Source organism: Methylophaga sp. UBA2513, assembly GCF_002341285.1.
Taxonomy (GTDB): domain Bacteria; phylum Pseudomonadota; class Gammaproteobacteria; order Nitrosococcales; family Methylophagaceae; genus Methylophaga; species Methylophaga marina.
The window spans coordinates 57,672-115,342 of record NZ_DDNT01000014.1; the positions used below are offsets into that span (position 1 = coordinate 57,672).

General features: G+C 44.5%; 60 protein-coding genes (2 of these 60 cut by a window edge). 24 read left to right on the plus strand and 36 right to left on the minus strand.

Features of this window, described 5'->3' with window-relative positions; genetic code table 11:
- The 3 genes in view from B3V56_RS08040 to B3V56_RS08050 are tightly spaced (at most 47 nt apart) and all read right to left on the minus strand, a layout consistent with a single transcriptional unit that may run on beyond the window.
- On the minus strand, positions 1-261 hold the beginning of the coding sequence (locus B3V56_RS08040) for a diguanylate cyclase (protein WP_289284154.1). It extends 1,143 nt beyond the left edge of the window; 261 of the gene's 1,404 nt are visible here — the first part of the coding sequence; its start codon is at positions 259-261; its stop codon lies beyond the left edge, outside the window.
- A gap of 41 nt (positions 262-302) precedes the next feature.
- Positions 303-1,073, minus strand: a complete 771-nt coding sequence (yaaA, locus tag B3V56_RS08045) for a peroxide stress protein YaaA (RefSeq protein ID WP_286304092.1) — start codon at positions 1,071-1,073, stop codon at positions 303-305.
- A 47-nt stretch (positions 1,074-1,120) separates the two neighbouring features.
- Positions 1,121-1,441 (minus strand): DUF4389 domain-containing protein, encoded by a 321-nt coding sequence (locus B3V56_RS08050; protein ID WP_289283408.1) that lies wholly within the window; start codon positions 1,439-1,441, stop codon positions 1,121-1,123.
- A gap of 148 nt (positions 1,442-1,589) precedes the next feature.
- Here B3V56_RS08050 and B3V56_RS08055 point away from each other — a divergent pair, with 148 nt between their 5' ends.
- Together B3V56_RS08055 and B3V56_RS08060 are read left to right on the plus strand one after the other, a co-directional pair.
- On the plus strand, positions 1,590-2,114 hold the full coding sequence (locus B3V56_RS08055; RefSeq protein ID WP_289283407.1) for a TRAP transporter small permease subunit: 525 nt from the start codon (positions 1,590-1,592) through the stop codon (positions 2,112-2,114).
- On the plus strand, positions 2,114-3,421 hold the full coding sequence (locus B3V56_RS08060; protein ID WP_289283406.1) for a TRAP transporter large permease: 1,308 nt from the start codon (positions 2,114-2,116) through the stop codon (positions 3,419-3,421). The genes B3V56_RS08055 and B3V56_RS08060 overlap by 1 nt, the downstream gene beginning before the upstream one ends.
- 66 nt (positions 3,422-3,487) lie before the next feature.
- Here the strand turns inward: B3V56_RS08060 and B3V56_RS08065 are convergent, their stop codons facing one another.
- The 3 genes from B3V56_RS08065 to efp form a co-directional block, all read right to left on the minus strand.
- Entirely contained in the window at positions 3,488-4,423 is a 936-nt protein-coding gene (locus tag B3V56_RS08065) for a GGDEF domain-containing protein (RefSeq protein ID WP_289284155.1), read from the minus strand.
- A gap of 64 nt (positions 4,424-4,487) precedes the next feature.
- Positions 4,488-5,468 (minus strand): EF-P lysine aminoacylase EpmA, encoded by a 981-nt coding sequence (gene epmA, locus B3V56_RS08070; protein WP_289283403.1) that lies wholly within the window; start codon positions 5,466-5,468, stop codon positions 4,488-4,490.
- A gap of 8 nt (positions 5,469-5,476) precedes the next feature.
- On the minus strand, positions 5,477-6,046 hold the full coding sequence (gene efp, locus B3V56_RS08075; RefSeq protein WP_091715374.1) for an elongation factor P: 570 nt from the start codon (positions 6,044-6,046) through the stop codon (positions 5,477-5,479).
- A gap of 51 nt (positions 6,047-6,097) precedes the next feature.
- Between efp and epmB the strand changes: the two genes are divergently transcribed.
- Positions 6,098-7,105, plus strand: a complete 1,008-nt coding sequence (epmB, locus tag B3V56_RS08080) for an EF-P beta-lysylation protein EpmB (protein ID WP_289283402.1) — start codon at positions 6,098-6,100, stop codon at positions 7,103-7,105.
- On the opposite strand, the gene B3V56_RS08085 is transcribed toward epmB, so the two are convergent.
- The 14 genes from B3V56_RS08085 to B3V56_RS08150 form a co-directional block, all read right to left on the minus strand.
- Positions 7,106-8,263 carry a citrate synthase gene (locus tag B3V56_RS08085; protein ID WP_289243317.1) on the minus strand — a complete coding sequence of 386 codons (1,158 nt, stop codon included), beginning with the start codon at positions 8,261-8,263 and terminating at the stop codon, positions 7,106-7,108.
- Positions 8,264-8,373: 110 nt separating this feature from the next.
- Positions 8,374-9,648: an NAD(P)/FAD-dependent oxidoreductase gene (locus B3V56_RS08090; RefSeq protein WP_289284156.1), complete on the minus strand. Its 1,275-nt coding sequence runs from the start codon at positions 9,646-9,648 to the stop codon at positions 8,374-8,376.
- Positions 9,649-9,666: 18 nt separating this feature from the next.
- A complete protein-coding gene (gene lipA, locus B3V56_RS08095) occupies positions 9,667-10,623 on the minus strand; it encodes a lipoyl synthase (RefSeq protein WP_286304083.1) in 957 nt (318 codons plus the stop codon).
- Entirely contained in the window at positions 10,620-11,234 is a 615-nt protein-coding gene (gene lipB, locus B3V56_RS08100) for a lipoyl(octanoyl) transferase LipB (protein ID WP_289283400.1), read from the minus strand. Before lipB ends, lipA begins: the two co-directional genes overlap by 4 nt.
- Before the next feature lie 5 nt (positions 11,235-11,239).
- Positions 11,240-11,515, minus strand: a complete 276-nt coding sequence (locus B3V56_RS08105) for an HP0495 family protein (protein ID WP_286304081.1) — start codon at positions 11,513-11,515, stop codon at positions 11,240-11,242.
- On the minus strand, positions 11,512-12,360 hold the full coding sequence (dat, locus tag B3V56_RS08110) for a D-amino-acid transaminase (RefSeq protein WP_289283399.1): 849 nt from the start codon (positions 12,358-12,360) through the stop codon (positions 11,512-11,514). Before dat ends, B3V56_RS08105 begins: the two co-directional genes overlap by 4 nt.
- A 6-nt stretch (positions 12,361-12,366) precedes the next feature.
- Positions 12,367-13,515, minus strand: a complete 1,149-nt coding sequence (locus B3V56_RS08115; protein WP_289284157.1) for a D-alanyl-D-alanine carboxypeptidase family protein — start codon at positions 13,513-13,515, stop codon at positions 12,367-12,369.
- Between the two features lie 24 nt (positions 13,516-13,539).
- Positions 13,540-14,370 (minus strand): septal ring lytic transglycosylase RlpA family protein, encoded by an 831-nt coding sequence (locus B3V56_RS08120; protein ID WP_289283396.1) that lies wholly within the window; start codon positions 14,368-14,370, stop codon positions 13,540-13,542.
- On the minus strand, positions 14,367-15,344 hold the full coding sequence (gene mltB, locus B3V56_RS08125; RefSeq protein WP_289283395.1) for a lytic murein transglycosylase B: 978 nt from the start codon (positions 15,342-15,344) through the stop codon (positions 14,367-14,369). Before mltB ends, B3V56_RS08120 begins: the two co-directional genes overlap by 4 nt.
- Positions 15,341-16,474 (minus strand): rod shape-determining protein RodA, encoded by a 1,134-nt coding sequence (gene rodA / locus B3V56_RS08130; protein ID WP_289283394.1) that lies wholly within the window; start codon positions 16,472-16,474, stop codon positions 15,341-15,343. Before rodA ends, mltB begins: the two co-directional genes overlap by 4 nt.
- Positions 16,467-18,320: a penicillin-binding protein 2 gene (mrdA, locus tag B3V56_RS08135; RefSeq protein ID WP_289284158.1), complete on the minus strand. Its 1,854-nt coding sequence runs from the start codon at positions 18,318-18,320 to the stop codon at positions 16,467-16,469. The genes rodA and mrdA overlap by 8 nt, the downstream gene beginning before the upstream one ends.
- 7 nt (positions 18,321-18,327) lie before the next feature.
- Positions 18,328-18,807, minus strand: a complete 480-nt coding sequence (mreD, locus tag B3V56_RS08140) for a rod shape-determining protein MreD (RefSeq protein ID WP_289243308.1) — start codon at positions 18,805-18,807, stop codon at positions 18,328-18,330.
- Positions 18,791-19,693, minus strand: a complete 903-nt coding sequence (mreC, locus tag B3V56_RS08145; protein WP_289282799.1) for a rod shape-determining protein MreC — start codon at positions 19,691-19,693, stop codon at positions 18,791-18,793. Before mreC ends, mreD begins: the two co-directional genes overlap by 17 nt.
- 79 nt (positions 19,694-19,772) lie before the next feature.
- Positions 19,773-20,819: a rod shape-determining protein gene (locus tag B3V56_RS08150; RefSeq protein ID WP_289282778.1), complete on the minus strand. Its 1,047-nt coding sequence runs from the start codon at positions 20,817-20,819 to the stop codon at positions 19,773-19,775.
- Positions 20,820-20,940: 121 nt separating this feature from the next.
- Here B3V56_RS08150 and gatC point away from each other — a divergent pair, with 121 nt between their 5' ends.
- From gatC to mutM, 12 genes are all read left to right on the plus strand, one after another.
- The gene (gene gatC, locus B3V56_RS08155) at positions 20,941-21,228 is read left to right on the plus strand and encodes an Asp-tRNA(Asn)/Glu-tRNA(Gln) amidotransferase subunit GatC (protein ID WP_286304077.1); all 288 of its coding nucleotides are present in this window, start codon (positions 20,941-20,943) and stop codon (positions 21,226-21,228) included.
- Positions 21,229-21,246: 18 nt separating this feature from the next.
- Positions 21,247-22,701 carry an Asp-tRNA(Asn)/Glu-tRNA(Gln) amidotransferase subunit GatA gene (gatA, locus tag B3V56_RS08160; protein ID WP_289282779.1) on the plus strand — a complete coding sequence of 485 codons (1,455 nt, stop codon included), beginning with the start codon at positions 21,247-21,249 and terminating at the stop codon, positions 22,699-22,701.
- Positions 22,702-22,804: 103 nt separating this feature from the next.
- Entirely contained in the window at positions 22,805-24,436 is a 1,632-nt protein-coding gene (locus tag B3V56_RS08165) for an acetolactate synthase large subunit (protein ID WP_289282780.1), read from the plus strand.
- Between the two features lie 7 nt (positions 24,437-24,443).
- Positions 24,444-24,941, plus strand: coding sequence for a TlpA family protein disulfide reductase (locus tag B3V56_RS08170; RefSeq protein WP_289243305.1), 498 nt, complete (start codon positions 24,444-24,446; stop codon positions 24,939-24,941).
- A 125-nt stretch (positions 24,942-25,066) separates the two neighbouring features.
- Positions 25,067-25,303, plus strand: coding sequence for a 50S ribosomal protein L28 (gene rpmB / locus B3V56_RS08175; RefSeq protein ID WP_007146527.1), 237 nt, complete (start codon positions 25,067-25,069; stop codon positions 25,301-25,303).
- A gap of 11 nt (positions 25,304-25,314) precedes the next feature.
- Positions 25,315-25,470 carry a 50S ribosomal protein L33 gene (rpmG, locus tag B3V56_RS08180; RefSeq protein WP_007146528.1) on the plus strand — a complete coding sequence of 52 codons (156 nt, stop codon included), beginning with the start codon at positions 25,315-25,317 and terminating at the stop codon, positions 25,468-25,470.
- Between the two features lie 99 nt (positions 25,471-25,569).
- A complete protein-coding gene (locus B3V56_RS08185) occupies positions 25,570-26,793 on the plus strand; it encodes an EAL and HDOD domain-containing protein (protein WP_289282781.1) in 1,224 nt (407 codons plus the stop codon).
- 5 nt (positions 26,794-26,798) lie between these two features.
- The gene (locus tag B3V56_RS08190; protein ID WP_289282782.1) at positions 26,799-27,740 is read left to right on the plus strand and encodes an ABC transporter ATP-binding protein; all 942 of its coding nucleotides are present in this window, start codon (positions 26,799-26,801) and stop codon (positions 27,738-27,740) included.
- Complete coding sequence (locus B3V56_RS08195) at positions 27,733-28,479, plus strand: ABC transporter permease (RefSeq protein ID WP_289282783.1); 747 nt, start codon at positions 27,733-27,735, stop codon at positions 28,477-28,479. The genes B3V56_RS08190 and B3V56_RS08195 overlap by 8 nt, the downstream gene beginning before the upstream one ends.
- The gene (locus B3V56_RS08200) at positions 28,476-29,849 is read left to right on the plus strand and encodes a GldG family protein (RefSeq protein ID WP_289284159.1); all 1,374 of its coding nucleotides are present in this window, start codon (positions 28,476-28,478) and stop codon (positions 29,847-29,849) included. The genes B3V56_RS08195 and B3V56_RS08200 overlap by 4 nt, the downstream gene beginning before the upstream one ends.
- A complete protein-coding gene (locus B3V56_RS08205; protein ID WP_289282785.1) occupies positions 29,846-30,730 on the plus strand; it encodes a DUF4340 domain-containing protein in 885 nt (294 codons plus the stop codon). Before B3V56_RS08200 ends, B3V56_RS08205 begins: the two co-directional genes overlap by 4 nt.
- 2 nt (positions 30,731-30,732) lie before the next feature.
- Positions 30,733-31,551, plus strand: coding sequence for a bifunctional DNA-formamidopyrimidine glycosylase/DNA-(apurinic or apyrimidinic site) lyase (mutM, locus tag B3V56_RS08210; RefSeq protein WP_289282786.1), 819 nt, complete (start codon positions 30,733-30,735; stop codon positions 31,549-31,551).
- Here mutM and B3V56_RS08215 read toward each other — a convergent pair whose 3' ends face one another.
- A complete protein-coding gene (locus B3V56_RS08215) occupies positions 31,552-31,848 on the minus strand; it encodes a c-type cytochrome (RefSeq protein WP_286304064.1) in 297 nt (98 codons plus the stop codon).
- A gap of 72 nt (positions 31,849-31,920) precedes the next feature.
- Here B3V56_RS08215 and rluD point away from each other — a divergent pair, with 72 nt between their 5' ends.
- The 9 genes from rluD (at position 31,921) to B3V56_RS08260 (ending at position 41,168) form a co-directional block, all read left to right on the plus strand.
- Complete coding sequence (rluD, locus tag B3V56_RS08220; RefSeq protein ID WP_289282787.1) at positions 31,921-32,889, plus strand: 23S rRNA pseudouridine(1911/1915/1917) synthase RluD; 969 nt, start codon at positions 31,921-31,923, stop codon at positions 32,887-32,889.
- Between the two features lie 123 nt (positions 32,890-33,012).
- Complete coding sequence (locus B3V56_RS08225) at positions 33,013-34,566, plus strand: glucan biosynthesis protein G (protein WP_289284204.1); 1,554 nt, start codon at positions 33,013-33,015, stop codon at positions 34,564-34,566.
- Positions 34,566-36,680, plus strand: a complete 2,115-nt coding sequence (gene mdoH / locus B3V56_RS08230) for a glucans biosynthesis glucosyltransferase MdoH (protein ID WP_289284160.1) — start codon at positions 34,566-34,568, stop codon at positions 36,678-36,680. The genes B3V56_RS08225 and mdoH overlap by 1 nt, the downstream gene beginning before the upstream one ends.
- Positions 36,681-36,705: 25 nt before the next feature.
- Positions 36,706-37,500, plus strand: coding sequence for a metallophosphoesterase family protein (locus B3V56_RS08235; RefSeq protein WP_289282790.1), 795 nt, complete (start codon positions 36,706-36,708; stop codon positions 37,498-37,500).
- Positions 37,490-38,395, plus strand: a complete 906-nt coding sequence (locus B3V56_RS08240) for a diacylglycerol/lipid kinase family protein (RefSeq protein WP_289282791.1) — start codon at positions 37,490-37,492, stop codon at positions 38,393-38,395. The genes B3V56_RS08235 and B3V56_RS08240 overlap by 11 nt, the downstream gene beginning before the upstream one ends.
- Entirely contained in the window at positions 38,392-38,853 is a 462-nt protein-coding gene (locus tag B3V56_RS08245; protein WP_289282792.1) for a DUF4112 domain-containing protein, read from the plus strand. Before B3V56_RS08240 ends, B3V56_RS08245 begins: the two co-directional genes overlap by 4 nt.
- A gap of 28 nt (positions 38,854-38,881) precedes the next feature.
- Positions 38,882-39,040 (plus strand): YqaE/Pmp3 family membrane protein, encoded by a 159-nt coding sequence (locus tag B3V56_RS08250; RefSeq protein ID WP_289282793.1) that lies wholly within the window; start codon positions 38,882-38,884, stop codon positions 39,038-39,040.
- A 149-nt stretch (positions 39,041-39,189) separates the two neighbouring features.
- Positions 39,190-39,756, plus strand: a complete 567-nt coding sequence (locus tag B3V56_RS08255) for a glycine cleavage system protein R (protein WP_286304055.1) — start codon at positions 39,190-39,192, stop codon at positions 39,754-39,756.
- A 38-nt stretch (positions 39,757-39,794) separates the two neighbouring features.
- Complete coding sequence (locus B3V56_RS08260; protein WP_289282794.1) at positions 39,795-41,168, plus strand: PFL family protein; 1,374 nt, start codon at positions 39,795-39,797, stop codon at positions 41,166-41,168.
- Between the two features lie 61 nt (positions 41,169-41,229).
- Here B3V56_RS08260 and fusA read toward each other — a convergent pair whose 3' ends face one another.
- From fusA to B3V56_RS08335, 15 genes are all read right to left on the minus strand, one after another.
- Positions 41,230-43,320 carry an elongation factor G gene (gene fusA / locus B3V56_RS08265; RefSeq protein ID WP_289282795.1) on the minus strand — a complete coding sequence of 697 codons (2,091 nt, stop codon included), beginning with the start codon at positions 43,318-43,320 and terminating at the stop codon, positions 41,230-41,232.
- A 194-nt stretch (positions 43,321-43,514) separates the two neighbouring features.
- Positions 43,515-43,817 (minus strand): DUF2818 family protein, encoded by a 303-nt coding sequence (locus tag B3V56_RS08270; RefSeq protein ID WP_289282796.1) that lies wholly within the window; start codon positions 43,815-43,817, stop codon positions 43,515-43,517.
- 8 nt (positions 43,818-43,825) lie between these two features.
- Entirely contained in the window at positions 43,826-45,259 is a 1,434-nt protein-coding gene (nuoN, locus tag B3V56_RS08275; RefSeq protein ID WP_289282797.1) for an NADH-quinone oxidoreductase subunit NuoN, read from the minus strand.
- Positions 45,260-45,274: 15 nt separating this feature from the next.
- Positions 45,275-46,786: an NADH-quinone oxidoreductase subunit M gene (locus B3V56_RS08280; protein WP_289282798.1), complete on the minus strand. Its 1,512-nt coding sequence runs from the start codon at positions 46,784-46,786 to the stop codon at positions 45,275-45,277.
- 20 nt (positions 46,787-46,806) lie between these two features.
- Positions 46,807-48,753, minus strand: a complete 1,947-nt coding sequence (gene nuoL / locus B3V56_RS08285; protein ID WP_289281485.1) for an NADH-quinone oxidoreductase subunit L — start codon at positions 48,751-48,753, stop codon at positions 46,807-46,809.
- A gap of 3 nt (positions 48,754-48,756) precedes the next feature.
- The gene (gene nuoK / locus B3V56_RS08290) at positions 48,757-49,062 is read right to left on the minus strand and encodes an NADH-quinone oxidoreductase subunit NuoK (protein ID WP_091712823.1); all 306 of its coding nucleotides are present in this window, start codon (positions 49,060-49,062) and stop codon (positions 48,757-48,759) included.
- Positions 49,059-49,658 carry an NADH-quinone oxidoreductase subunit J gene (locus B3V56_RS08295; RefSeq protein ID WP_289281486.1) on the minus strand — a complete coding sequence of 200 codons (600 nt, stop codon included), beginning with the start codon at positions 49,656-49,658 and terminating at the stop codon, positions 49,059-49,061. The genes nuoK and B3V56_RS08295 overlap by 4 nt, the downstream gene beginning before the upstream one ends.
- 12 nt (positions 49,659-49,670) lie before the next feature.
- A complete protein-coding gene (gene nuoI, locus B3V56_RS08300) occupies positions 49,671-50,162 on the minus strand; it encodes an NADH-quinone oxidoreductase subunit NuoI (protein ID WP_286304048.1) in 492 nt (163 codons plus the stop codon).
- A complete protein-coding gene (gene nuoH, locus B3V56_RS08305; protein WP_289284161.1) occupies positions 50,159-51,217 on the minus strand; it encodes an NADH-quinone oxidoreductase subunit NuoH in 1,059 nt (352 codons plus the stop codon). The genes nuoI and nuoH overlap by 4 nt, the downstream gene beginning before the upstream one ends.
- Entirely contained in the window at positions 51,214-53,553 is a 2,340-nt protein-coding gene (gene nuoG / locus B3V56_RS08310) for an NADH-quinone oxidoreductase subunit NuoG (RefSeq protein WP_289284162.1), read from the minus strand. Before nuoG ends, nuoH begins: the two co-directional genes overlap by 4 nt.
- A gap of 13 nt (positions 53,554-53,566) precedes the next feature.
- Entirely contained in the window at positions 53,567-54,844 is a 1,278-nt protein-coding gene (gene nuoF, locus B3V56_RS08315; RefSeq protein ID WP_289281490.1) for an NADH-quinone oxidoreductase subunit NuoF, read from the minus strand.
- Positions 54,841-55,353, minus strand: a complete 513-nt coding sequence (gene nuoE / locus B3V56_RS08320; protein WP_414673366.1) for an NADH-quinone oxidoreductase subunit NuoE — start codon at positions 55,351-55,353, stop codon at positions 54,841-54,843. The genes nuoF and nuoE overlap by 4 nt, the downstream gene beginning before the upstream one ends.
- Positions 55,350-56,603 (minus strand): NADH-quinone oxidoreductase subunit D, encoded by a 1,254-nt coding sequence (locus tag B3V56_RS08325; protein ID WP_289281492.1) that lies wholly within the window; start codon positions 56,601-56,603, stop codon positions 55,350-55,352. The genes nuoE and B3V56_RS08325 overlap by 4 nt, the downstream gene beginning before the upstream one ends.
- Positions 56,603-57,262 (minus strand): NADH-quinone oxidoreductase subunit C, encoded by a 660-nt coding sequence (locus tag B3V56_RS08330; protein WP_289284163.1) that lies wholly within the window; start codon positions 57,260-57,262, stop codon positions 56,603-56,605. Before B3V56_RS08330 ends, B3V56_RS08325 begins: the two co-directional genes overlap by 1 nt.
- 12 nt (positions 57,263-57,274) lie before the next feature.
- Positions 57,275-57,671 carry the 3' portion of a NuoB/complex I 20 kDa subunit family protein gene (locus B3V56_RS08335; protein ID WP_289281994.1) on the minus strand. It continues 89 nt past the right edge of the window, so the window shows 397 of its 486 coding nt (coding positions 90-486); the start codon falls outside the window, past its right edge; it ends in the stop codon at positions 57,275-57,277.

Below are 57,671 nucleotides of genomic sequence, written 5' to 3' on the forward strand. Positions count from 1 at the left end.
GCTATCTGTGTGAATCAAAACAACGGGTTTGCCCATCATTTGAGACCATAATTCATGAAAGCTGGACATGATGCCTGTGTACTGGCCGTTTTTATCGATCCCCTCATAAGGCATCCAGTCGGGGTCGGTGCACAGATGAATTTCATCTATTGAGTCAATAAAATTCTGCTCAGTCTGCGTTAATATGAGTTCAGACTGAGCATTAACCGGCGCCTGCAGTAATATGAAACACCCAAATAACAATACATACTGCAAGCGCATTTTTATCTTCCTTGACGCTATCATTTAACTCACATGCCAATTTATTCTTGGTGTCGAATAAATACCCATTCATCTTTTTTTGACATATCGGCACTGAAACGATAGCCATCAGTGTCAAAATCCTTAATTCTATAAGGATCTTGTAACTCATGCTCAATGATGTAACGACTCATCATACCTCGTGCTTTTTTTGCATAAAAACTGATCATTTTGTACTGACCATTTTTCCAGTCTTTAAACACGGGTGTAATGATTCGAGCCTTTAATTTTTTTGCTTCAACTGCTTTAAAGTATTCATTCGAAGCGAGATTAATCAGCACCTCATCCTGCATGGCATCTTCAGCTTGTAATGATTGGCGAATGTCACTACCCCAAAAAGCATAGAGATCTTTACCTTTGGCATTGTCTAATTTAGTCCCCATCTCAAGACGATAAGGCTGAATCAGGTCCAAAGGTTTCAATACACCGTATAAACCAGACAAAATTCTGAGATGCTTTTGTGCAAATGTCAGCTGCTTTTCATCAAGCGTTTCTGCATCGAGACCGGTATAAACATCCCCTTGAAAAGCCAGAACGGCCTGTTTTGCATTATCAAGACTAAAAGGCGTTTGCCAGGTCTCATATCTTGCTACATTCAACCCGGCTAGCTTATCACTGAGTTTCATCAAACTGGCAATATCTGCTGTACTCATTTGACGCAAGGTGTCAATCAGTTCTTGTGAGTGAGATAAAAATCGGGGTTGTGAGTGTTTTTGTGTTGTGGGTGGCGTATCAAAATCTAAGGTTTTTGCCGGAGAAATAACGGTCAGCATAAATTTTCCTGATCAATTCAAATAATTAAGTTAAAAATGTCAGCGAGTTAGAGGGTGTCATCTTTATCAGGTCTCACCTCAGGTTGAAACGCATTACTTTTCCAGTCATTAAATGGAAAAGGACGGCGTTCACTGGTGTAGGTTAAAAATGCCACCACACGATACACATATTGAGATAGATCGGCTGCAAAATCAGCGATATCTTGATTCGGCTTACCTGTGATAAGGGCAAACAGTAACTGAACCAGCACAACAAGCCAGACAACCATCATGCTTAAATACAAAATAATGGCAAACAGCACCATGTAAATGATGCGTGTCCATTGATTTTTGTTACTCATATTTTCTTTAAGTTGTTCATTATCCATATCTTCTCTCCTTGTATCAGTTCATATTTAACTTTATCACTTCCGCTTTTATCTGGTGAACGCATTTTCACATTGCCAGAGACAACTAGAGCTCAAACGTGATTTATGGGACACTTATTTAATTGTGGCAAAGATAGATAAAATCAACATGAAGACACTCATTGAGCCCGTCATTAACGCGATTGAAAACTTTATTGATCTGACCGGCCGGATGGTTTCATGGCTGGTGTTAGTTATGGTCATTCTCATCTGTTATGACGTCGCCATGCGCTATTTGTTCAACTATGGCTCTGTCGCACTGCAAGAATTGGAGTGGCATCTGTTTGCTCTGGTTTTTTTACTGGGTGGTGCATATACCCTTCGCCATGACGCCCATGTCCGCGTCGATATTCTTTATCATAGCCGGTTTATCAGTGACACTGGCCGCGCTTGGATATCATTACTCGGCACCCTACTATTTTTGTTTCCCTTCAGCATCATGATTGTGATGACAGCATGGCCCTTTGCTGAGAATGCATTTTTTTACAATGAAGGTTCTCCAGACCCGGGAGGGCTACCCTATCGGTTTATTTTAAAAGGCGCGATATTAGCCGCGTTTGTCTTGATTATGCTGCAAGGCCTTGCAGAAATATTGAAAAATTTACAGTTTATCTGCTTTAAGGAGTCTAAATAATGGAGTATTGGGCTCTGGCCATGTTTCTGGTTTTATTTTTACTGCTGTTAATCGGCTACCCGGTTGCTTTTACTTTGGGTGCCATTGCTCTTGGGTTTGGTACGGTTTTCCTGGGTATCGAATTTTTCAGCCTGCTACCGCTCCGCATCTGGGGCATTATGACGAATTTCACTTTATTGGCTGTTCCGTTATTCGTATTCATGGGCGTTATCCTGGAAAAATCAGGTATAGCAGAAGAATTACTGGACACTATGGGCAGGCTATTTGGCAGCTTGCGTGGTGGCCTGGCTATTTCGGTGGTTGTGGTCGGTGCTTTGCTTGCAGCCACCACTGGCGTGGTGGGCGCTTCTGTCGTCACCATGACGGTTATTGCTTTGCCATCCATGCTTAAACGTGGTTATTCACCAGAGCTTGCCAGTGGCACTATTGCCGCTTCTGGGACCTTAGGTCAAATTATTCCTCCCAGTATTATTCTTATCCTGTTAGGTGATGTTGTCGGTGTTCCTGAAGGTGAACTATTTATGGCAGCGGCTGTACCGGGAGCGATGCTGATTTTGGCCTACATTCTTTATGTTGTCTGGACAGCCTGGCGCCACCCTGAATCTGCGCCCGCCATCAAAAGCCTCGCTAATCAATCACCAGACTTACTTTTCAGCGTTATTAAAAGCCTTGTACCACCACTATTATTAATTCTAGCCGTGCTGGGCTCTATTTTCTTTGGTATTGCATCGCCGACTGAGTCCGCTGCTGTGGGAGCGTTAGGCGCGATTGTGCTGGCCGCCATCCATCGACGTATGAACCTGAATAACTTACGCGAAGCACTTCAACGCACGACTCGCCTAACCAGCATGGTATTTATTATTTTTATAGGCGCGACCGCATTCGGTCTGGTCTTTGTCGGTATGGGTGGTGATAAGCTCATTCTCGACCTCTTTACTGCGTTACCCGGTGGGAAATGGACCTTTCTTGTAGTCAGTATGTTGCTTATCTTCTTCTTAGGCTTTTTTCTGGACTTTATTGAAATTTGTTTTATCGTCGTCCCGGTCATTGCTCCCGTTGCCATACATATGGGCATTGATCCATTGTGGTTTGCTTTATTGATAGCACTGAACTTACAAACCTCATTTTTGACACCGCCATTCGGCTTTTCACTGTTTTACTTGAAAGCCAGCGCACCACCCACTTTAAAACTGGAATCCATCTATCGCGGTATCGTGCCATTTGTCGCGATACAAGTGATTGTTTTAGGCTTAATCATTGCCTTTCCGCAAATTAGCCTGTGGTTGCCTGAGATGATGTCAAAGTAAATGTGATTGATGTTTTTTAGGGGAGTTGTTGAGCAAATTAAAAATCACGTTATATGATGAGCTTGTTTAAGCTGTCTTTACACGGTTACGACCACACTCTTTTGCACGATAAAGCGCCTGATCGACTTGCTCTACAAAGTCGACAATTTCATCTTTAGGGGTGGGAACAATCGTTCCTAGGCCTATACTGATAGTCAGCAGTTGTGAAACCTCAGATTCCTGATGGCTGATTTGTAATTTCATCATTAATTGCTGGCAGCGTTCAGCAATTTTTATTGCGGCACTAGCGTCTGTTTCTGGCAGTAACATCACAAATTCCTCACCGCCAAAACGAGCAAAAAAGTCTCTAGAACGCGTTGCCGCCGAGGAGAGTGCCTGGGCGACCTGTTTTAAACAATCATCTCCCTGAATATGACCATAGCAGTCGTTGTATTGTTTAAAAAAATCAATATCCATGACCAGCAAAGAAAGCGGTTGCTGATGGCGTCTGGCCGTCATCCATTCTTCTTCGAATACTTTGTCTAACATGCGTCGGTTAGGTACACCAGTCAGACCATCTTTAAAAGAAAGCTCTTCCAGCTCTTTTTGCAAATCCAGTAACTTTTGTTCAGTTTCTTTACGTTCAGTAATATCGAACATAAAACCGATTAGCGCTTCGACTTCGCCTTGTTGGTCTCTGACGACATGTACCACATCTCGAATCCATACATAGTGACCATCTTTTGTCAGTGCCCGATAATCAGCTTCGTGATCAACACCGGCTTTGGATTGCGCCACACAGAAATCCACCACCGATTGCTGATCTTCTGGATGCATTCTTTCAGCCCACTCATTAACTGTTTGCCAGCTTTCTACCGACCACCCCAATAACTTCTCTATTTGTGGTCCGATGTAAGTAAAACACATGGTTTTCCAGTCAATGCGCCAGGGAATAGCTTTAGTCGATTCTAATAATGTTTTGTAAACACCTGAATCTTGGGATGTCATTCTATCGTCAGCCATTTCAATGACCCTCTATTCGAAAATAGGTTTAATTTCTGAGTATGGGGTTACTCACATTCATGCGTTAACTCTGCTCAAATGTAAAACTTTTTACAGCATCAATATGCTGCACACCGAGTTTTAACATCAGTAATCTATCTACCCCAATTGCTACGCCGCAACAGGCAGGCAAACCAGCTTGCATAGCCGCTAGTAAATGTTTATCAACCGGCATGGCAGACTTACCTTGCTGGTGTCGGATAAGATTATCTTCTACAAATCGTTGACTTAACTCATCTGCATCCAGGCATTCATCATAACCATTTGCCAGTTCAAGTCCTTGAGCATAGACCTCAAATCTGGCAGAGACAATATGGCCTTCCTCTGAACGGTGCAGTTTTGCCAGTTGTGCCTGCGAGGCAGGAAAATCATAAATAATATATGGGTGAACAGACAAGGCTAATTGCGGTTCAATTAACTCACTCATCAATAGCTCCAGCCAACCGTCTTTGTCTGTTTGCCAGTCTTGAGGGAGGCTTTTTATTCTGGACAGCGCATATTGTTTGAGTTCATCTTGCTCAACATCTGTGACATCAATCGACAAGTACTGTGAAAACAGTGTTTGATAGTTCATCTTGACCGCGGGAGATAAGCCAACCACGGTTTGTAATAAATCATCCACTTCCGCCATAAGCTGATGATAACTTAGGCTGGGGCGATACCATTCCAGCATCGTAAACTCAGGAGAATGATGCCTGCCCTGCTCACCATTACGAAATACTTTTGCTATCTGATACATATCCCCCAGACCAGCAGCTAACAGACGTTTCATCGCAAACTCGGGTGAAGTGTGCAAATAACAGGAGCTTTTCTGCCCACCAGCAGCAATATAATCAGTGGTAAAGCTATCAAGGTAAGGTGCTGTAGGGGCCGCATGAGAAAGAATGGGTGTGTCGACTTCCAGCACCTCTCGCTGATAAAAAAAACGACGGATCTCAGTCAGAAACTGAGCCCGTCGTTTTAGATTTTCCAGACTTGCAGAGGGGTGCCAGTCTTTATCGTACATAGTGGGTATTAGTCTTTTGCGCGTTCAACATAGGATGAAGAGCGGGTATCGACTCTCAGGACTTCACCGATTTCAATAAATAGAGGAACACGAACAACCGCACCTGTTTCCAGTGTGGCTGGTTTACCACCACCACCTGAAGTATCACCACGTACACCCGGATCGGTTTCAACCACTGCCAGATTAACGAAGTTAGGCGGAGTCACCAATAATGGTGTGCCATTCCATAATGTCACCGTGTAAACATATTGCTCTTTCAGCCAATCTTTACTTTCGCTGATGGCATTGGCATCGGCACCATATTGTTCAAACGAAGTTGGATCCATGAAATACCAAAACTCACCATCGGTATATGAATATTCCAGATCGGTTTCGATAACGTCAGCACTTTCAACCGTATCACCAGATTTAAACGTCCGCTCATTCACTCGGCCAGTTTTCAAGTTACGGAACTTAACACGATTAAATGCTTGGCCTTTACCCGGTTTAACAAACTCATTTTCGATGATGCTGCATGGGTCACCATCAAGCATAAACTTCAGGCCGGATTTGAATTCATTTGTACTATAACTTGCCATCTTAACCTCTTTTGGGGGACGATCTTCGCTTGCTTCAAAATAAAAGCCACTATGATACCGCAAACCACTAGCCTAAAGACAAAACAAAACTGGCAACACGCATTAGCCAACGCTATAAATAGTGCCGATGAATTATTAGCTTTATTGGGACTTTCCGGTCAGTTAGCTGCAATCGATAAAGCACAAATACGTCAGTTTCCGGTGCGTGTCCCACGCAGTTACATTAAAAAAATGCGCTATGGCGATGCTTCAGATCCGCTGCTTCGTCAGGTATTCCCTCTCATTGACGAGGGTTTTAGAGTCGATGGATATAAGGCTGATCCGGTAGGTGATCATTTAGCCATTAAGTCGCCCGGTATCTTACAAAAATATCAAGGACGAGCACTGTTATTAATGACAGGTGCCTGTGCTATTCATTGCCGATATTGTTTTCGTCGTCACTTCCCTTATTCAGAAAGTAATCCACTCGCCGGTCAATGGCAGCAGTCACTTGATGCTTTAAACGCTGATAAATCCATTACTGAAGTTATTCTCAGCGGCGGAGATCCCTTATCCCTCAATGATGAGAAACTGGCAAATGCTATTGAAGATCTTAATCAGATAACACATTTAAAACGATTGAGAATTCATACCCGGCTGCCCGTTGTATTGCCAGAACGCATCACCGAATCATTATTAAATTACCTGCAAAACACCCATCTGAAAGTGGTGATGGTCATTCATGCTAATCATGCCAATGAAATAGATGAAGAAGCAGCACAAGTGCTAAGTGACTTAAGGCAAGCTGGTGTGCAGTTACTGAATCAAACCGTTTTGTTAAAAGGGATTAACGATTCTGTAGACGCACTTGTGGGTTTAAGTGAGCGTTTAAATGAAGTGGATGTGCAGCCTTATTACCTGCATTTATTGGACAAGGTAGCCGGAGCACATCACTTTGATGTGGAAGAAGAACTTGCAGTGAGTTTGATTGAAAAGTTGAGACAACAATTGCCTGGCTACCTTGTGCCCCGTCTGGTGCGTGAGCTACAAGGTGAAGCCAGTAAAACGGTAATCAGCTAATTACCGTTGATCAATCGGTGTGTAGTCACGCATATCGCTACCGACATAGATTTGTGTTGGTCTGTAAATGCGATTATCACAAATTTGTTCACGCCAATGCGCTAACCAACCCGCTGAACGAGCTACAGCAAACAACGCGGTGAACTCGTCTTCAGGAATACCCATTTCGCTGTAGAGAATGCCGGAATAGAAATCAACATTCGGGTAAACGCCTTTATGGCCGAGGCGATCAGCACAGACTTCTTCCAGTTTTAGGGCAGTATCGAACATATCATCCAGATGACCACCACGTTCTGCAACTAACTGTTCTACCAGTTTGTGCAAAATAGTGGCACGAGGGTCTTTAACCTTGTACTCGCGATGCCCCATTCCCCAGATAACTTCTTTATTTTTTAGTTTCTGGTCAACCCAGCTTTCGACATTTTTCGGAGAACCAATCTCTTGTAACATGCCAACGACGCGTTGATTTGCACCGCCATGTAACGGGCCAGATAAGGTACCGATGGCAGCTGAAATCACGCTATAAGGTGTGGCCAGTGTCGAACCCGCGACCAATGCTGCAAACGTTGAAGCATTCAAGGTGTGTTCTGCATGCAAAATCAAACATACATCCATGATCTTAGCCATGAGTGGATCCGGTTCTTCACCGTTAAACATGTATAACAAGTTTTCCGCGACCGACAGATCATGTTTTGGATTAATAGGGTCCCAACCATTGCGGATGTGTTCCCACATCGCCACCAGCGGTGCCATTTGCGCAATGATATTCACCGTCATATTACGCACGTAATCAAGGTCTTCACAGCTATTGGCATCTGTCAGACACTCCGTACCCGGGTAGAACATGCCCAGACTGGATACCGCTGTTTGCAGCATATCCATGGGATGACCGGTATGGGGGAAATGACGCATCATCTGACGAATATGATATTTGATGCGGTAGTTGTCTTTTAACTGTTGGGAAAAATCATTTAAGGCTTTCTTAGTCGGTAACTCACCGTCTAACAAAAGCAGTGTGGTCTCTTCGAATGTACTGTTTTCAGCAAGAGTTTCGAGAGGATAACCTCGATAACTCAGTATGCCTTTTTCACCATCAATAAATGAAATGGCTGACTTTGTTGCGGGTACACCTTCCAGGCCTGGTAAAAAATCACTCATCTACAACCTCATAATTATCTTGATGGTGGAGATTATCGGAAAAGCTGGCATTATACTGCATTGCAGGTAGAGCAGCATCTCCGATGTTATTCGCTACTGATTTTATGGAGTTATCTCAAGATATCTGACCAGATATTGTGTGCCCAGGCATCAGCAAACTCCCCTTGCAGCAGTGTTGGGGTGGTGGTTATTCCTCCGCCGGGCATCACCGCCATTTTTTCCGTCTTTGGATCATATCTGAATACGGCCGCGACAAAGCCTGCTTTTTCGCCGTCAGTAAAACTATAACAGGTATTGCCAAACACCGGTTCAGGTTCAACTTCCTCTTCGTGTAATAGAGCAATGACTGCAGCGGCACAGACTTTTGCCTGCACATTGGCAATATGGCCTGATTTGGGCAAGGTGGATGCCACGGCATCACCTATCACGTGCACATCAGGTATAGCGGTCGACTCATAAGTGCTGAAGTCGACCTCGCACCAACGTTTATCGACATTCATCACACCTGCCAACTCAGCCACTTTTCCTGCGCGTTGGGGTGGAATGACATTCAGAACGTCGGCTTGGACTTTATCGAACAAACCTTCAACCGTTAACGTATCAACATCAACTGTTTCTATGCCATTACTGGGTTGATAATCAATGATGTCGGCATAGCGATCATCCCAAACGCCTTTAAATAACGCTTTTTTGGACACAATATCGCCATTGGCATCCAGAATGATTAATTTGGCTGTAGGATTATGTTGTTTTAAAAATAAAGCGATTTGGCAAGCACGTTCATAAGGGCCGGGGGGACAACGAAATGGAGCTTGCGGAATCGTCATTACCACCTTACCACCTTTACGCATCGCTTTTAATTGTTCATGAAGCAACTGTGTTTGCGGCCCAGCTTTCCAGGCATGCGGAATTTTAGTCTCAACAATCTCAGGTGTCAGCATGCTCAGCTGGTCATAAATAAAATCCACGCCGGGAGCAATGATAAGGCGGTCATAATCTACCACTGTGCCATCATCAAGACGCACATTTTTGTTATCAACATCCACCGCATTGACTGTGGCCTGAATCATCTTTACACCGTAGTGAGAACTCAAACCGTGATAATCAAAGGTTAATTGTTGTAGGGTTCGATGACCACTTAACACGAGATTACTTTGTGGGCAGGAAACAAAAGCCGTTTTTTTCTCAATCAGAATCACTTCAAGATCCTGCGACCACATGCGTAAGTATTTGGCAGCCGTGGCACCCGCAAAGCCACCACCCACCACCACAACACGTTGTGATTTTTTCGAAGGCGTTATTATGGCCGAACTCATGTTGGGAAATGCAGCCAAAGCTGAGGCTGTTATCCCTGTCTTTATCAGTTGCCGACGGTTAATGGCCATAATAACTCTCCACACTAATCAGGAAACATGCTCACCCTGTGCCTGTAAATCGGCATGATAAGAAGAACGTACCATCGGACCACTGGCGACATGTTCAAAGCCCATTTGTTTGCCTGCCACGGCAAGATCATCAAATTCGGCTGGCGTGATAAAACGTTCGACCGGTAAGTGATGCCTGCTCGGTTGCAGGTATTGGCCTAATGTCAGCATGCGACAACCATGGTCTCGCAGATCTTGCATCACTTGTTTGACTTCATCGATGGTTTCACCCAAGCCCAGCATCAAACCGGATTTGGTCGGCACATCGGGATGCATCTCTTGAAATCGTTTGATTAAATCCAGAGACCACTGGTAGTCAGAGCCAGGTCTGACCGCTTTATATAAGCGGGGAATACTTTCCAGATTGTGATTGAAGATATCCGGCGGACTTTGTTTGAGAATATCGAGCGCGACATCCATTCGTCCGCGAAAATCTGGCACCAGCACTTCAATATTGGTCTGCGGTGATTGTTGACGAATTTCATCAATACAACGGACAAAATGTGCCGCACCACCATCACGTAAATCATCACGATCGACAGAGGTCACCACAACATGCTTTAGCTGCATGGCAGCAATGGTTTTTGCCAGATGTGCTGGCTCGTTTTCATCCAAAGCATCGGGACGCCCATGAGCGACATCACAAAACGGGCAGCGTCGAGTACAGATATTCCCCATAATCAGAAATGTCGCAGTGCCATGGGAAAAACATTCACCTAAGTTAGGGCACGCCGCTTCCTCACATACCGTGTGCAGCTTGTGCTCACGAAGCATGTCTTTTATATGTTTAACCTTAGGGTTGCCATGCGATTTGGCCCGAATCCATTCTGGTTTTCGTTTTGGCTCGCTTGGCTCGATTTTAATGGGAATACGGGAAACCTTTGATTCGCCTTTTAAAGCGCGAACGTCACGTCTACCGTCTGTTAATTCACTCATGCATTTATTCCTAATTGTGTCTGTTGCTGAAAAGCAGACACAAATTGTTGTTTCGCTTCTGACATTGATATATCAATACCGAGCGACGTCATATCAATCACTTCCATACCCGCATAACCACATGGATTAATGTAACTGAAAGGTACGAGATCCATATCAATATTCAAGCTAAGGCCGTGATAACAGGCCCCACGTTTAACACGTAAGCCCAGAGAGGCAATTTTTTGTTCATCGACATAGACACCAGGCGCGTCAGGTCTGGCATAGGCATCGATATCATAATGAGCAAGGATGTTGGTCACTGTTTGTTCGAGATGCGTAACCATCTGTCTGACCCCCATCTTGGCTCGCCGTATATCCACCAGGGTATACACAACTAATTGTCCTGGACCATGATAAGTCACTTGTCCGCCACGATCTGTGGTCACAATGGGAATAGTCGAGTCCATCAAAATATGAGATGGGTCACCATTTGCGCCTTGGGTAAACACGGGATGATGTTCAAGCAACCATAATTCATCTTCAGTCTCAGCATCACGTTCAAGCGTGAATGACTGCATGGCATTAACTGTAGACTGGTAGTCTACCAGCCCCAGATCTTTAATTTGCATAAACGTTAAAGCACGTATTTGATAGCGTCGTGATCACTCAAATCCTGGTAAATAGCATCGAGCTGAGGTTTACTTGTTGCTCTTATCGTGACCGTGACCGATGTAAATTTACCACCGGAACTATGCTTCTGACTGACTGCACCCTCGGCAATATCATCGACATGGCGCCGGACAATTTCGACAACAATGCTATCGAGCTCCTCACTCGCTTCTCCCATCGCCTTGATAGCAAAGTCGCAGGGAAACTCTAATAATGTCTCAGATTGTTCTTGTTCACTCATACATTCATCTCCAACTTATGACGTTGGTATAGTTCATTTACTGTCTGCCATATTGGGCCTGGTAGACCTTGGCCAACAGGCTTATCATCCAGAGTCGTCACCGGTAATAACTCTCGCGTTGAGCTGCTAATCCAAATCTCGTCCGCCTGGGTGAGTCTATCTGCAGTCACCGATTCTTCTCTAACTGGAATACCGGTCATAGCCGCCAGTTCGAGAACAAAATCACGAGTAATACCGGGCAGCACTGTATTGTCTTTTGCTGCGGTATAAATAACGCCATCAAAAACCGCATAACTATTACTGGCAGAGCCTTCAGTCATCACACCATCACGAATCAAAATGGCTTCTCCAGCACCCTGCTCGTGCGCTTGCTGTCTCAGCATGGTATTGGGTAACAAAGCAATGGCTTTTATATCGCAACGCTGCCAACGAATATCATCGACCGTGATTGCTTTAATTCCTTGTGTCTTATATGAGCTTGGGACAGCATTAAGCGGATTGCTCATCATAAAGACAGTCGGCTTAACCCCTTGCGGAAATACATGCTCACGCGGTGCCACACCTCGAGTTACCTGTAGATAAACGGCCTGATTTTCAGCCTCGTTATGTTCAATTAACTGAGTGATGAGCTGTGTCCAGTGCGCATCGTCGAAGGGATTACTTAAATGAATCCCATCCAGACTATTTTGCAGCCGGGATAAATGCGCTTTTAAACGAAAAGGCTGGCGACCGTATACAGGGATGACTTCATAAACCCCATCACCGAATAAAAAACCGCGATCGTAAACAGATACTTTTGCCTGCTCAGCAGGCAAAAAAGTATCGTTCAGAAAGACAGTCGCCATGACTGCTTAGCCCCAGATCCATAGCATGATTTCATCAATCAGACGGCGCCACCAGCTACCTTGCTCAACATCATTCAGTGCCACTAATTCTTGTTTAGCGACCACTTCATCATCAAGACGAATCTCCACTTTACCTAAGACAGTACCGGCTGTAACAGGCGCAATGACGGGTTGCTGAATATTGGTTGTCGCCTCTAGTTGATCGTATTGACCACGTGGTACTGTTACAGACAATGGCTTAGTCAGACCTAAAGCGAGTTGATCAGTCGCGCCTTTCCATACTTTAGTATCGATAATACCGGTATTGGCTTTATACAGCTGATGCGTTTCAAAGAAGCGGAAGCCGTAGTTCATCAACTTTTGCGTTTCTTGAGCACGTGCATTTTCGCTGCGTGTGCCTAAAACCACAGAAATCAACCGCATATCGCCGCGTTTTGCTGAGGCAGCAAGACAGAATCCAGCTTCTTCCGTATGTCCTGTTTTTAAACCATCAACACTGTTATCACGCCAGAGTAATTTGTTACGGTTGTGCTGTGTGATGCCGTTGTAGGTGTATTCTTTTTCTGAATACCATTCATAGTGCTCAGGAAAGTCACGGATTAAGGCGGCCGACAAAATCGCAATATCATGTGCGGTTGTGTAGTGATCAGGATCAGGTAAGCCTGTCGCGTTCATATAGTTAGTGTTGTACATACCAAGCTGCTGCGCATACTGATTCATCATCTGTGCAAAGGTTTCTTCACTACCCGCAATATGCTCAGCTAGTGCAACTGCAGCATCATTACCTGACTGTACAATCATGCCTCGCATCAAAGACTCAAGGCTGACTTTGGTGTTTACTTCCATAAAGCTGCGTGAACCTTGCATACGCCAAGCTTTTTCACTGATCAACACTTCATCTTCGAGTTTAATGTTGCCAGCATGCAGTTCATGCGACACCACATAAGATGTCATTAGTTTAGTGATACTCGCAGGGGGTAATTTTTGGTCCGCGTTTTCTTCAGCCAGAATTCGACCACTGTCATAATCCATTAAAATGTATGATTTTGCCGCGACGCTCGGCGCGGAAGGTTGAGGTGTGATAGCACCAGCAAAAACCTGGGTAAATGCGAATAAAAAGGACAGAAATAAAACAACTTTCGTGTGTTTCAGCATATTGAACTCTCTGAATCTAAATGTTTAATCAATAACAATGTGCGAATTGGGATAACCAAGATTAGCTAATTTCGTCGCCAGGCTATCGCCTTGTTCAACGCTGCTTATTGGCCCTATACGCACACGATATAGGGTTCCCTGCGAACTTTTAAATGGCGTGATAATAATGACGCCAGTGACTTCATGCTGTAATTTTCGTTTTATTTGCTCAGCGCGACTCAAGCTGCTGAAAGCCCCCACTTGCAGGAACATTTCTGCTGAGCTCAGTGGCTTTACCGAAGCGGTCACCTTAGGTGCGGCTTCCTTGATTGTAGGCGCCACAGTGGCTTTACCTGGTGTGGTTAGCGCTCGTACTTCCACTAAACCAGTTCCTTTAGCAATAATCCCGAGCTTAGTTGCTGCGCTATATGATAGATCAATCACACGGTTTTCGTGAAACGGACCGCGATCATTCACCTTCACAATGGCTTTTTTACCGTTTTCAAGGTTAGTCACTTCCACATAAGTCGGTAAAGGTAATGTCTTGTGCGCAGCGGTCATTTTGTACATATCGTAAATTTCACCGCTCGACGTTCTGCGACCGTGAAACTTCGTGCCGTACCAAGATGCAATCCCTTTTTCACGATACCCTTCAGCACTACTTAAGGTGTAATAGTTTTTGCCTAAAACTTTATATTGACGGGGATTACCATATTTACTTAATGGTTCATTTTTAGGTACTGCATCAGGAATATTACTTAAATCCGGAACGCGTGTGGGCGCACTATCCTGCTCGACAACGCCAACTTTACCTCCACATGAAGTCAAAAAACCGATTAGCAATAACAACGCTAATCGGTGTGAACTCAAACTCATTTGGTCTTATCCATTTTTTCTCGAATAGCTTGTGCAAGCTGATATACAGCCATGGCATACATACGACTATGATTATAGCGAGTGATCGCATAAAAATTCTGTCTGCCTAACCAGTATTCCTCACCGTCAGCTTGTGTCAAACCAACCACAGATAACACATCATCACCCGCTGGCACTTGGGAGAGTGAAAAGCCGGCTTCTTTTAGCTGCTGTCGAGTGAATGCGGGTTTGAGATCATTGGCTAACATGGCTTCAGGAAGTGGTTTACTCGCCTGTGTGCGATGCACGATAGATTGACCAGGTACCCAACCATGTAACTTCAGGTAATTGGCGATACTACCAATAGCATCGGTCGGATTCGTCCAGATATCACGATGGCCATCACCATCAAAATCCACCGCATACGCCAGATAGCTACTTGGCATAAACTGTCCCAATCCCATCGCTCCTGCATAAGAACCTACAGGATCCAGTCGAGAGATTTTTTCCTGTTCTGTTAGCACTAAAAACTTTTCCAGTTCACTGGTAAAAAAAGGACTGCGTGGTGGATAACGGAAAGCCAGTGTGGATAAAGCATCAATGACACGATAGCCCCCCATATGCTGACCATAACGTGTTTCCACACCCAATATTGAAATAATGATCTCTGCTGGCACGCCATATTGTTTTTCAGCGGCTTCCAGCGCTTCTTTATGATGTTGCCAGAATTCGTAGCCACCATTGATACGTGAATCGGTCAGAAATATATTTCGGTATTCATACCAAGGCTTACTTTTTTCAGCCGGCCTTGAGATAGCCTTAAGAATGGCATCCTTGACGTCGACCTGGTCAAATACATTGTCTAACTCAGCACGATCGAAACCGTGTTTAGTTACCATCTTATCGATAAAGGCATCGACACCTGGTAATTGGTCATTGGCTTGCACATGGATACTGGCAAGCAGCAGCAAAGAACTGAATAGCGTTTTTTTCACGGTGACATCATCCTTCGGTGAGTATGAATAGACATCAGGATACCGAAGCCTGCCAGCAGGGTCACCATTGACGTGCCCCCATAACTGATCAGGGGCAGCGGCACCCCTACAACGGGTAACAATCCTGTTACCATCCCAACATTAACGAACACATAGACAAGGAAAGTAATAGAAATACTTCCTGCCAGCAGTCTGGCGAAACTACTTTGAGCCTGACTGGCAATATATAGTCCTCTGCTAGCGACCAGTAAATAAACAAATAATAAAATTGCGACACCGACCAAACCGAACTCTTCTGAGATCACAGCAAAAATAAAATCTGTAGAACGTTCAGGTAAGAACTCTAAATGCGACTGTGTGCCCTGTAGCCATCCTTGACCGAATAAGCCTCCAGAGCCAATAGCAATTTTTGACTGAATAATATGATAGCCGGCGCCTAAAGGATCATTTTCCGGATTGAGAAAAGTCAGCACGCGGCGGCGTTGATAATCGTGCATGAAATACCACAGCACAGGGGCAGCAGAGGCACAGGAGACTAAAAAGCCAATAATAATTTTCCAACTGATGCCGGCTAAAAATAAGACAATCAGCCCTGAACTGGCAATCAAAATAGCCGTGCCTAAATCAGGCTGTTTCGCAATAAGAAACGCTGGCAGACCAATTAACACTAACCCAACGAGAATACGCCATGCGGATGGAGGCAATGGGCGTTCAGCAATATAGGCTGCTACCAGAATAGGTACAGCCAACTTAATAATTTCTGAAGGCTGGAACCGGAAAAAGCCTAAATTCAACCAGCGCTGAGCGCCTTTTCCCTCATGCCCAAACAACAACACAGCAATAAGTAAAACCAAGCCGAAGCCATAAAGCAGATAAGCATTATCGCGAAGTCGGTCAGGATCAATCTGAGCTATCGCTAGCATAACCGTTACTGCCATACCGATTCTCACCAGCTGACGAATAATAATGCCAGTATCCTGCCCACCCGCGCTGAACAGCATCATTAATCCTGCACCCAACAAAATAAGCAGGCCGAGTAACAAAAGAGGATCGATATGAAATCGCCGCAACATGGTGGAGAATTGCCACTGATGCGGTTTTCTTCTATCGCTTAGCAGGCTACTACTCATCGACTTCAAATCCAAAATACTGTTGAATTAACTTTCTGGCGATAGGTGCGGCTACTTTACTACCACTCCCCCCATTTTCGACCACAACAGCTACAGCAAACTCGGGTTTATCGGCTGGAGCAAAGGCAATAAATAAAGCATGGTCATGGAGCTTTCGTTCCAGAGTTTCAGCATCGTACTCTTCATCCTGTGCTATGCCGAATACCTGGGCTGTGCCTGTTTTACCCGCCACTTTAAAAGGCATGTCTTTCCCCACTGATCTGGCTGTACCCCGCTCTCCGTGGATCACTTCAACCATGGCTTGAACGACGGCTTCCCAGTTTTGACTATTTTGCATTGGCAGATTGTTCATAATCTCACTGTTTCTGAGATTCATATCAGCTTGCCCAGCCGGGCGAGTTGCCCTCACCACTTGTGGCTGCATTGAGATGCCTCGCATAGCCAGTGTCGCTGTAGCATGAGCCAGCTGAACGGGTGTCGTTTGGTTAAAGCCCTGGCCTATTCCTGAAATCAATGTTTCACCTGGAAACCACGCTTGATTCCGACTGGCACGTTTCCATTCACTTGAGGGTGACAAACCTTCACTTTCATTGGGTAAATCGATACCGCTGCGATGGCCAAAGCCAAAATAATCAAGAAAATGATGCAAACGATCGATGCCCAGCGCATGAGCTAAATCGTAGAAATATACGTCGCAAGACTGAGCTACTGCATCTTTCATATCAACCATACCATGGCCATAACTTTTCCAGCAGCGATAACGATGACTACTGCCTGGTAAGCTATACCATCCAGGACAATAGGTTTTAGAGCGTTCATTGACAACGCCCAGTTCCAATCCTGCCAAGGCCACAAAAGGTTTAAGTGTCGAACCAGGTGGATAGTGACCACGAAGCGCTCTATCAAACAACGGTCTCTCAGGCGAATCCCTCAACGCCCCGTATTCTTTACTACTGATACCTGAAACGAATGAATTCGGATTGTAGTCAGGCTTGCTCACTAGCGCTAAAACCCCACCATTGCGAGGGTCAATCGCCACCACTGAGCCATTGTAGTCCCCCAATGATGCCGCTGCGACACGTTGCAGATTAATATCCAGGTTTAAATATAAATCATCGCCTGACTGTGAGGGCTCAGACAGAAGTTCACGTACAATACGGCCTTGAACATTTGTTTCTACCTGACGGTAGCCCACACTGCCATGTAGTTTATCTTCGTATTCCTTTTCAATGCCTGTTTTACCAATCTGAGAAGTCCCTTTGTAGTCTTTCTGATCGATGATTTGCATATCACGCTCGTTGATACGGCCAACGTAACCAACAGCATGTGCAAACAAGTTATTCTGTGGGTAATGTCGTATCAGACGGCCTTCGATATCCACACCAGGAAAACGATAACGGTTAGCAGAGAAGCGAGCGACCTCTTCTTCTGTGAGTCGTTGCCGGATCACAACATGGTGAAAGCGGCGCTGACGCTGCATACGTTCCTTGAAGGCCTCTATGTCCTCCTCAGACAAAGCGAGTAATTGACTCAACTCATGCAGGGTTTCATCAAGATTGGGGACTTTTTCAGGTACCATTTCCAAACTGAATGTTGGAATATTTTCAGCCAACAAGACCCCGTTACGATCGTAAATGAGTCCCCGCTGGGGCGGTAATGGCTCGATATCCACACGGTTACGGTCTGAGAGTGAATCAAAGTGTTCATATTCAAACACTTGCAAATACACTAACCGGAAGATCACGATGCTAAAAATAATCACTGACAGTAGACCAGCGAATAACAAACGTCCGTTTACAAGGCGACTCTCACGAAAATGATCTTTAAGCGTAAACTTTGAAGCCATATAACGTTCACGTTACCTGAAATGTACGGCGAATTTTACGCAAAATCGCATACATCACCGGCCATAACAGCGTACTTGTTAGCACGGGCATCCAGCTTTCCCAGTGCAACGTTGCTCGAGTAGCGACAACATCAACAAACTCCACCAACAGCACAACAGAAAAAATGGTTAAGGCTTGTTGCCAAAGTGGATATTGACGTAACTGCAAATGGAAACGTGCTATCAAATAAATAGCTAGTGCATAGCTGAAAGCCATCACACCCAATATCCCACCCATGGTGATATCCATGACAAAGCCTGTAAACCAGGCCACACCAATACTGACACGATGAGGCAACGCCATCGCCCAGTAAATGAGTGTCATCACTACCCATTCCGGCCGGAAAAAACGCGCGTAATCTGGTAACGGCACCAGCATCAACATAATGGAAATGATGAGCGTGATAACAATCACAAAACCATTACGGGTCCTAATTGTCGTCGCCACTGTCGACCTCCGTGGTTGATGACGATTCCTCAGCTGGTTTCGTTGTTGTACGCTCTGTTTGAATTTTTTCGCCTGGCAGAACTAACATCACTTCACGACTTGTGGATAACTTGGCTGCTGGCTCCACTTTGATATCAGCAAATGGTTTACCTTGAGGAAACTTAACGGATACCACTTTACCTACAGGATAGCCAACAGGAAACCGACCACCAAGCCCTGATGTGACTAATAAGTCGCCTTCACGAATATCCGCATTATGTGGCAGAAAATCCATTTGAAGATATTCGCCTAAACCTCGGCCCGTGACCACAGCCCGAAGACCATTGCGATTGATTTGAACAGGGATGCTATGACTTGGGTCTGTCAATAACACTACACGACTTGATACGGCAGAGGTTTCGGTCACCTGCCCCATTACCCCAGTGGCATCCAACACCGGTTGCCCGACATACACACCATAATTTTCGCCCTTATCAATCACTACTTGTTGAGAAAAAGGATCAAGATCTATGGTCAGCAATTCTGCTACTTGAACACGTTCTTGCAGACGAAATGATGAGCCTAACAACTCTTTGAGTCGCATATTTTCTCGTTCGAGTGACTGCAGTTTCTGCAAGCGAATATTTTGCAGCATATTATTCGCTTCCATGACGGTAATTTTTTCTCGTAATTGTTTACGATCCTGAAAAAAATCACTGACCCATTCACTCAAATCTGTAGGAAGCGATGCCGCCGCCTGCACAGGATAGACTGCCGTTGACAACAAAGAACGCACAGGTTTGAAGTAATCCAGACGCGTATCAAGGAAAAACACCAGGATAGAGGCTACAAGCGCCAGTAGCATCCGGGTGTTTAAAGAAGGTGTATGGGCAAATAAAGGTTTAATAACTCAACGTCCAAAACTAAAAGACCTTCGCAAATGCATAACACTCGCAAAGGTCTTACGACTTATTAACTAAAAATCATTATTCAAAGGTAAAAACGTCTGTACCTTTTTCATCAATCATTTCAAGCGCACGACCACCGCCACGAGCGACACAGGTAAGTGGATCTTCTGCAATAATTGCTGGTAAGCCTGTTTCTTCGATAAGTAAGCGATCCAAATCACGCAGCAATGCACCACCACCGGTTAATACGATACCGCGCTCGGCCACGTCAGCACCTAGTTCTGGCGGAGTTTGCTCTAAAGCAGTCTTAACCGCTGCTACAATACCAGAAAGTGGATCCTGCAAGGCTTCCAAAATCTCATTACTGTTTAGAGTAAAGCTTCTCGGCACACCTTCAGCCAGATTCCGTCCACGTACTTCCATTTCACGCACTTCATTACCGGGGTAAGCTGAACCAATTTCTTTTTTAATTTTTTCCGCGGTTGATTCACCAATTAACGTGCCGTAGTTACGACGCACATAGTTGACGATGCCTTCATCAAATAAATCACCACCGATACGTACTGAAGCAGAATAAACAATACCGTTTAATGAGATAACCGCGACTTCTGTTGTACCACCACCTATATCCAGTACCATCGAGCCGCTGGCTTCATCAACAGGCATACCGGCACCAATGGCTGCTGCCATCGGCTCTTCAATCAGAAACACATCTCGTGCCCCTGCCCCAGCAGCAGATTCGCGAATTGCACGACGTTCAACTTGCGTTGAACCACAAGGAACACAAACTAAAACGCGCGGACTCGGCTTGAGAAAACGTCCTTCGTGTACTTTACGAATAAAATGCTGCAACATTTTTTCCGTCACGGTGAAATCAGCGATAACACCATCTTTCAATGGCCTGATGGCAGTGATATTACCTGGCGTTCGTCCTAACATGCGCTTGGCTTCGACACCGACCGCAGCTATAGAACGAGGACCACCAGGGCCTTTATCCTGACGAATAGCAACAACAGAAGGCTCGTCTAAGACAATTCCTTTGCCGCGCACATAAATCAGCGTATTCGCTGTTCCAAGATCGATCGACAGATCGTTGGAGAAAATTCCACGTAAACGTTCAAACATTGAAGAAACCACACCTGAAAGGGGTAAAATAGATACTTTAGCAATGCTCTGGGCTGTTGGGCAAGCAACTAATCATTTAAACTTACTGCTTTGTTGAAGCAATTAACCTTTGGAACTGTCGATGAGTTTAGATAAACACGATGTAGAAAAAATCGCGCACCTCGCACGCCTGTCGATACAGGAAGATGATATTCCTCATTATGCACGGGATTTGAATAACATTCTTAATTTAGTTGACCAATTAAGCGCAGCTGACACTAACGACATACTTCCTATGGCTCACCCCCTTGATGCACATCAGCGTTTACGCCCCGACAGTGTGACCGAAGTCAATCAGCGTGATGCATTTCAGGCGATTGCACCTAAAACTGAAGCCGGTGTCTATCTGGTTCCTAAAGTTATCGAATAAAGCAACACAGGCAAACACATGCATAACAAATCACTTTCAGAATTATCGGCAGCCCTGCACAACAGTGAAATAAGCAGTGTTGAACTCACTCAGCATTATCTTGACCGCATCAATCAGCATAACGGCACTTTAAATGCCTTCATCACTGTGACCGAAGAGCGAGCACTGGAACAGGCAAAAGCCGCAGATAAGTTATTGGCAGAAAACAAAGCGGGTGTTTTAACTGGCATTCCTCTCGCCCATAAAGATATTTTCTGTACAAAAGGTGTCCGTACCAGTTGCGCATCAAAAATGCTGGATAAATTTATCGCACCGTATGATGCCACTGTCGTCGAAAAGATTGACCAAGCCGGCATGGTCACATTGGGTAAAACCAATATGGACGAATTTGCTATGGGTTCGTCGAATGAAACCAGCTGGTACGGTCCTGTTAAAAATCCGTGGGATACAGACCGTGTACCTGGTGGTTCATCAGGTGGTTCAGCAGCAGCCATGGCAGCACGTTTAGCGCCTGTTGCCACAGGTACGGATACAGGTGGTTCGATTCGTCAACCTTCTTCTCTGTGTAATCTGACCGGTTTGAAACCCACTTATGGCCGTATTTCTCGCTACGGCATGATTGCGTTTGCTTCAAGCCTGGATCAAGCTGGCCCCATGGCCAACAGTGCTGAAGATGCTGCCTGGCTGATGAACGTGATGTCAGGGTTTGATGAGAAAGACTCTACGAGTGTCGATCGTGATGTGCCAGATTACACAGCGAGTTTGAATGATTCACTTGAAGGCTTAACTATCGGCCTGCCAAAAGAATATTTTGGTGAAGGTCTCGATCCGCGTGTAGCCGCTACGGTAGAAGCGGCCATCAAGACATATGAAAAAATGGGCGCAACATTAAAGGAAATCACCTTACCCAACACGGAACTGGCTGTGCCGACATACTATGTCGTAGCGCCAGCAGAATGTTCGTCTAACTTATCAAGAATGGATGGCGTACGTTTCGGTCACCGCGCTGAAGATCCGAAAGACTTAATGGATCTCTACACCCGTTCACGTGGCGAAGGTTTTGGCGAAGAAGTCAAACGTCGCATCATGATTGGTACTTATGCCTTATCGGCTGGTTACTACGATGCTTACTACTTAAAAGCACAGCAATGCCGTCGTCTTATTAGTAATGACTTCCAGGAAGCATTTAAAGAAGTCGATGTGATTATGGGACCAACAGCCACCAATCCTGCTTTCCGTTTTGGTGAGAAAACAGACGATCCGGTTGCGATGTATCTGGAAGATATTTACACCATCAATACCAATCTGGCTGGTTTGCCTGGTATGTCTATTCCAGCTGGTTTCGTTGAGGGCTTACCTGTCGGTTTACAAATTATTGGTAACTACTTTGATGAAGCGAGATTATTAAATATCGGTCATCGTTATCAACAAGAAACAGACTGGCATCAACGTATTCCTGATGCGTTCAAATAATCCTACTTTAAAGGGGCTCACCGCCCCTTTTTTATGGGTCAGATATGACACTTATCTGGTATTCTTGCAGCACACATCAATCAGGGCATGAGGAAACCGCCAGATGAAGGCAGCAGAGCTATTTGTCAAAGCGCTCGAAAATGAAGGCGTGGAATATATATTTGGTATCCCAGGTGAAGAAAATCTGGATGTCATGGATGCATTGCTGGATTCATCTATCCAATTTATTACCACTCGCCATGAACAGGGGGCGGCTTTTATGGCCGATGTTTATGGTCGACTTACAGGTAATGCCGGTGTTTGTATTGCTACCCTGGGGCCAGGCGCAACGAATCTCATCACGGGTGTCGCGGATGCCAATATGGATCACGCCCCACTCATTGCTATTGCCGGACAAGCGTCGACGCATCGACTCCATAAAGAGTCCCATCAAGTGCTGGATTTGGAAGCGATGTTTCGGCCAATAACCAAATACGCATCGCGTATTGTCAGCCCTGAAGTTATTCCAGAAGTGGTTCGTAAAGCGTTTAAAGTCGCTCAAACAGAAAAAACCGGGGCCTGCTTTATTGAGTTTCCTGAAAATATTGCCGAAATGGACATTGATGATGTGCCGTTACGTGTCAAAAATGCAACGGCTCCCGAACCCGCAGCAGAAGAAATCGAACGTGCGGCAGAAGTTATTTCAAATGCTAAAAGCCCGATTATTTTGGCAGGCAACGGGGTTATTCGTGCCAATGCCTGTGATGAACTAGCTGAATTTTCAGAAAAGCTGGGCATCCCTATTGCCAATACCTTTATGGCAAAAGGCGTCGTACCCTTCCGTCATCCAATGGCCTTGGGCAGTGTGGGCCTGCAATCGAATGACTACGCCAACTGTGGTTTCGCCAATGCCGATGTCATTATCTGTATTGGTTACGATATTGTGGAGTACCACCCATATCTTTGGCACCCATCGCGTGATCGTACTATTGTTCACATTGATACCACTCATGCTGAAGTGGATGGACACTACAGTATCAGTTTGGCTGTAGTCGGTAATATTCGTCATAGCCTCATTCGTGTAGCTGCCATCACTACCCCACACCAGGGCAAGGCGATGCGTACGTTGAGAGATAGTTTGATTACTGAGATGAATATGCATCGTGATGATCTGGAGTTTCCAGTGAAACCACAAAAAATCATCTGGGACCTGCGCACAGCCATGGATTTACAAGACATTGTCATCTGCGACGTAGGTGCTCATAAAATGTGGATGTCACGGATGTTCCGCTGTGAATACCCTAATACCTGCATCATATCCAACGGATTTGCCAGTATGGGCATTGCCGTACCGGGTGCTATCGCCGCTAAATTAGCCAATCCCCAACGTAAAGTTGTGGCCGTGACAGGGGATGCTGGATTTTTGATGAACTCTCAAGAAATCGAAACCGCGATGCGCCTGAATATCGCTATAGTCATTCTGGTATGGAACGATGCCAGTTACGGCCTGATTGAGTGGAAACAACAAAACCAATTTGGTCGGACCAGTCATGTACAATTCACCAACCCGGATTTTGTTCAGTACGCGCAATCTTTTGGTGCAGTTGGTGTCAGAGTTGAGGAGACGGAGCAATTAATGCCCATTCTAAAAGAAGCTTTAGACAGAAATACCGTGACTGTTATTGATTGCCCGGTTGATTATCGAGAGAACCTCAAACTAACAGAAGCATTAGGCCAACTCACTTTAACGATTTAAATAACTGATGACACACATAATTAAACCCGCCATTGGCATTCTTATTCTTGGCATTATCGCGGCACTTATTTTTAATTCAGTGCAAGGACAACAGGGCCTTCCGGACAAGACCTTCACTGATTTAGACGGAAACACCCACTCACTTCAGGACTACAAGGGTAAACCTTTATTAGTCATTTTCTGGGCGACAGACTGTCCCGCTTGTGTGCAAGAACTTCCAGAACTCAAAGCCATTTATAAAGAATATGTGCCCAAAGGTTTAGAAGTTATCAGTGTGGCGTTGGCTCATGACAAGCCGGAGCATTTATTAGCGATGCGCATAGAAAAACAAATTCCCTACACCATCACTTGGGATAAAACAGGTGAACTGGCAAATGCATTTAGTAATGTACGCGTCACCCCAACACATTTTTTATACTCCGCTGAAGGTGATGTTGTGATGCGCAAAATCGGTAGTGTCTCAAAAGAGATGCTCAGCGAGAAACTCAGCAGTATGGGGCTGTAGCAAATTCGAATACATTTACACTACACTTCTATAGTCTTGTATGGTATAAAGTACGGCTTTGTAAATGCAGGCAGGGACCAAAATCGGCGCCCTGTGGTAAAAGTGTATCAGGAGCAGGTTTTAAAATGGCCAGAGTATGTCAGGTAACGGGCAAGCGCCCTATGAGCGGTAACAATGTTTCACACGCTCATAACAAAACAAAACGTCGTTTCTTACCCAACCTTCACTCACACCGTTTTTGGGTTGAGTCTGAAAATCGCTGGGTCAAGCTGCGTGTCAGCAACCATGGTCTGCGCATCATCGATAAGAGAGGGATTGATTCCGTCCTTACTGACATTCGCGCCCGTGGCGAAAAAATTTAGGAGAGTAAGACATGCGCGATAAAATTAAATTAGTCTCATCTGCTGGTACTGGTCACTACTACACCACAGATAAAAACAAACGTACCATGCCTGAAAAATTAGAGATCAAAAAGTTTGATCCTGTTGTGCGCAAACACGTTATGTATAAAGAAGCTAAAATCAAATAATATTGCCCACAATATTATTTTGGAAAAACCCGCACTAGCGGGTTTTTTTATGCCTGCATTAACACTATGATATCAACTCATTTCTTTAAGTTGTAATTCATGACCAACGTTGCTGATTTATCCTCCATCGTTCTAGCCAGACAACCCATTTTTGATCGTCAATATAATATTCATGCCTATGAATTATTATTTCGCAATAACACTAGCCAACAATCTGCTGATATTGGGCGCTATTCCGGCGATATTGCGACTACCCGGGTAATCAATTACAGCTTTCTCGAGCTTGGGATAGAACGGGTAATCGGCACACATCTGGCATTTGTTAATCTGACCCGCAATTTCATTTTAAGTGATGACCCAATCCCATTTGGTGGAGAAAGGGTTGTGTTAGAAATCCTCGAAGATATTGATATTGACGACGAGTTAATCCATGCCGTAAAAAAGCTGGCATTAGCTGGTTACCATATCGCACTTGATGATTTTATTTTCCATGAGTCTTTACGTCCACTTATAGAGTTAGCCACCATAATCAAAGTGGATATTCTCGCCTTGTCTGAAGCAGAGGTAAGACAACATGTTGCCCTACTCCGTGAATATCCGGTTAAGTTACTGGCAGAGAAGGTGGAGACTAAAGCTGAATTTGAGCTATGTATGGCACTTGGGTTCGATTATTTTCAAGGCTACTTTTTCTGTCGGCCAGAAATCATTTCAGATAAACCTATTCCTGATAGTAAGCTTAAACTGCTGGAGCTGCTAAGCAAATTACAAGATCCTGATATTGAATTTAAAACGATCGAGTCAATCATTCGCCAAGACCCAGGCCTTAGTCTAAAATTACTACGTTTACTTAACTCAGCCGCTATTGGGTTTCCCAGACAAATAAACTCGCTACGTGAAGGCCTTGTTATTTTAGGGCTAAAAGCGATAAAAACATGGACAACAATAATTGTTATGAGCGAGATGAGTCCTGGACCAGCAGAACTAATTCAGGTGACGTTGGTCAGAGCCAAGATGGCAGAAAAGATAGCGCCTGAATTTGACTGTCATTCTGAGGCTGGTTTTTTATTGGGCTTGTTCTCAACGATTGATACGATGCTGTCAAAGCCCATGAATGAGGTTATTAACTCGATCCCTCTAAGCAATGAATCAAAGCTTGCACTAATTAGTCGAGGTGGTATAAAAGGCCAACTATTGAATTGCATTATCGACTACTGTGAAGGCCGCTGGTCTCAGTCATCAGAAGACGGGCCTTCATTGGAAAAGCTGAGCAATGCCTATATTGAAGCTAATGAGTGGGCCACTATGACTCTTAATACAATTTAGTATTCATGACTGATTCCAAACTCTTACTCGAAGCAAAAGAACTATCTCGGTTTTTCGGCGACACTGCCGCCGTGAACAATGTCAGTTTTAATATTAAACAAGGTGAAGTCCTTGGATTTTTAGGCCCGAATGGTGCTGGCAAAAGTACGACAATGCGCATGTTGACCGGCAATCTCGCTCCAGATAATGGTCAGATAATAATCAATGGTATTGATTTACTGGATGACCCTAAACAGGCTAAAGCCTGTATTGGTTACCTACCTGAAACGCCACCACTTTATAAAGAACATACCGTCACTGAGTTTTTACAGTTTTGTGCCCGGCTGAATGGCATAGCTAAAAAACAGCAAAAATCTGCAGTCGACACAGTGATAGAACGCTGTGGTCTGACAGAAGTGAGCAAACGATTAATTGCGAATTTATCCAAAGGCTTTCAGCAGCGTGTTGGTATCGCACAGGCTATTATCCACTCGCCAGCCGTAGTGATCTTAGATGAACCGACCTCTGGGCTCGACCCCATCCAGATTCGGGAGATTCGTCAACTTATTCGTGATATTGCCAATGAACATAGTGTCATTCTGTCTACTCATATTCTGCCCGAAGTGCAGATGTTATGTGACAGAGTGCAAATCATTTCTAAAGGCCAGTTATTATTTAATGACAGTCTGCAAAAGTTAACCGAACAAATGCAATCAACCGCTATTGTAGTTGGTTTCTCACACAGTGTAGATATAGGTTCTTTGAGTGCTATCAATGGTGTGAATAATGTCGTAAAGATAGATGAACAGCATTTTAAACTCTCTTATCTGCCAGATCATGATCCAACACAGGCCCTTTTAAAAGAGGCTGTTGAACATAACTGGCCACTCACATCATTAATGCCCGAACAGCATTCTTTAGAAGATGTATTTATGAAAATCATTCGTGAAGAAGATGCCCATGTTTAACATCGCCCGTAATGAATTACATCGCTTGTTCTTATCACCTCTGGCTTGGGTAATCTTGGCATTGAGTCAATTATTGCTGGCTTATCTGTTTTTAACGCATATGGATTATTTCAACAGTATCCAAAGTCGCATTTCTGCTATTCCTGGTGCCCCAGGGGTCACAGAACTGGTAGCCATGCCACTCTTAAGTAATGCTGCGATCATTGCCCTGCTGATTAGTCCCTTGTTGACCATGCGCAGTTTTGCTGAAGAACGCAGAAATGAGATCCTTCCTTTACTCTCATCTGCACCGCTGAGCATGTTTGATATCGTCATTGGTAAGTTCTTAGGTACCCTGACATTTTTCCTGATAATGGCATCACTCACTGTTTTGATGATTTGTTCCCTGGCCGTTGGTACCACTTTGGATTTTTATCAATTAAGTGCAGGTGTTATTGGTCTGATTTTGTTAGTCGCCAGCTTCAGCGCGGTAGGCATTTATATGTCCAGTTTAACCAGACAACCTACCATCGCTGCTATCAGTACCTTTGCCATTTTATTTTTGTTTTGGATTATAGATTGGGCCAGTCACAGCACAACTGAATTCTCATTACTGAGTTGGCTGTCGTTGTTAAAACACTTTGAACCCATGATGCAGGGACAAATCAATACCCAGGATATCAGCTACTTCGCACTCATTATTTTTGCTTTTCTATTACTGACGGTTCGTCGACTGGATAGAGAACGTCTAGACCAATGAAAATCACCAAACGCGCACAACTCCTCATTCGTTTTCAGCAAGTTATATTTTATGCTTTGCTGCTGGCTGCCGTTGTCTTACTGGGTCAGCTGTCAATTGCCACCAATAAGCAGTTTGACTGGACACAAAATCATAGACATACGCTATCTGAAACCAGTTTAGCGATTCTCGATAATCTAAAAGATAATATTACTATCCAGGTTTTTGTGAGTCCTGATTATGAATACCGGGCTGCTATTATTGAATTATTACAACGCTATCAACAGCATAGCGATAAATTAACCATACAGTTTGTGGACCCAAGTTTTTCACCTGACATCGTCAGACAATTTAATATCCAACAGCAAGGTGAAATGGTAGTCAGCCATGGTGAACAAAAACAGCATGTGTTTGATCTGTCCGAACAATCACTAAGCAATGCCTTGGTCACTGTCTCCCGACAATCACAGCCCTGGTTAATATTTGTTGAAGGCCATGGTGAACGCAGTCCGTATGATAAAAGCGACTTTGGCTTGAGTACACTGGTACAAAATCTAGGCAATCAAGGCATAAAAGTCCGTTCACAAAACTTATTGGATACACCAGACATCCCGGACAACAGTGCGGCTTTAGTCATTGCCAGCCCTGAAAAAGAATGGCTACCTGGTGAAATCAATATTGTTCGCGACTATTTAGACAAAGGTGGCAATCTACTCTGGTTAGCAGACCCAACTCAGACTAAGTCGTTGGGAGCTTTGGCTGAAAAATTAGGCATTGAATTTGTGCCAGGCACGGTACTTGATCCTAACTCCAGCATGCTGGGGATTGATGACCCACGCTTTGTTCTGATTACCGACTATGCCAATCATCCTGTCGGTCAGGCCGCCAAAAGTGTCACCATTCTGGCCGAAGCCAGTGCCATCCAAATAGCTGAAGATAACTCAGAAAACCCATGGCGTTATATCAATCTTTTGAACAGCCAGCCTAATGCCTGGGTGGAAACTTCTAGCATTACACAAGCAAACCTCAGTCAGCAAACATTCGATAAAGGTGCTGATGTGGCCGGCCCAGTTTCACTCGGCATGCTCATTACCCGCGATACGGACAGCAATATCGATAAATCACAAAGGATTGCCGTTATCGGTGATGCCGACTTTGTCGCGAATAGCTACATTGGTAACGCAGCCAATCTGGATTTGGGATTAGGTCTTCTGAATTGGTTAGTAGAAGACGATGGTCTTATCACGATTCCAATAAAAACCAGTGTTGGTACACAACTGACCTTATCCAACACGGAATCGATGATTATCGGTTTTGGCTTTTTATTTGCTATGCCATTACTTCTCCTTACAGTTGGACTCACTCTGTGGTGGCGGAGAAAACGTCGATGAAAAGCAGCTATTTCACTAATTTTATTTTGTTGTTATTAGTCGTTGGTTTATTCTGGTTTTCTCAACATAACGCTAATCAGCAGAATGATCATTCAGTCCAATTATTAACATCACTAAATCCTGCTGATATCAATACCATTGATATCCAACAACGACAAAAAAATGATATCAAGCTAATCCGCGATAATGCATCCTGGCGATTGATGTCACCTTACCCTGCCCCTGTCAGTCAAACCCGCATCAATCTCATTCTGAGCTTGTTAAAAACACCCGTTCATGGTGAGTTTCAGCCCATGGATATCTCGTCGCTTGCTCAGTTTGGTCTCCATACCCCCTCGGTGATCGTCAGCTTAAACAATGAGAGTTTTGCGTTGGGTGATGTAGAGCCTATTAGTAAACGTCGTTATGTGCTTTATCAACACATCATTTATCTTATCGATGATGATGTTATGCCCTTATTAACTGCGAGTGCTGATAGCTTTATTGATAACAGGCTTATTGCTGAACATAAAAACATTGAAAAACTCACACTGCCCCGCTCTCTGAATAATCCAGAACCGCTGCAACTAACTCTCTCAAATGGCCAATGGCAATCTGATGATAAAAACTTAACAAGTGATGCGTTAAAGGTGTTGATAGATAGCTGGCAATTTGCCTATGCAACTCAGGTCAGGAAAGTCACATCAGCCGAGTTAATGGCAAAACCTGGTCCTCAAATTACACTTTGGCTGGAAGGTCAAAAACGGCCTGTTTCATTGATCATGCAGACCACTGACAATAACCTTATTCTGACCAATCAAGATTTAAGCTTAGAATATATTTTCCCTATGGCGATGAGCTCCCAGCTATTACCTAATACGCCCACTCAAACTAACGAATAGACATGCCTGAACTGCCAGAAGTAGAAACCACGCGACGTGGTATTCAACCCTTTATTGAGAATCAATCCATCACAAAAATGGTGGTACGTCACCGAGGATTACGCTGGCCGATTCCAGAAGGATTGGAATCCATCGTTAAAGATCAACGGGTAAACAGTATAGAGCGCCGGGCAAAGTACTTGTTGTTACATTGTGACAACGGCACATTGATTATCCATTTGGGCATGTCAGGACGTTTACGCGTACTCGATAATGATGACCACATCAATAAACATGATCATGTCGATATCTTTTTTGATAACGGTTATGTATTGAGATTTACTGACACTCGCCGTTTTGGCGCCATACTCTGGACGAACGAGCCTTATGAGCAACATGCGCTTATCAGTCATCTAGGTCCGGAGCCACTATCAGAACAGTTTGATGTCAACTACTTACATCAACGCGCTAAGGGTCGGACCAGCCCAATTAAAACATTTATTATGAATGGTGAAGTCGTAGTAGGTGTAGGTAATATATACGCCAATGAAGCCCTGTTTATGGCTGGTATTCATCCAAGTACGCCTGCCGGAAAAGTCAGTAAAAAGAATCTATCTCGATTAGTCGAGGCCATTAAGCAGGTTTTGGAAAAAGCCCTACTCGCCGGGGGAACAACCCTACGCGATTTCAGAAAAAGTGATGGAAACCCAGGCTATTTTGCGCAAGAACTTCATGTATATGGACGAGAAGGCTTAGCCTGTTTACGCTGCCAAACCCCAATCAGTCTTATTAAGCAGACGCAAAGAGCCACTTATTTCTGTAGTCAGTGCCAGCCATGTTGATCATTTTTGATTAGAAAAATAGTGAGCCAAAGCGCGTATTTCTTCCTCAGAATAGCCCGCTGCATGCTGCATCATAACGGTACCATCACGCTGACCATTTTTAAATGCCAGCATTTGTTGAATAAAGTAATGTTTATTAAGGCCGGCAAGGCTAGGCGTTCCACCCTGACTATGACCATTTGTACCATGACACGCTGCACACGCTGAGGCGAGTAATGCGACATTGCGTGGCTCGGCGTGAACCACCAGAGATAAAAGCAATACCACCCCAGCGATGACAAAATGAGAAAAACGCATTTTTAGCTCCATATTCCAACGTCAGCTATAAGCCTACGTTATAATACTGGTTTAATCACCAGCTAAGTCTATATGTCAGAAAAAATTCAACTAGAAGATATTATTCCGGAAAACTTGATGGGTATGCGTATCGATCAGGCTTTAGCCAAAATGTTTCCCGAATATTCTCGTGGTCAACTGACAAAATGGCTGAAAGCGGGTGATGTCCTCGTTAACGGGCAACTTCTCAAACCTAAAGAAAGCATTCAGGGCGGAGAAAAAGTCACCATAGGCACTGAGCTACAAGTACAGGATGAAAGCTGGAAGGCAGAGTCCATCGCGCTCGACATTATCTATGAAGATGACGATGTCATCATTATTAACAAACCTGCCGGCATGGTCGTTCATCCCGGTGCAGGCAATCACCAAGGCACGCTCGTCAATGCCTTATTAGCCCATGCTCCCCAATTAGCCAATATCCCACGTGCGGGGATTGTTCATCGTATCGATAAAGCCACCACGGGTCTGTTGATGATAGCCAAGACCTTAACAGCCCATAACTCACTGGTATCGCAACTGCAGGCACGCACAGTTAAACGTGAATACCTTGCTGTAGCGTGCGGTGTTTTGACCGCGGGTGGAACTGTTGATGAGGCTATCGGTCGACATAACGTTGATAGGAAAAGAATGGCCGTAAGCTCGACAGGTAAACCCTCCGTCACACATTATCGTGTCGAGCAGCGTTATCGGGCTCATACTCTGATCAAATGTAAGCTTGAAACCGGACGGACGCATCAGATTCGCGTGCATATGGCGCACATCAGGCATCCTTTGTTAGGTGACCCAGTCTATGGCGGCCGTTTAAAACAAGCCAAAGGCATGACCGAGACGTGTCGTGAGGTTATTCATAACTTCCGCCGTCAAGCCTTACATGCCGGTTTGCTGGGTTTTGTGCATCCCACAACAGGCGAAGAAGTCTCATGGCAAATCGATTTGCCTGAGGATATGCAACAGTTAGTCGATGCGCTGGCAGCAGATGCAGAAATAACTGACTCACTTTAACCTGTGACATTGCATTGAACGCTGTGGCATGGACAATAAAGATCCGTCATGCGTACATTACATTTATCAGTTAATGCGCCAAAAGTATTTCAGATTATCTAATCAAGGAGAAGATACAGCGTGATGACTGTTAATCATCGATGTTCATTTTTATCGGCTTGGCTCAAAGCTGGAAGCATGCCTTTTCTGTTACTACTGAGCTTAAGCGTCATTGCTTCTCCACAAGATAAAAAAGAGGTGACCTTCAGTCACCAGACCGTATTGGATTTAGCTAAAAAACGTGCTCAGAAACCATTCAAAATCCCCACACAAGCGCCAATATCACTCACACGACTGGATGCTGAAACTTACCAAAAAATCCGGTTTCAGCAACAATCAGCTATCTGGGGTAACAGTCCAACCCCATTCTCCATCCAGCTTTTTGCTCCAGGTTTCTTGTATAAAAACCTGGTCGATATCGATATTGTCGAAAGTGGAAAAAGTGTTCCTATTAATGTTACCGAGTCATCATTCAAGGTCCCTAATCCTGAGATTGCCAACGCGCTTGCTCAAGTAGGTAAATATGCTGGATTCCGGCTTCACTATCCTCTTAGTAAGGGGCAGGAAAAGAATGAATTCATCATTTTTCAAGGAGCCAGCTATTTTCGGGCGGTATCCAAAGGTCAGTTATACGGTATTTCGGCCAGAGGGTTGGCTATTGATGTGGCCGAACCAAAAGGTGAAGAACATCCCACGTTCACTCATTTCTGGATAGAACGTCCGGGAAAAGACCAAACAGCCATTGTTGTCCATGCCCTTCTCGATAGTAAAAGTGTGACCGGAGCATATCGATTCGGTATTTATCCTAATGACCCAACTCGAATGGATGTTAAAGTCACCCTATTTCCACGCGTCGATATTCCTCACATCGGTCTCGCCCCGTTAACGTCTATGTTTTTGCATGGCAGTATGGTGCCTGCAAAATCCACTGACTATCGACCACAGGTACATAATTCACAGGCTCTGGCCATAAAAACAGGCAATGGTGAACATCTATGGCGGCCTTTGAATAATCCCAATTCACTACAAATAAGCGGATTCATGGATGAGCATACCAAGGGATTTGGGCTTATCCAACGTGATAGACAATTTGTGAACTATCAAGACTTAGAGGCTCACTACGAGCTTCGTCCTTCTTTATGGGTAGAACCTATTGAAGACTGGGGTAAGGGCCAGGTTCAATTGTTTGAGATACCGTCAAATGCTGATACCAATGACAATATCGTCGCTTATTGGCGACCGGAAGGTGGATTAAAGAAAGGTCAGACCTTCAGCTATAACTATCGCTTGATCTGGCTAAATGATATTAACCCAATGCCATCAAAAACAAAGATTGTCCGTAGTGCTAAAGGAAAACTATTTGAAGATGGCAGCAGAGAAATGATCATCGATTTTAGTCGTATTGATGTGAATCAATTGAATACCATCAGTATGAATGCCTCCAGTAATCACGGCAAAATCATTGCAACTAAATTGATTGCAAATCCAAGCATTGATGGTGCTCGCGTATTTCTTCGATTCCAACCTGAAGATGCTGATGTGGCAGAGTTACGTTTGCAGTTGATGAATAAAGACACACCTATCAGTGAAACATGGCTTTACCGTTGGATTAAACCTAGTCTATTTGCAGGCGAGTAATGAAAGCACACAAAGTTTTACCGGAACGCGCACCACTAGATATGCCAAGGCATCGTGTTAACGAGCCTGGTCAGGCGTTACGCCAACATTCCATCCCCTTTTTCACATCCTTTAGCACCGTCTTGTCACGCTTGTTTATTTTGCTGGTGACAGTTGGCCTTTCGGTCTATGGGATTAGAGAGATGCATGGTGTCCTCAGTACCAACAGCATTACCTCATTACAGTGGGTATTTTTATGTTTATTCAGTTTAAATTTTATCTGGATATCTTTTGCTTTTTCACAAGCCTTGTTAGGCTTTTTGATTAACCTCAAACCCAGAATCATTAAAAAAGCTGAGACAGAACCTAATTTTAAAACCGCGATATTATTCCCCGTCTATAAAGAAGAACCCGGTCGAATCGTAGCGGCCATTAAAGCCATGCGTGAAGACTTATTAAAACAAGCGCCAGGCAAGTATGCTTTTTTTATCTTAAGTGATACCAATCAGGCCAATGCCTGGCTTGCTGAAGAAAAAGCCTTTATTGAACTCTTCGAAACACAAAATGAAGACTGCCCTGTTTATTATCGTCGTCGTGCCAATAATCAGGAACGTAAAGCAGGCAATATCGCACATTGGGTCAGCAATTGGGGCGGTGCTTATGAAGCCATGATCGTGCTGGATGCTGACAGTTTGATGAGCGCACAAAGCATGCTGACCCTATCGCGCAGATTGGCAGCAGCACCTGGGGTTGGTTTAATTCAGACCTTACCCACCCTCATCAGCGCCAGTAGTCTATATGGCAAGCTACAACAGTTTGCTAATCACTGTTTTGGCCCCATTTATGCCGAAGGTCTGGCTGCCTGGCATGGCCTCTCATCTAACTTCTGGGGACACAATGCCATTATTCGTACCCGGGCTTTTGCTGAATCATGTTCACTACCGATATTGCCAGGCAAAGCACCTTTTGGTGGACATATCCTCAGTCACGATTTTATAGAAGCAGCATTATTACGTCGTGCTGGCTGGGGGGTAAGATTTGATACTGATATTCAGGATTCTTATGAAGAAGCGCCTCCTTCACTAACTGACGTGATCGTACGCGATAGACGCTGGTGTCAGGGAAATTTACAACATGGACGAATACTTCTCGCACATGATTTAGCCTTTCCCACTAGACTGCATATTTTCTCTGGCATGATGTCTTATCTGAGCGCGGTGCTTTGGCTTTCACTTATTATGGTCGGTTTAGCCATTGCTGTGCAGGCACAGTTTGTTCGTCCCGAATATTTTGCAAACCCCTCCCTCTTCCCTCTCTGGCCAGTATTCGATGCTGAACGGGCGCTGGACTTGTTTGTCGTCTCGATGGCAATTGTGCTTGCACCAAAATTGTTTGGCTGGTTTGCAGCTCTTGTAAACTGGCGCCGTTGCAAACAATTTGGAGGCCCGATTTTACTCACTTTTAGCGTCCTGTTTGAAACCATTATGTCAGCCCTTTATGCGCCTATTTTGATGGTCGCTCAGTTTGGTGTTGTCTGTCATATCCTTATGGGAAAAGATAGCGGCTGGAACCCGCAATCACGTGATGATGGTGCTTTAAGCCTGGGACAAGTGACCCGTGCCCATCGCAGTCATACCCTATTCGGTTTTATTCTGGCCGGCATTTCTTATAGCTTAAGTATTGAAATGTTCTACTGGTTGTTACCCATATCCGGTGGACTAATGTTATCTATCCCACTTTCATGGTTAAGTGGTGGCGCAAAACGTGCCAGACCTCTTACGATTCTAGGTCTGCTGCGGGCACCAGAAGAAAAGCGGCCAAGTACTATTCTGAAAAGCCTTATCGAGCAAATTAAAAAGACGCCTCAACAAGATCCTGTTGATTCTCCGCTTATGTGTTTGGATCAACATGCCGAACTGTGTAAATGGCATCTGGCCCAATTACCACTTATCGATGCGCCTAAACCAGATGAGTTCCATGCGCCGACTGTCACTGCTGAGTGGAAAATTCGTCATGCTTCATCTTTGCCTCAGCTGGAAAAATCACTGGAGCCTGTGGAGATGATTGCATTGCTGTCGCAAGAGGTTGCTGTGAAACAACTGAAAACCCATGGTCTGGTCAGACATCATGATTAAAAATCAGGCTGAAAATTAACTCTCTATGACCACGTTTGTTCATATATCCGACTTACATTTTGGACGCATTCTCACTGATGTCTTAGTAGGCTTAAAACAGAAAATTGAGTCTATAAAGCCTGACATGATTATCATTAGTGGTGATCTCACACAGCGAGCGACAGAAAAAGAATACCAACAGGCGGCTGACTTCCTTAACGACATTAACACGCCTTATTTCATCATCCCCGGCAATCATGATCTTAGTACTTTCCGAATTATCGAACGCTTCTTTTGGCCTTGGCGGAAATGGCATAAATGGGTTCAGAGGGAGCTTGAGGCTCAGTATACGAATGACAACTATCAGCTGATTGGCATTAATACTGCCAGAAAAGCAGGCTTCTATATGGACTGGTCCCGCGGAAGAATCAGTTCGTCACAAATCAAGCATATAACAAAGCAAGTGATGGAGGCACCTGAACATCAACTTCAATTACTGGTTGCTCACCATCCTTTCTGGCTGCCATCTGAGTATGAAGCCAGACATTTAATTGGTGGACGTGACAAAGCATTGGCATCATTCAAAGATACAGGGTTGGATTTGATACTGAGTGGACATGTGCATGTTGATTATTGTCGTGTGGTGGATGGCATCATTGTGTCGCATGCTGGCACAACTACTTCGGACAGACTCTTACCCAAGCATACCAATAGTTTTAATATTATTAGCGGTGATAAATCCACATTAACCATTGCCCGCCATCACTGGCATCAGGATGAGTTTCAATTATCAGCAACACAAACTTTTTATCGTGATAATGGCGGCTGGCATGAACAATGATAACAACACCAGCCAGCCTGAAAAAATACTGACGTTTGTCAATAAACATACCGGTACAGCAGCGGAAGTCATCAAGATGCTCGCGCATCATTCAGCCATTTCACTTCATACGCTCTCAGCATCTGAAATAGAAACGGCGATTAAACAGGCTATTGCAAACAAGCAAAAATGGATTATCGTGTCCGGTGGTGATGGCACTCTGGCACTGGCCGCAGGTTTAACGATTGGCAGTCAAACAGAACTTGCCATCATTCCCGGCGGTACACTCAATCATTTTGCTAAACGTTTATTGATCCCGACGGACATTCACGCAGCATTGGAGCTCTCGATACAAGGTCAAGCTTTCAGTACCCATGTTGCTTATGTGAATGACTATTTATTTTTGAATACAAGCTCGGTAGGTGCGTATGTCACCTTCGTTCGCACACGTGAATACCTTGAACGAAAAATGCAATATTTGTTGGCCAGCCTTTTGGCTGGTATCAGAAGGTTATATCACTTCAGACATGCCAATATCATTCTTAATCAGCAGAAAATTAAAACGCCGCTTCTATTTGTCGGGGTGGGTGAGCGTGATCTACAAATACCCGCTATGGGACAAATAAAAACAGGGGGACGTGACGGTCTTCACCTGATTGTTGTACGCTGCAATAATAGCTGGTCGGCCATTAAGCTGGCGTTTAGTGCGATGTTAATGGGTGTGGATCCATTATCAAAAGCAAAAATGATAGAAACCACCATTCTCGACGAGTTTAACGTCACAGTGCTCTCACGCAAGAAATGGCTTACTGTAGCAGTGGATGGTGAGTTAATAAAACTGAAACCACCACTGCAATACCGTTTTCAACGTGATAGTTTGAATGTTGTCATACCTGCTTCAGATGAGGCCCTATGAGTAAGAAAACACGTTTTATACATAAGTTAAGCTGGTTTCTTGATGAGTCCATCACCTTACCTGGTGGCTTTAAAATTGGTGCGGATGGTTTTTTTGGATTGATACCCGGATTAGGTGATTTTATTGGTGGCTTATTATCCAGTGTCATTATCTATCAGGCCCATCAACTGGGTGTACCAAGAACCATCCTCATCAAAATGGTGATTAATATGCTTATTGATACCACCATCGGCGCCATACCGGTCATTGGTGATGTGTTTGATTTTATCTGGAAAGCCAACCAGAAGAATGTCGCTCTTCTCCGTGAGTATGAGCAACAACCCCAGCAGGTGTATCGCAAAACGTTGCTGGAAAATATCGCTTTTATTGTGATTCTAATCACCATAATTGGCTTAGCGATAAGCTTTGCTGTCTGGATTATCAGCTTAATCTGGACGGCATTATTTCAATCCTACTAAAAACAACGATGATTAAAAGGGAGTTATTATGGACTTAATTCGAATTCTGATTGCCATTCTGTTACCACCACTTGGTGTATTTCTACAAGTTGGTTTGGGTGGTGCTTTTTGGCTCAATATCCTTTTAACTTTTCTGGGGTATATCCCGGGTATTGTTCACGCAGTCTGGATTATTGCCAAACGTTAGTACTCTGATCAAGCTGTTCTAATCAATACAGCCACATTAGATGTTACGATAATGCCGGGACTTCTCCCGGCATTTTTGTGTTTGTCTATACCAGACAATATTGCGATCATATAAAGTGCTAGCTCTTAGCGACATCTCTAAGGTGAAAAATGAATAAAGTATTAATTTCTGTTCTGGGTAGTGATCAACCTGGCATTATGTCTGTGATTGCAGATGTGATAAATCAGCGTAACGGCAATATAGAAAACTTAAGTCAAACACTCTTAAACTCAGTTTTTGGTGCCCTACTGCTGGTCGATGTGCCACACGATGAAAATTGCGATGATCTTCAATCCGCGTTAGAAGCGAACTGCAAACAGATGGGGTTATTTATCCGTGTTCATCCTTGGAATGAACAAGCTTCAGATTGGTATCAAAATAAACCTGAAGTACAACCCTATATCGTCACGGTGATAGGCCCTGATCGACAAGGTATTGTCGCTGAAGTGGCTGGGCAGCTTTTTAAACACGGTGTCAATATCACCAATATGCAAGCCATTTTCAAAGGGGGTAAAAACCCAATGGACAATTTAATGGTCTTTGAAATTGATGTGCCTAAAGCCACCATCATGAATGATTTACGCGATGCACTGGCAGATATCTCCCAACGTCTCGATCTCGAGGTCAGTGTACAACATCGTAAAATTTTTGATTCTGTCAGCAATATACTTAACTAACTACGCTATATTCCGACTCGTTCATATCAGGACATAAAATGATTAATCCCAAAGATATTATTTCTACCTTGCAAATGGTACGTGAAGAGAACCTGGATTTACGTACTGTGACCGTAGGGATCAGTCTGGCTGATTGTGTCAGTGATGACATTAATACCTTTAAACGCAAAATCTACGACAAAATTACCCGCATTGCAGGCAATCTTGTTAGCACCTGCAATCGCATTGAAAGACGCTACGGCATTGAAGTAGCTAATAAACGTATATCGATTAGCCCTATTGGCGTTGTCGCTGCCCCATTTAATTCTGATCAAATGGTGGAAATCGCACTCACGCTAGATAAAGCTGCCGCAGAATTAGGTATCGACTTTATTGGTGGCTTCACTGCACTGGTGGAAAAAGGCATGACCCATGGTGACAGAGCACTCATTAATGCCATCCCGCAAGCTTTGACTGAAAGTCAACGCGTCTGCTCATCTGTTAATGTGGCGAGTACACGTGCTGGTATTAATATGGATGCCATCAAAGATATGGGTGTCATCATCAAACAAGCAGCAGAAATGACAGCCAAAGATGATGGCTTAGCAGCGGCTAAACTCGTCGTTTTTGCTAATATCCCGCAAGACGTACCATTTATGGCTGGCGCTTATCTCGGTGTGGGAGAAGCCGATGCAGTGGTTAGTGTCGGCGTCAGCGGTCCTGGTGTTGTCAAAGCGGCCCTGGAACGTGCCCTTGAAGAAGAAGATGGTATGGACCTGAGCCGTGCAGCAGATGTTATCAAACAAACCGCAGCTCGCCTCACACGTGCTGGCGAGTTAGTTGGTCGTGAAGTTGCTCAATTATTGGCATTACCATTTGGTATCGTTGATCTTTCACTCGCCCCTACTCCCAATAAAAATGATAGTGTCGGTGAAATTTTTGAAGCTATTGGGCTTCCAGCAATTGGAGCGCCAGGCAGTACCGCCTTTTTATCTATGCTCAATGATGCGGTTAAAAAAGGTGGCGCATTTGCCAGCTCTCATGTCGGTGGATTGAGCGGTGCCTTTATTCCAGTTTGTGAAGATTTAACTATCGCTGATTCAGCAGTAAATGGCACCTTGTCATTGGAAAAACTGGAAGCTATGACCGCCGTCTGTTCTGTTGGCTTAGATATGGTGGCCATTCCCGGAGATACCTCTGCAGAAATGATCTCAGCCATTATTGCCGATGAAATGGCGATTGGTGTGATTAACAAAAAAACCACTGCTGCACGCTTGATTCCAGCTCCCGGTAAAAAAGCAGGTGATCATGTTGTTTATGGTGGTTTATTGGGTGAAGGTCCAGTCATGGCTGTGAACATGGGTAGCCATGAAAATCATTTTGTTCGTCTGGGTGGACGAATTCCCTCACCAATACAAAGTTTAGTTAACTAAACTTGAGACATAAAAAAAGGGCTGATATATCAGCCCTTTTTATTTCTATAGAAATAATCGCTTATTTCTTATCAGCTTCACGCTCTTTCACTTCCTTAATAACTTCATCCGACACGTTACGTGGGCATGGGCTATATTGCAGGAATTCCATTGAGAACTGACCACGACCTGAAGTCATAGTACGTAGTGAACCAATGTAGCCGAACATTTCACTCAGTGGTACATCTGCTTTAATACGTACACCAGTTGCACCAGCGTCTTGTGACTTGATCATGCCACGACGACGGTTTAAGTCACCAATAACATCACCCACGTTATCTTCAGGTGTGAACACGTCAACTTTCATGATTGGCTCAAGTAACTGAGGACCTGCTTTAGGAATAGATTGACGATAACCACCCATTGCCGCTAACTCAAATGCGATAGCAGATGAGTCAACTGCGTGGAATGCACCATCAAATAAATTCACTTTAACGTCAAGTAATGGGAAGCCAGCTAACACGCCTTTATCCATCATTTTCTTGAAGCCACCTTCAACAGCGGGCCAGAATTCACGAGGAACAGTACCACCAGTAACCGTTGATTCAAATGTGAAACCACTACCTGGTTCACCTGGCTCGATGATGTAGTCGATACGACCGAACTGACCAGAACCACCAGATTGTTTTTTGTGCGTATAGCTATCTTCAACACGTTGTGTGATTGTTTCACGGTACGCAACTTGAGGTTCACCAACAACAACATCAACGTTGTGAGTACGCTTCAGGATATCTACTTTGATATCTAAGTGCAGCTCACCCATACCTTTCATGATAGTTTCGCCACTATCTTGGTCTGTTTCAACGCGGAAAGAGGGATCTTCTTTAATCATTTTACCCAGAGCAATACCTAATTTCTCTGCTGCACCTTTATCTTTAGGCGCGATAGCAATAGAGATAACAGGATCAGGGAAAACCATTGGTTCAAGTGTTGCTGGATTTTTAGGATCACATAATGTGTGTCCAGTTTGAACATCTTTCATACCAACAATAGCAATGATATCACCCGCATGGGCATAATCTAATTCGTTACGATCATCGGCATGCATTTCCACCATACGACCAACACGTTCAGTTTTCCCTGTGAAAGTATTCAAGACAGTGTCGCCTTTACGCAGTTCACCTGAATAAACACGAACAAAGGTTAACGCACCAAAACGGTCATCCATAATTTTGAATGCTAATGCACGTAATGGACCCTTGATATCAACAGTGGCCACCTCACCTGTTTCATTACCTTCTAAATCCACTTCTGGTTGAGGATCAACTTGTGTTGGATCAGGAAGATAATCAACAACCGCGTCCAGAATTAACTGAAGACCTTTGTTTTTGAATGAACTACCGCAATATGTAGGGAAGAAGGCTAATTCTAATGTACCTTTACGAATACATTTTTTCAGGTCATCAACTGAAGGTTCTTCACCTTCTAGATATTTTTCCATTAAGTCGTCGTCTTGCTCTACAGCCGTCTCAACGAGTTTTTCACGCCATTCTTCGATCTGATCAGCCATCTCTGCAGGTGGCTCTTCAATGCTATAGTTTTCAGGATCTTTTTCGTCAGGCCAGTACCATGCTTTACGTGTCAGCAGATCAACCACACCCTTGAACTCGTCTTCGATACCGATTGGCAGAACCATAACTAGCGGTGTAGCTGCAAGCACGTCTTCAACTTGCTTAACAACACGGTAGAAATCCGCACCCATACGGTCAAGTTTGTTGACGTAAATCAGACGTGATACTTCTGATTCGTTGGCATAACGCCAGTTAGTTTCTGATTGAGGCTCAACACCACCACTACCACAGAAAACACCGATACCACCGTCAAGTACTTTCAGTGAACGATATACTTCGATAGTGAAGTCAACGTGTCCTGGAGTATCGATAACGTTCAGGCGATGACCATTCCAAAAACAAGTCGTCGCAGCAGACTGGATGGTAATACCACGTTCGGCTTCTTGGTCCATGAAGTCCATGGTTGATTCTCCTTCGTGTGTTTCACCCGATTTGTGAATTTTACCGGTCAGTTTCAGGATACGTTCGGTTGTCGTGGTTTTACCTGCGTCAACGTGTGCGAAGATACCTATATTTCTGTACTTGGATAAATCAGAAGCCATAATCCTGTCTCTATTATTTGAATGAACAATTCGTGCATTTACACGGAGTTAAACCCGCCAATTCTAAACTAGAATGTTTATAGATGCACACATTTATAAGTAAAAAAGCGACAAAGTGCTATATGTCGCCATTCGATAAATTTACGCGCTGTTAATGTCAGCATGATGTTAGAGCATTTGCGGGGTTTCAAGTGCTATTTGAATTTATATTGCATAGGCAACCATTGGTAACGATATATAACCCCTGGCACTGACAACACCAGAAATAAACTCAAGACTGTCACAAAAAATTCCCAGCCTTGTGTATACACATCACCAGAGAAGCGAATTTCAAACGCGATACCGATACCTAGACTGATGAAAAAATACACCATTAACTCAAACAGTCTTACCCAGTTCGATTTACGTTCCAGTGCATAAACAAAAAACACACGATCACCAATCCATGGTAAGTTAGCCAACACAAGAAACAGCCCTAACATAAGCCAGATAGACATCTTATTCCTCAAGAAAAAACCGTCGAACAAATCGACATTAACACGCCAGGGAATATCCCCAATGCCAGCACCAATAGTGTGTTGACACTCAACACAAATGCCGCTGAACCAGAGTAACTAAATGCATGCACCTCATCTGTTTTATCGAAATACATCACTTTGATTACCCGTAAATAATAAAAAGCACCAATGACTGACATCATCACGGCAACTAAAGCTACGGCCAGCATATCAGCATCAACGACGGCTTTTATCACACCTAATTTGGCGTAAAAGCCAGCCAATGGTGGGATACCCGCCATTGAAAACATCAAAATCATCATTAACAGGGCTAACCATGGATGCTGAGAACTCAGCCCTTTATAGTCATCAATATTATCTGCCTCAAACCCATAACGACTCATCAGTAAAACCACACCAAAAGTCGCTAAGGTCATCAATGCATAAATTAACGTATAAAAAAGTGATGCCGCATACCCAGCTTCAGTCCCAGACAACACACCCATCAATAAAAAACCGACATGAGATATCGTTGAATAAGCCAGCATACGCTTAATATTGATTTGTGCGATAGCGACAAGGTTACCGATTATCATTGATAAAACAGCCATCAACATCAGCATCGGTTGCCAATAGGTTTGTAAGTCTATCAGTCCATCCACTAATAATCGAATCAACAAAGCAAAGGCGGCCACTTTAGGGGCGGCAGCAATGAAAAGTGTCATGGCGGTAGGCGCCCCATGATAGACGTCCGGTAGCCACATATGAAATGGTACAGCACCAAATTTGAAGCCAATGCCAATAATTACGAAAACAAGTGCAAAACTCAGAATCGTATCACTACTAGATGAAGCATAGATGGCTGTTGCCACCTCCTGCAACATCAAGCTACCCGTGATGCCATAAATAATTGACATGCCATACAAAAGCATCCCTGAAGCGATCGCACCCAAAATGAAATATTTCATTGCAGCCTCAGTTGCCATCACAGAGTCCCGATGCATGGCGACCATCGCGTAGAGACAGAGAGAGAGTAACTCTAGTCCTAGATATAAGGTCAGAAAATGATTCGCTGACACCAAAATCAACATACCCAAAGTGGCAAATAAAGCGAGAACGTAAAACTCACCCTGGAGTAATTGGCGTACCCGTAAATATTCAACGGAATATAATAAAACGCACATATTAATCAGACAGATAGCAACTTTTAATATATCGCTGAGACCATCTTTAACATAGGTCTCAGAAAAAGTTGTGCCTGACTCTCCCCATGACAGCAGGACTGTCAGCAGGACAAGGAATAAACTGAGTTGGCTGAGACCATAAGTCCAGTTAATTTTTTTATTACCGGTAAAAGCCACAAACAACAAGACAACACAGGCCATTGCCAGCATGACCATTTCCGGCAATGCAAACAACATATTTGGCACTTGATAGTTCATTATCCGCTGTCCTTTTTATAGCTTGGATTGAGCCACTTGCGTTAATAAATTCTCAACAGAAGCGTGCATGACGTCTAGTAAGGGATCAGGCCATAGACCCAGTAGTAATATAATGACAGCCAAACTGGCTAACAGCATAAATTCACGCGTATTAATATCTTCTAGCTGAGCCACCTGTTGATTCATGACCTCACCAAAAAATACGCGCTTAACCATCCATAAAGTGTAAGCCGCTCCCAGAATCAAGGTCGTTGCCGCCAAAAATGCAAACCAGAAATTTGCCTGAAAAGCGGCTAAAATCACCATAAACTCACCCACAAAACCCGATGTGCCTGGTAAACCAGCATTCGCCATCGCAAAAAACACGGCAAATGCAGTAAACGTCGGCATGGTATTAATCACCCCGCCATAAGCACTAATTTCGCGAGTATGCATACGGTCATACAACACGCCAACGGACAGAAACATGGCCGCTGAAATAAAGCCATGTGAAATCATCTGCACCATCGCGCCTTCGACAGCTAAGACGGCTCCACTCCCGGTGGATGAATTAAAAAATATTCTAAAAACAATAAACAAGCCCAAGGTCACAAACCCCATATGAGCAATACTTGAATAAGCAATGAGCTTTTTTAAATCTGACTGTACAAGAGCAACAAAACCGATATACACCACAGCAATCAAAGACAAACTGATTAATAACCAATCCAAGGCCATGCTGGCATCTGGTGCGATAGGTAAGGCAAAACGAATAAAACCATAGCCACCAATTTTTAACGTGATGGCCGCCAGAATAACGGACCCCCCCGTCGGTGCTTCCACATGCGCATCAGGTAGCCAGGTATGCACTGGCCACATCGGCACTTTGACCGCGAACGCGATCAGAAAAGCAAAAAATAGCCACGTTTGCTCTGTCATAGACAACGCGACCGAATGATAATCAAGTAATGAAAAGCTGCCAGCAACATGATGCAGGTACAGCAACGCGATTAATAAAAAGACTGAGCCAAAGAAGGTATATAAAAAGAATTTGATTGTGGCATAAACTCGATTCGGTCCACCCCAGATGCCAATAATCAAAAATAACGGAATCAGCATCGCTTCAAAAAACACATAAAATAAAATGGCATCAAGCGCTGCAAAAACCGCCAGCATCAAGCCTTCCATAATCAAGAAAGCGGCAAGATACTGATTCAAGCGGTAGTCGATAACGCGCCAACCGGCGATAACGACTAATATCGTTGATATCGTGGTCAATATGATCAAGGGCAGAGAAAAACCATCAATACCCAGATGATAATTGATATTGAATGACTCAACCCAAGGATATAGCTCAACGAATTGCATGTTTGCAGAGGCGTTATCAAAGCCTAGATAAAGCCCAAGTGATAAGACAAATGTGAGGCTACTAGCTGCTAAAGCTAGCCACTTACTCATACAGGGACGTTCATTCAGGAATAAGCTAATCATCCCTGCCAGAATAGGTATCCAGATAATGAGACTGAGTAAAGGAAGTTGAGCTAACATGAATGCCTAGTCCGTCCTTGTCACACTACAAAAAAAGTGAGAAGTAGTCCCACCCCGATGATCATTGCAAATGCATAATGATACAAATAGCCAGTCTGTAACTGTTTGGCTAATCTTGAGCACCAAGCTACCGTCTTCGCTGTACCATTCACCAACGTACCATCTATCAACAAGCGATCACCAATTCGCCATAAAAGTTGCCCCAAATGTCGGGAGCCCCCTGCGATGACTGTTTGATTAAAGTCATCAAAGCCATATTTATTGATGAGAATACGATAAATAAACTGTCCCTTTTCTTGTATCACAGCAGGTAACTCAGGACGACGCAGATACAAAAACCAGGCGATGACTATACCAGCCATGGCTAGCCAGAATGGCAGCGCAGTCAGGCCATGAATGATAAAACTGACAATGCCATGGAAGTCCTTTGCTTGTTCAGCCAGCACATCATGGGCAGAAGACACGTAGATGGCCTCAGCAAAAAACTCACCGTAAACCATACTGCCTATCCAATAACCGGCAATCACAGAAGGAATCGCTAACAGAATCAGCGGTAATGTCACGACCCAAGGTGATTCTTTAGGCTGATGCCCATGGTCAGTGTTAAATCGGGGTGCGCCATGAAACACCATAAAAAACAGTCGGAAACTATACAGAGCCGTGATCAATACTCCCGACAACACGGCAAAGTAGGCAAAGCCATGTCCGGTTAATTCGGAAGCGTGCACCGCTTCAATAATGGCATCTTTAGAGAAAAATCCAGCCAGACCAGGAAAGCCAATCAAAGCCAACGAACCAATCAGACTTGTCCAGTAAGTGATAGGCATATACTTTTTCAGCCCACCCATTTTTCGCATATCCTGCTCATGGTGCATGGCAATAATGACTGAACCCGCCGCTAAAAAGAGTAAAGCTTTGAAAAAGGCATGAGTCAACAAATGAAACACACCTGCCGCATAAGCAGAAACACCAAGCGCTACAGTCATGTAACCCAGCTGCGATAATGTCGAATAAGCAATGACACGCTTGATATCATTTTGAACCAAGCCGAGCAGTCCCATAAATAAGGCTGTAATGGCACCGATAATCAACACAAATGACAATGCTGTTTCAGAAAGCTCGAATAACGGTGACATACGCGCCACCATAAAAATGCCTGCGGTAACCATAGTGGCGGCATGAATCAGGGCTGAAATAGGCGTCGGCCCTTCCATCGAGTCAGGCAACCAGACATGTAAAGGCACCTGTGCTGATTTGCCCATGGCGCCGATAAATAACAAGATGCAGGTCAGCGTCATGACAGACCAAGCCGTATCTGGAAAAATGCTGATTGTTTGCTCTGCCATTTGTGGTGCTTGTTGAAACACAGCCAGATAATCCAGACTACCCGCATACATCAACACGGCAGAAATGCCCAATAAAAAGCCGAAGTCCCCGACTCTATTCACTAAGAAAGCTTTGAGGTTTGCATAAATCGCCGTCGGCTTTTTATACCAAAAACCAATCAGTAGGTAAGAGACTAGCCCCACCGCTTCCCAGCCAAAGAATAACTGCATGAAGTTATTTGCCATCACCAACATCAACATGGCAAACGTGAATAAAGAAATATAACTGAAGAAACGACTGTAGCCATCATCATCGTGCATGTAGCCAATGGTGTAGATATGCACCATGAATGACACAAAGGTCACCACCGTCATCATCACTGCACTCAGTGCATCAATCATAAAGCCAACTTGAAGCTGTAATGAGCCGGCTTGCAACCACTGATAGACGGTGTCGTTATATGTCAGCCCATCGACTGTCACCAGTTTTAATACCCAGGCGGATAAGAAAAAAGCCACACCGACTGAAAAGATTGTAATGCGATGCGTCCAGCAACGGCCTAAATGACGACCAAACAAACCTGCTGCAATACTGCCAAATAATGGCGCGATAACAATGGCAAGCAGTAAGCTCTGTGGCATCCCTTACCCCTTTAACCTATCCAGATCAGACACATTAATGGTGCTGAGGTTACGGAATAACACCACCAGAATGGCCAGCCCAATTGCCGCCTCCGCAGCTGCCACTGTCAAGATGAAAAACACAAACACCTGACCAGCGGGGTCGCCGAGAAAGTGTGAGAAAGCAATAAAGTTAAGGTTGACCGCTAGCAGCATTAACTCAATACACATCAATAAAATGATGATATTTTTACGGTTCAGAAAGATACCCGCTAAAGACAAGCTGAACAATATGGCAGCGAGAATAAGATAGTCAGATAAAACAATCATGGTTCAGAGCCACCTCCATCTTGTTTTTTGCTGCGTAGATCAACCATTCTCACCCGGTCTGTCGATTTAACGGCCACCTGTTTGGCTGGGTCCTGCAATTTACGATGGTGCTCACGTAATGTCAGCGTGATAGCAGCAACAATGGCGACGGTCAGGATCACAGAAGCAATTTCAAACGGATACACATAAACGGTATACAACAAACGACCCAGCATTTTTGTATTACTGCCGTCAGTCACTGCTGCGTCACTAATATCAAATTGGGGCGCATTCAGCACGGCAATCATTTCCACCACAATCACAGCAGCCACAATAATCCCTAATGGTAAATACCGTGTAAAACCTTCTTTCAGCGGGGCCAGATCAATATCCAGCATCATCACCACAAATAAAAACAGTACTAACACAGCTCCCACGTAGACCAGCACCAAACTGATAGCAAGAAATTCTGCCTCCAACATTAACCAGATACCGGCACTGGTAAAAAAAGCTAGTACCAAGAATAAAGCAGCACGCACGGGGTTACGCACAGTGATAACCATGGTAGCGGCAAACACTAAAATGGCGGCAAAGAAGTAAAAAATCATTTTTTCCACTAGTTTGTCATCCTAACGATAAGGTTCATCAGCAGCACGGTCTGCAGCAATCTCTGGCTCATATTTATCCCCGATTGCCAGTAATTTATCTTTTGTAATGATTTGTTCACCTCGGTTTTCAAAATGAAACTCAAAATGTCGTGTTTCAACAATCGAGTCGACCGGACAAGACTCCTCACAAAAGCCACAATAAATACACTTAAATAAGTCGATATCGTAGCGAGTAGTACGGCGACTACCATCATCTCTGGGTTCAGTTTCGATAGTAATGGCAAGTGCAGGACAAACCGCTTCACATAACTTACAACCAATACAGCGCTCTTCCCCATTGGGATAGCGCCTTAAGGCATGCAGTCCACGGAATCTTGGTGACTGTGGTGTTTTTTCCTCGGGATATTGCACCGTGACTTTGCCGGCAAACAAATAACGCCCGGTTAGACGAAGTCCCTGAATCAGCTCCCACAATAGAAAGCTTTTAAAAAAATGACGGAGACCTGACATCATCCCCCTCCCGCAGTGATAACTGCACTTTCTGTAAACCAAGGCCCTATATCAAACACCTGGGCCGTCGACACAATAACTAACCAAACCAAGGTGACAGGAATAAATACTTTCCAGCCTAAACGCATGATCTGATCATAACGATACCGAGGAAATGTCGCTCGGAACCATAGGTACATAAACAAAAAGATAGCTGTTTTCCCAAGCAGCCAGACTAATCCAGGCACCCAGGAAAACGCACTTTCCAGCACTGGAATCCCATCAAAGGGTGACAACCAGCCACCCATAAACAGGGTCGCGGCCAGCATAGAGATCAAAATCATATCGGCGTATTCGGCCAGGAAAAAAATGGCAAACGCCATACCGGAATATTCCACATGGAAACCAGCGACAATTTCTGATTCGCCTTCTGCAATATCAAACGGCGCCCGATTTGTTTCCGCTACCCCGGAAATAAAATAGACAATAAATAAAGGAAACAGTGGTATGAAGTACCAGTGCCAGAAACCTCCTTGTTGAGCCAGTACAATTTCGCCAAGGTTCAAGCTACCGGCCGCAATCAGCACACCGACCAAAGCAAACCCCATCGCAATCTCGTATGAGACCACTTGTGCAGCACTACGCAATGCACCTAAAAAAGCATAACGGGAATTAGACGCCCAACCAGCCACCACTACCCCATACACACTCATGGAAGTAATCGCTAGGATATATAACAGTCCGGCATCAATATCTGCCAACACCATGCCATCATCAAAAGGCATCACCGCCCAGGCAGCCAATGCTGGCCCTATTGCCAAAACAGGTGCAACCAGAAACAAATATAAATTGGATTTTGCCGGGAAGATGACTTCTTTCATCAGCAATTTCAGGCCATCAGCTATCGGTTGCAGTAATCCCCAAGGGCCGACTCGGTTAGGACCAATACGCGTTTGTATATAACCAATGACTTTACGTTCAGCGTAAGTCAAATAGGCGACTGATAGCATCAAAGGCACAATAATGAGTAAAATTTTGAATAGATTCGGCAGGATATCCTGTAAAAACATATCAATCATGTGGCTGCCTCACTTTGAGAAACAGCGATCTGTCCAAACAGGCTGACTAGACGGCTAGCGGCCTCTGTCGTTGCTGCAACATAAACGCAACCATCCGCAATATTGTCATCAATCTCTAAGGGCAGGCGAATCACGCTGTCTTGTTGTGTCAGCGTCAATGGCGTTTGATGATTTAAATTGTGTTTTGCGGCTTCTTTTCTATTGATACGTGCAAACTGTATGCGTTGAGTTTCCGGTGTTTTTTGTAACGCTTCACTGTGACGTAATAATGCATCCGTCCGATACATCGGTACCTCAGAAATCATCATCAAGTCTGACTCTAGGTTAAGCGAATCGGGGATATATGGCGGAGCCGGGTCGGTATGTCTCTCAGCTTGTTTCTGACGAACCTCATCCACCACGTCCTGTGACGAAATATAGTCGAAACCGTCGAGATGACTGACATTACCGAGCACACGCAGAATCTTCCAACCAGGGCGACTATCCCCTCTAGGAGCAACCGCACCAGCAAACTGCTGCCATTGTTTATCCAGTCCAACAAACGTGCCAGAAGTTTCAGTAAAACAGGCCATGGGTAAAATCACATCGGCCGTTTGTCTCAGAAACTCACTATCGAAACTATGTAGTGCCACCACAAAACTGGCGCGCTTTAGTGCTTGTTTGGCAATGGCTGGGACAGCAGTATCATGCAATGCGTCTAACCCCATCAGCACGTAAGCTCGGAGACTCTGTTGCCACATTTGCAGACTGTTTTTCGCTTCCTTACCAGGTAAGGTGTTGGCAAAGACATGAGCTTGGCTATTCGCAGATGGCATCACCATACAGCGACTGCCCGACAATTCAGCAATTTTCTGGACTAAAGCACGTATTTTTGCAGCATCGGGGTGATGATTAGCTAAGTCTCCCACGATCAAGGTGGCGGTCGCTGCGTTCGATAACTGCATAGCCACATTTTGTTCAAACGCAGTGGGCGTACGTTCCGGATATAGAGCATGCCATGCATCATCATCGTCATTGGTCATTGACGATAATACTTTGGCAATGCCCGCTAAGGTGGAGAGCATGCCCTTGATATCCACTGCCATTTCAAACTCAACCGGCATCAGCAAGTCTGTCAGAAAGAAATTGATATTACTTATCACGGCACCATTTATCGCCGCTTGTCTTATACGATGAGCAAGAATAGGTTGCTCAGCCCGAACATGACTGCCGATAAGCACAATCGCATCACTGTCCTGGACATCTGCCAATGTCCAGCTCTCCGTTGCGTACTGCTCAGGAGAGTCAGAAAAATCTTGCTGACGAAGGCGATGGTCAATATTTTCAACACCTAAACCGCGTAACCATTTCTGAAACAGAAAGGCTTCTTCCAGCGTCGCTGTCGGTGAAATCATGCCGCCCACTTCTTCGGCGCCATGTTTATTGATAACGGTTTGTAAACCTTTTACCGCTGTTTCCAATGCGGTTTGCCAGTCAACGACCTGCCAGTCACCCTCTACTTTAATCATGGGCTCAGAAAGTCGTTTAGGATGGGCCAAACCTTGATAGGAGAACCTGTCTCTATCCGATAACCAGGCCTCATTAATGGACTCATTATCTCTCGGTACCACACGCATCACATCATTTTGTCTGACATGCAGCTCAATATTAGAACCGATGGCATCATGAGGTGCGATGGAGGGATGGGCTTTCATTTCCCAGGCACGCGCTTTGTAACGGAAAGGTTTAGACGTTAATGCTCCAACAGGACAGAGATCGATAATATTACCCGACAACTCAGAAACCAAGCTGTGCTCAACATAGGTACCAATCTCCATATGTTCGCCACGTCCAGTTGCACCGAGTTCTTTGACGCCGGCAATTTCCTGCCCAAAACGAACACAGCGTGTGCAATGAATACAACGCGTCATGTCCGTGCGAATCAAAGGCCCGATATCTTTGTCTTTGACAACACGTTTACCTTCTGTAAACCGACTGACACCTTCGCCATATCCCATCGACAGATCCTGCAGCTCGCATTCACCGCCCTGATCACAAATCGGACAATCCAGTGGATGATTAATCAATAAAAATTCCATCACACTGCGTTGAGCATTAATCGCGACTTTGGAATGAGTGAATACTTTCATGCCTTCAGTCACAGGCGTCGCACAGGCTGGCAGCGCTTTACGGGACTTATCAACCTCAACAAGACACATCCGACAATTGGCTGCTATCGACAGTTTTTTGTGGTAACAAAAACGTGGAATATCAATACCTGCCTCATCAGCAGCCTGAATAATCATTTTTGTTGAGTCCACTTTCAGTGGAATACCGTCGATTTCGATATTAACCATATCTACTCAGCCTTCACGCTGTGTTATCCATACACCGACCATGATCGATGTGGTATTGAAATTCTTCACGAAAATGTTTGATGAAACTGACGACAGGGGCTGCCGCCGCATCACCCAGAGCACAAATGGTATTGCCATTAATATTTTCAGCCACATCCACCAGCCGATCTAAATCTTCTTGCTTGCCCTGCCCCTCTTCAATGCGCTTCACAACCCGATACAGCCATCCAGTGCCTTCACGACAAGGTGTGCACTGACCGCATGACTCTTCATAATAAAAATAGGCAATACGTTGCAGTGCTTTTACCATACAAGTTGAATCATCCATGACAATGACTGACCCGGCTCCCAGCATGGAACGCCCTTTGGCAATCCCGTCATAACTCATATCGAGTCCCATCATAATCTCAGCTGGTACCACCGGCGTGGATGAGCCACCAGGAATTACGGCTTTTAACTGATGACCGTGCCGAACACCACCCGCCAACTCCAGTAGCTCAGCAAACGGCGTACCTAACGGCACTTCATAGTTACCGGGTTTATTAACATGACCCGTCATACAAAAAATCTTACTGCCACCATTATTTGGCGTGCCTAATTCATGAAACCAGTCCGCACCATGCTGCAATATCACCGGAATCGAGGCTAAACTTTCTGTATTGTTAATCGTTGTCGGCCTGCCATATAAGCCATAGCCAGCTGGAAATGGTGGTTTATAACGTGGCTGCCCTTTTTTACCTTCCAAGGATTCGAGTAAGGCAGTTTCTTCACCACATATATAAGCACCCGCGCCGATATGAGTATGAAGCTGAAAGTGAAAGCCACTGCCGAGAATATCTTTACCTAAATAGCCGGCTTCTCTGGCTTCTTCCAACGCTGCCTCAAAACGCTCTATAGGTTCAAAAAACTCACCGCGGATGTAGTTATATCCAGTCTGGGCTCCAATCGTATAACCGGCGATAATCATGCCTTCTATCAATTGATGCGGGTTAAACCTGAGAATATCGCGATCTTTACACGTACCCGGCTCGCCTTCATCGGAATTACAGACAATATATTTATCACCCGGCAAACGTCTGGGCATAAAGCTCCATTTCAGCCCGGTAGGGAAACCAGCGCCACCGCGACCACGTAGTGCGGAGTTTTTGATCTGCTCAATAATCAACTCAGGCTTGAGTTTATTGCTCAAGATATCTTCAAGTACCTGATAACCACCGACCTGTCGGTAGGCATCCAGTGTCCAGGATGGTGAAAGATGGTTGGTACGAAAACACACTTGATCCAGCTTCATGATTGGACCCCATCAATCAAGGCATCAATCTTTTCTTTGGTCAGGTACTCGTGGTATTGCTTATCCATCAACAGCATAGGCGCACCAACACAAGCGCCAAGACACTCGACCTCTTTGAGTGTAAATAGTCCATCGGCCGTTGTTTCACCTGGCTTAATCGCTAACCGTTGCTGAAGATGTTCGAGTATTTCCTCAGAGCCACACAACATGCACGAGATATTGGTGCACAGACTAATCTTATGTTTACCGACGGGTTCCAGTTCAAACATGCTGTAAAAAGTCGCCACTTCATAAACACTGATATTCGACATGGATAAATATTCTGCCAAGGCATCCATAATGGCTCTGGAAAGCCAGCCACCATTAGCCTCCTGCAGGATATGTAAGCATGGAATGACTGCAGATTGAGCACGACCTATCGGGTATTTAGCTATCCATTTATCCAGCGCTGCACGAAGTTGCTCAGTGAATAAAGTCTGTTTAGGTCCGGTCAATACCATCTCAGTCATCGGTCAATCTCACCAAACACAATATCCATCGTACCGATAATGGCAACGACATCTGCCAGCATATGGCCTTTTGCCATTTCATCCATCGCTGCCAGATGTGGAAACCCCGGAGCTCTGATTTTCACGCGATAAGGCTTATTAGCCCCATCCGAAATCATATAAATACCAAACTCGCCTTTGGGATGTTCAATCGCACTGTAAACTTCACCTTCCGGCACACAATAACCTTCGGTAAATAGTTTGAAGTGATGAATTAAGGCTTCCATATCATTTTTCATCGTGCTGCGTTTAGGCGGAGCAACTTTGGTGTCATCAACAATCACTGGCCCCGGGTTCGCTCTGAGCCAATCAACGCATTGCTTAATAATACGATTAGATTCACGCATCTCAGCGACACGGACTAAATAGCGATCGTAACAGTCGCCCTCCTTACCTATCGGAATATCAAAGTCCAATTGGTCATAGACTTCATAAGGCTGTTTACGACGTAAATCCCACTCAATCCCCGAACCTCTTAACATCGGTCCTGAAAAACCGAGTTGCAAAGCACGCTCAGGACTGACCACACCAATGCCTACAGTGCGTTGTTTCCAGATACGATTATCAGTTAATAATGTCTCATACTCATCGACACAGTGCGGAAAACGTTGGGTAAAGTCTTCAATAAAATCGAGCAGACTGCCTTCTCGGTTTTGATTCTTTTTCTTTATTTCTTTGTCGTTGTGCCATTTGGAAGCCTGATATTGAGGCATTTTGTCGGGTAAATCGCGATATACGCCGCCTGGTCGATAATAGGTAGCATGCATTCTTGCGCCCGATACAGCCTCGTAACAATCCATTAAGTCTTCACGCTCACGGAAGCAGTAAAGAAACACAGTCATCGCACCAATATCCAGACCATGCGCCCCCAACCACATCAGATGGTTTAATACCCGGGTAATCTCATCAAACATGACCCGAATGTATTGGGCTCTTATGGGTACATCAATGCCAATCAGTTTTTCGATGGCCATCACATAGGCATGTTCGTTACACATCATCGACACATAATCGAGACGGTCCATATACCCAATGCTCTGATTGAATGGTTTCGATTCCGCCAGTTTTTCTGTACCCCGATGCAGCAGCCCAATATGCGGGTCGGCTCTGACTATCACCTCTCCATCCATTTCCAGAATAAGACGAAGGACACCATGGGCAGCCGGATGTTGAGGACCAAAGTTGAGTGTGAAATTTTTTATCTCAGCCATTATTTCTCATCCTTGAGATAACGGTTATCATCACGAATCACCCTGGGTACTAAGGTTCTGGGTTCGATACTGACCGGTTCATATACGACACGTTTTTTGTTTTCATCGTAACGCATCTCAACATTACCAATAAGCGGGAAATCTTTACGAAACGGATGACCGACAAAACCATAGTCTGTCAAAATGCGTCGTAAGTCAGGATGTCCATCAAAGAGAATGCCGAACATATCAAAGGCTTCACGCTCATACCAATCAGCACCAGTCCATACCTTTGTCACGCTGTCTATAATGGGTTGCTCGGCTGCCAATCTGACTTTTAATCGTAAGCGTTGATTATGTGTAATGGATTGCAACTGATAGACCACGGCAAAACGATACCCGTCTGTCACGGGTTCTGCATGTCCCAGGCCATCGACAGCCCGACTGAAACCAAATTCTGTCGATTGTTTAGTTTCCCAACTACTCCCGCCATACTCTGAGTAATCTACACCGGCCAAGTCCATCAACTGTTCAAATTGATAGTCATCTCGTAAGGTCGTACAAACCTCAATAATGTGTTCAGCCCCCACATGCAAAGTAATTTCATCTCGAACCAGCTCACAATCGAGTAACGCATCTGAAAAATTCTGTTCTAGTTTGGCTTTTAAGGTTTGCATCATAAAAACAGGTCGCTATGAGGTTTGTCTGGCTATGGTGTTAGTACGATGAATTTTTTTCTGCAGCTGTAATATGCCATACAGTAAAGCTTCAGCCGTTGGTGGACAGCCTGGCACATAGATATCGACGGGGACAATCCGATCGCAGCCACGAACAACGGAATAAGAATAATGATAATAACCACCGCCGTTGGCACAGGAGCCCATTGAAATAACCCAGCGTGGTTCAGACATCTGGTCATAGACTTTACGCAAGGCAGGTGCCATTTTGTTGACCAGCGTGCCAGCCACAATCATCACATCCGATTGTCGCGGACTGCCTCTGAATACAATGCCAAATCTATCCAAATCGTAACGTGCCGCCCCGGCATGCATCATTTCTACTGCACAACAGGCCAGACCAAATGTCATT

Coding starts and splice junctions, on each gene's coding strand:
- yaaA (WP_286304092.1), bottom strand. CDS start 1,073: ATGCTGACCGTTATTTCTCCGGCAAAAACCTTAGATTTTGATACGCCA.
- B3V56_RS08050 (WP_289283408.1), bottom strand. CDS start 1,441: ATGGATAATGAACAACTTAAAGAAAATATGAGTAACAAAAATCAATGG.
- B3V56_RS08055 (WP_289283407.1), top strand. CDS start 1,590: ATGAAGACACTCATTGAGCCCGTCATTAACGCGATTGAAAACTTTATT.
- B3V56_RS08060 (WP_289283406.1), top strand. CDS start 2,114: ATGGAGTATTGGGCTCTGGCCATGTTTCTGGTTTTATTTTTACTGCTG.
- B3V56_RS08065 (WP_289284155.1), bottom strand. CDS start 4,423: ATGGCTGACGATAGAATGACATCCCAAGATTCAGGTGTTTACAAAACA.
- epmA (WP_289283403.1), bottom strand. CDS start 5,468: ATGTACGATAAAGACTGGCACCCCTCTGCAAGTCTGGAAAATCTAAAA.
- efp (WP_091715374.1), bottom strand. CDS start 6,046: ATGGCAAGTTATAGTACAAATGAATTCAAATCCGGCCTGAAGTTTATG.
- epmB (WP_289283402.1), top strand. CDS start 6,098: ATGATACCGCAAACCACTAGCCTAAAGACAAAACAAAACTGGCAACAC.
- B3V56_RS08085 (WP_289243317.1), bottom strand. CDS start 8,263: ATGAGTGATTTTTTACCAGGCCTGGAAGGTGTACCCGCAACAAAGTCA.
- B3V56_RS08090 (WP_289284156.1), bottom strand. CDS start 9,648: ATGGCCATTAACCGTCGGCAACTGATAAAGACAGGGATAACAGCCTCA.
- lipA (WP_286304083.1), bottom strand. CDS start 10,623: ATGAGTGAATTAACAGACGGTAGACGTGACGTTCGCGCTTTAAAAGGC.
- lipB (WP_289283400.1), bottom strand. CDS start 11,234: ATGCAAATTAAAGATCTGGGGCTGGTAGACTACCAGTCTACAGTTAAT.
- B3V56_RS08105 (WP_286304081.1), bottom strand. CDS start 11,515: ATGAGTGAACAAGAACAATCTGAGACATTATTAGAGTTTCCCTGCGAC.
- dat (WP_289283399.1), bottom strand. CDS start 12,360: ATGGCGACTGTCTTTCTGAACGATACTTTTTTGCCTGCTGAGCAGGCA.
- B3V56_RS08115 (WP_289284157.1), bottom strand. CDS start 13,515: ATGCTGAAACACACGAAAGTTGTTTTATTTCTGTCCTTTTTATTCGCA.
- B3V56_RS08120 (WP_289283396.1), bottom strand. CDS start 14,370: ATGAGTTTGAGTTCACACCGATTAGCGTTGTTATTGCTAATCGGTTTT.
- rodA (WP_289283394.1), bottom strand. CDS start 16,474: ATGAGTAGTAGCCTGCTAAGCGATAGAAGAAAACCGCATCAGTGGCAA.
- mrdA (WP_289284158.1), bottom strand. CDS start 18,320: ATGGCTTCAAAGTTTACGCTTAAAGATCATTTTCGTGAGAGTCGCCTT.
- B3V56_RS08150 (WP_289282778.1), bottom strand. CDS start 20,819: ATGTTTGAACGTTTACGTGGAATTTTCTCCAACGATCTGTCGATCGAT.
- gatC (WP_286304077.1), top strand. CDS start 20,941: ATGAGTTTAGATAAACACGATGTAGAAAAAATCGCGCACCTCGCACGC.
- gatA (WP_289282779.1), top strand. CDS start 21,247: ATGCATAACAAATCACTTTCAGAATTATCGGCAGCCCTGCACAACAGT.
- B3V56_RS08165 (WP_289282780.1), top strand. CDS start 22,805: ATGAAGGCAGCAGAGCTATTTGTCAAAGCGCTCGAAAATGAAGGCGTG.
- B3V56_RS08170 (WP_289243305.1), top strand. CDS start 24,444: ATGACACACATAATTAAACCCGCCATTGGCATTCTTATTCTTGGCATT.
- rpmB (WP_007146527.1), top strand. CDS start 25,067: ATGGCCAGAGTATGTCAGGTAACGGGCAAGCGCCCTATGAGCGGTAAC.
- rpmG (WP_007146528.1), top strand. CDS start 25,315: ATGCGCGATAAAATTAAATTAGTCTCATCTGCTGGTACTGGTCACTAC.
- B3V56_RS08185 (WP_289282781.1), top strand. CDS start 25,570: ATGACCAACGTTGCTGATTTATCCTCCATCGTTCTAGCCAGACAACCC.
- B3V56_RS08190 (WP_289282782.1), top strand. CDS start 26,799: ATGACTGATTCCAAACTCTTACTCGAAGCAAAAGAACTATCTCGGTTT.
- B3V56_RS08195 (WP_289282783.1), top strand. CDS start 27,733: ATGTTTAACATCGCCCGTAATGAATTACATCGCTTGTTCTTATCACCT.
- B3V56_RS08200 (WP_289284159.1), top strand. CDS start 28,476: ATGAAAATCACCAAACGCGCACAACTCCTCATTCGTTTTCAGCAAGTT.
- B3V56_RS08205 (WP_289282785.1), top strand. CDS start 29,846: ATGAAAAGCAGCTATTTCACTAATTTTATTTTGTTGTTATTAGTCGTT.
- mutM (WP_289282786.1), top strand. CDS start 30,733: ATGCCTGAACTGCCAGAAGTAGAAACCACGCGACGTGGTATTCAACCC.
- B3V56_RS08215 (WP_286304064.1), bottom strand. CDS start 31,848: ATGCGTTTTTCTCATTTTGTCATCGCTGGGGTGGTATTGCTTTTATCT.
- rluD (WP_289282787.1), top strand. CDS start 31,921: ATGTCAGAAAAAATTCAACTAGAAGATATTATTCCGGAAAACTTGATG.
- B3V56_RS08225 (WP_289284204.1), top strand. CDS start 33,013: ATGACTGTTAATCATCGATGTTCATTTTTATCGGCTTGGCTCAAAGCT.
- mdoH (WP_289284160.1), top strand. CDS start 34,566: ATGAAAGCACACAAAGTTTTACCGGAACGCGCACCACTAGATATGCCA.
- B3V56_RS08235 (WP_289282790.1), top strand. CDS start 36,706: ATGACCACGTTTGTTCATATATCCGACTTACATTTTGGACGCATTCTC.
- B3V56_RS08240 (WP_289282791.1), top strand. CDS start 37,490: ATGAACAATGATAACAACACCAGCCAGCCTGAAAAAATACTGACGTTT.
- B3V56_RS08245 (WP_289282792.1), top strand. CDS start 38,392: ATGAGTAAGAAAACACGTTTTATACATAAGTTAAGCTGGTTTCTTGAT.
- B3V56_RS08250 (WP_289282793.1), top strand. CDS start 38,882: ATGGACTTAATTCGAATTCTGATTGCCATTCTGTTACCACCACTTGGT.
- B3V56_RS08255 (WP_286304055.1), top strand. CDS start 39,190: ATGAATAAAGTATTAATTTCTGTTCTGGGTAGTGATCAACCTGGCATT.
- B3V56_RS08260 (WP_289282794.1), top strand. CDS start 39,795: ATGATTAATCCCAAAGATATTATTTCTACCTTGCAAATGGTACGTGAA.
- fusA (WP_289282795.1), bottom strand. CDS start 43,320: ATGGCTTCTGATTTATCCAAGTACAGAAATATAGGTATCTTCGCACAC.
- B3V56_RS08270 (WP_289282796.1), bottom strand. CDS start 43,817: ATGTCTATCTGGCTTATGTTAGGGCTGTTTCTTGTGTTGGCTAACTTA.
- nuoN (WP_289282797.1), bottom strand. CDS start 45,259: ATGAACTATCAAGTGCCAAATATGTTGTTTGCATTGCCGGAAATGGTC.
- B3V56_RS08280 (WP_289282798.1), bottom strand. CDS start 46,786: ATGTTAGCTCAACTTCCTTTACTCAGTCTCATTATCTGGATACCTATT.
- nuoL (WP_289281485.1), bottom strand. CDS start 48,753: ATGCCACAGAGCTTACTGCTTGCCATTGTTATCGCGCCATTATTTGGC.
- nuoK (WP_091712823.1), bottom strand. CDS start 49,062: ATGATTGTTTTATCTGACTATCTTATTCTCGCTGCCATATTGTTCAGC.
- nuoI (WP_286304048.1), bottom strand. CDS start 50,162: ATGATGTCAGGTCTCCGTCATTTTTTTAAAAGCTTTCTATTGTGGGAG.
- nuoH (WP_289284161.1), bottom strand. CDS start 51,217: ATGATTGATATGTTTTTACAGGATATCCTGCCGAATCTATTCAAAATT.
- nuoG (WP_289284162.1), bottom strand. CDS start 53,553: ATGGTTAATATCGAAATCGACGGTATTCCACTGAAAGTGGACTCAACA.
- nuoF (WP_289281490.1), bottom strand. CDS start 54,844: ATGAAGCTGGATCAAGTGTGTTTTCGTACCAACCATCTTTCACCATCC.
- nuoE (WP_414673366.1), bottom strand. CDS start 55,353: ATGACTGAGATGGTATTGACCGGACCTAAACAGACTTTATTCACTGAG.
- B3V56_RS08325 (WP_289281492.1), bottom strand. CDS start 56,603: ATGGCTGAGATAAAAAATTTCACACTCAACTTTGGTCCTCAACATCCG.
- B3V56_RS08330 (WP_289284163.1), bottom strand. CDS start 57,262: ATGATGCAAACCTTAAAAGCCAAACTAGAACAGAATTTTTCAGATGCG.